Origin of the sequence: Succinatimonas hippei YIT 12066, assembly GCF_000188195.1 — a bacterium.
GTDB classification, from domain to species: Bacteria; Pseudomonadota; Gammaproteobacteria; order Enterobacterales; family Succinivibrionaceae; genus Succinatimonas; species Succinatimonas hippei.
Map to the genome: position 1 here is coordinate 19,845 of NZ_GL831058.1, position 57,671 is coordinate 77,515.

Genomic DNA, 57,671 nt, shown 5'->3' on the forward strand with positions numbered 1-57,671 from the left:
GGGTTTTAGCCGCTGATCTTTTTTGATAAAAAACATACAAAATTTTTGCAAAAAAAAAGAGCCGCACAAAAAGCAGCTCTTCCATATAAAATAATAGATTATTGCCTAAAACAAGAAAGTAGCTCCCTCATCTGCCGATGATACAGCATTACGACAAGACTTAAACAAATAACGTCCGTAAGTCTGTTCGTTAGCTTCAACATCAGGAACGTCAGCAACACGACCTTCAAGAGAGGTTAAGCAATTAACTGTACCGGCATCAGCATCAAAATCTATAAGATCTCCGTCTTTTAGCAAAGCAAGTTTTCCTCCGCGAAGAGCCTCTGGGGAAACGTGTAAGGCAGAAGGGATCTTGCCTGACGCACCGGACAAGCGTCCATCGGTTAAAAGAGCGACTTTATAACCGGCCTTTTGCAGATTTCCGAGAACCGGCATTAATTTATGCAGTTCAGGCATTCCGCTTGCTGCCGGGCCTGCGTAGCGAACCACAATAACAGCATCCTGGTTAAGCTTGCCTTCTTTATAAGCTCTCTCAACATCGTGCTGATCATTAAATACTCGAGCAGGAGCTTTAACATGATGGTGTTCAGGAGCTACAGCTGAAATTTTTATTACTGAAGTTCCTAAGTTGCCGTGCAATACTTTAATACCGCCTTTTTCGTTAAAGCAGCCTTCACCCGAAATCAATACTTTAGGATCTTTACTCTCGCCGCAGTCAACAAAAGTAAGTTTGCCTTCATTAAGAACAGGTGTAGTCATTTGAGATGCAAAATCACCAAAAGAGGTTACAACATCATCATGAACCAGACCACGCTTATACAGAGCCTTCATCAAAACAGGCACTCCGCCTGCAGCTTGCAATGCATTAATATCAGGCTTGGCATTAGGATAAATGTTAACTAAAAGAGGAACGACTTCCGACAAATCACTAAAATCATCCCAGGTTAAGATATAACCTGCTGCTTTTGCAATTGCTACCAAATGCAAAGTTAAATTTGTACTGCCGCCGGAAGCAAGCAAAGCAACTACGGCATTAACCAAATTCTTTGCAGTAACAACCTTATATAACGGGCAAGGATCTTTACCAAAACAAGTTTTATCAAGAATACGTGCTGCCGCTTCATCATTTAAAGCACGACGCAAATCAGTATACGGAGGAACAAAAGCAGAACCAGGCAACATCAAGCCCATTGCTTCAAGTACAAGCTGATTTGAATTTGCCGTTCCATAGAAAGTACAAGTACCCTGAGAATGATAACAAGCACATTCCATCTGCTGCAATGCGCTCTTATCTAAAAGACCTGCAGTATACTTCTGGCGGATTTCACTTTTTTCCTCATTGGAAATACCTGTACTCATCGGACCTGCAGGAACGAAGGCTGTCGGTAAATGGCCATATGAAATAGCTCCCATAATCATACCGGGAGCAATTTTATCGCAGATGCCTAAAAGCAAAACGCCGTCAAAAACATTGTGCGATAAAGAAACAGCGACGGACTGAGCAATAATGTCTCGAGAGAACAGCGACATATCCATACCGGGCTGTCCCTGAGTAACACCGTCGCACATTGCAGGAACGCATCCTGCCACCTGAGCTGTAGCGCCGTGTTTTGCAACTTCTGCTTTAATTGCGTCCGGATAAACTTTGTACGGACAATGAGCACTTAACATGTCATTGTACGCACTTACTATACCGATATTTGCAGTCTCATCCTTAAGAATAGTTGCTTTATCCGCATCTTTTTCACTTGCAACAGCATGTGCTAAATTTGAACAAGTTAAAATTTTGCGTCCGCGTCCCAATTTCTCCTGAGCCAAAACCATATTCATATATGCATCACGAGTCATTTGGGAACGCTTTTCAATACGCTCTGTTACTTCACGAACTACACTATTTAGCATTATCAAGCTCCTTTTCTTTAGCTATGACTGCTTTATAAGCCAATTCGATTACTTCTTCAATAGAATGATTGATATCAACAGTTACGACGTCCGTTTCATCAGCGCCGGGAACTTCAAGAGTATCAAACTGGCTTTGAACCATTTCAGGCTTCATATAGTGACCCTTACGTTTAGCCATGCGCTCAAGAACCAATTCTTTTGAACCTGCCAAATGAACGAAAATCAGATTAGGATCGCCCTGGCGGATAATATCGCGATACTTGCGTTTTAATGCAGAGCAAACAATAACACAGCAAGCACTGCGGCGGGACATAGAATAGAAAACATCACCGATACGCTCAAGCCAAGGCTGACGATCTTCATCATTTAAAGGAATACCGCTGCCCATCTTCATAACGTTAGCGCGAGGATGCAAATCATCTCCGTCAATAAAACGAACGTTCATTTTTTCGGCAAGAGCAATACCTACTGTTGTTTTACCGGTACCGCAAACTCCCATAACCACAATACTTCTCATTTTCTACTCCAGGAAATAATTGTGAAAAGGTTCACAAAATCTACTAAAACGTAAAATCTTTGTTTATTTTATCAAATGTGACTGGTAACATGTTATCAGTAACATATTTTATATGTGATTTTAATCACAGGATTGAAAAATTGAGTTCCCATTCGGAGGGCACATGGATCAGTCAACAATGGCACATACCACGCAATATCTGCTTTCTGTAGCCGGTATCGCGATTATCTTTTTATTATTCCTCATTATGAAATTGAAAGTTCATGCTTTCCCGGCGCTGATTATTGTCAGCTTCTGCACGGCAGTTGCCACCGGCATCGAATTTTCACAAATCGTTCCTGCCATGCTAAGCGGTTTTGGTGGAACATTAGCATCTGTCGCTTTATTAGTCGGCCTCGGAGCAATGATAGGAAAGATCCTTGAGGTTTCAGGCGGAGCACAAGTACTTGCTGATACCTTAATAGGTTGGTTCGGCAAAAAACGCGCACCTCTTGCTTTAGGCGTAGCTTCTTTGCTGTTTGCTTTCCCTATTTTCTTTGATGCAGGCCTTGTAGTAATGCTGCCTGTTATTTTGTCGGTAGCTAAAAAGCTCGGCGGTTCAGTTATTTTATATGCCCTTCCGGCAACCGGTGCTTTCTCGGTAATGCACGCATTCCTGCCGCCTCATCCGGGCCCTGTTGCTGCTGCTGGAATTCTTGGAGCTAACGTAGGTTATCTTGTTTTCATCGGACTTATTATCGGTCTTCCTACCTGGTATTTAAGCTCTTATTTATTCGGTTTATGGGCTGGTAAAAAATGGTATGCCAAAGTTCCTGATTTGTTCTCTCAAAACGATATGGACACAGCAGATCGCAAACCGCCCAAATTCGGGACTGTCGTCGGTATTCTTTTAACTCCGATGATCCTTATTTTCCTGAATACCGGAATTTCAACTTTACAAGCAACAGGAGCTTTGCCTAAAGGCAATACAGCCTTAGCCGTTATTTGTACATTGGGTCAAACACCTATTGCTCTGCTGCTTACATTATTACTGAGCCTTTTTGTGTTCATCAAGGCTTTTGAGGCAAAGCGCCTGAATGAATTGTGCGAAAAAGCCTTAGGACCGATTTGTTCTGTTATTTTGGTAACCGGTGCTGGCGGCATGTTCGGCGGAATATTGCGTACCTCAGGAATCGGCGACGCATTGGCATCCGTACTTTCCGACATGGGCATTCCGGTGATTCTCGCAGCATTTATTATCTCCGTATGCCTGCGTGTAGCTCAGGGTTCTGCAACAGTAGCACTTACCACTGCTGCTGCTTTGGTTGCCCCGATCGTCACCAAGAATGCAGCAAACTTCAGCCAAATTGATCTTTGTGCCATAGTTGCTGCTATTTCAGGCGGATCTGTCGTTATTTCTCACTTTAACGACTCCGGCTTCTGGCTGGTTAAAGGATTGTTCGGACTTGATGAAAAAACAACTTTACGTACCTGGACAGTGCTTGAAACTTTGCTTGGAACCATCGGTTTCTTATTCGCCTGTCTCATCTATATGATTTTCTAAATAACTCCTTCACAATTAAAAAGTCCCGAAAAAAACTCGGGACTTTTTTCAAAAAAAACGCTTTCTCTGTCAAATATTTACCCTTTTCATAAAAAAATTATTACAATACATATAGATAATCTAAGGAAAATGAAGTGAGAAGACAACGCACAACCCTACAAGATATAGCTGACAGAGTTGGAGTTACAAAGATGACGGTTTCACGTTATCTCAATAACCCAAATAATGTTGCTAAAAACACCCAAAAAAAAATAGCTGAAGTTATCGATGAACTCGGTTTTATTCCGAATAGAGTTCCGGCAATGCTGTCTAAAGCATCATCAAAAGCTATAGGCGTATTAATTTCGTCATTTTCCAATATGGTTTTTGCCGATCTTATAAACGGCATCAAAAGTGTAGCCAAAAAATCAGGCTACAGTGTTCTTATCATGCATACCGGGTATAGTGCTGAAAGCGAAGAAGAACAAATAAATGCTCTGTTATCCTACCAGGTCGATGCAATTATCCTTACAGAAGAAATTCATTCGGAAATTTCAGTTAAAAGATTAAAACTTGCAAAAATCCCTATTGTTGAGGTTATGGGTTACGTGGAGAATCCAATTAATATGACAGTAGGAGTAGATACTTTTAATACCGCTTATGCCGTAACCCGCGGACTAATAGAAGCCGGCCGCAAAAATATAGCTTATTTCGGTGTCCGCCTTGACTATCGAACCCTGCAGCGTCAGCGCGGCTACGAAAAAGCAATGCATGAAGCCGGACTTAAAGGACTCAGCCTTGAAATTCAAGAACATTCAAATTTCTCATTGGGCAGCTCATTAATGATGAAAACATATGAAAAAAATCCGAATCTCGATGCTGTTTTCTGTACCAATGATGACGTTGCCGTCGGAGCCTTATTTGCTTGCCTTAAATTAAAACTCTCAATTCCAAAAGACATCAGTATTGTAGGATATAACGGTCTTAACATCGGTACCGTAACTGAGCCAAAACTTTGCAGTATCAGCACACCGCGTTTTAATATGGGAGCTTTAGCAACACGAATGATCATAGAGAAACTTACTGCTAAATTTACCGGAATGCAGCATATAAAAGTTCCAGTACAAATAACGGAAGGCAATTCTCTTACAAAACATGAATATAACTGCATAAAAGAATGTCTTGAAAAATACGCAAGTTAATGACAGAGAAAAAGGCTTTTATCATTGTTAATACCGGAAGTCCCGAATGTAATATTCCGAGTATTAAGACTTTTCTTAAATTATTTTTATCTGATAAACATGTTATACGAATGCCGAAAGTTTTTTGGTATCCGATCCTTTACGGCATTATTCTACGTAAACGTCCCGTCATTCTTTTAAAGAAATATCAAGAAATTGCAATAAACGGAACAGCCCCTCTTTTATTTTATGAGAAGCAACTGACAAAAAAACTTCAAATGCTGGACGGAATGCACAATATTCGATTTTTTTATGCCAACCTGTATTCCCGACCTTATATTGAAGATATTCTACAAATTTGTATTAATGAAAATATTTCAGATATAAAAGTATTACCGCTTTTTGCGCAATACTCAGGCGTTACAACCAAAGCCGTCATAGATAAATTCAGAAAACATGACATAGATAACTATAAGCTTTCGTTTATAACAGAATTTTACACAAATCCTTTATATATAAAGGCATTACTTAATAAATTGGACTTTAAACATATTAATGCTGATACACCTTTGCTTCTTGCTTACCATTCTCTACCTCAATCTTATCTCAAAAAAGAAAATTTATATATAAAACAATGTATGAATACAAGTAAACTTATAGCTGAAGCTATTGGAAGAAGATGTCCCGTATACACGGTATTTGTTTCAAAATTCGGAAAAGGCAAATGGCTTAAGCCAAGTCTTGCTGATATATTACAAAAATTAAAAAATCAAAACGTTAAAACAGTTAATCTAATGAGTCCCGGTTTTATGCTGGATTGTCTTGAAACAATCTATGATGTAAAGCGTGCCGCTTTTACCTTCTGCAAAAATGAAGACATGAAAGTCAATTATCTTCCATGTCTTAATGACAGCAATGAATGCGTTGAATTTATAGCAAGCTTAATCAAGCAGTAATATAACTAATTATTAGTTTTATATCCTAAAAACTCATCAACATGCAAAAGCTTTTTTGCTTGCGAAATTGATTTTTCATCTGGAGAAGGGGTATCTTTTAACTCATATTTAATACCCAAAGCCTCCCATTTAAACATACCGAAACTGTGATAAGGCAAAATTTCAACGCGTTTTACGTTATTTAAAGTTTTTATAAAGGTGTAAAGCTTATTTAAAGCTTCGTCATTATCTGTAATTCCAGGAACTAAAACGTGTCTTATCCAAACCGCTTTACCTTTTTCATCAAGATATTTAAGGCAATCTAAAATATTAGTGTTTTCTACCTTGGTTAAATCAAGATGTGCCTTATTATCAATATGCTTGATATCAACCATTAAAAGATCGGTATATTTTAAGAGTTCGTCAAATTTGTCAAGAAAAGCAGGATCTCTTGAAAAAGGAGATGCTGCCGTATCGATAGTTGTATGCACTCCTTCTTTTTTAGCTTTTTTAAACAACTCAGTAATAAAATCAATTTGCAGTAACGGCTCTCCTCCGCTTACTGTAATACCTCCGTCTTTTCCCCAATAATTTCTATAACGCAATGCGTAATTTAATACTTCATCAGAAGTCTTTTCTTCTCCTGAGTTTATTTTCCAAGAGTCGGGATTATGACAATACTTACAACGCATTCTGCAACCTTGCATAAAAATAACGAAACGCACTCCGGGTCCGTCAACCGATCCGAAAGTTTCAAACGAATGGATTCGTCCTGTAAGCATATTTATCCTCTCAAATATTAAAATCTCTTAATTCTTCATATTAAAAGACCCCGAAACTTTTAAAGCTCCGAGGTCCTAAGATTAAGTTGTCAAGCTAACAATTACATTGACTTGTGGCAGGTTCTGGCAATAACGTCAAGCTGCTGCTCACGAGTTAAATCGATGAACTTAACTGCATATCCTGACACACGGATAGTGAAATTAGCGTACTCAGGCTTCTCAGGGTGCTCCATAGCGTCAATCAACTTCTCGGTACCGAAAACATTGACGTTAAGGTGATGAGCGCCACGCTCAAAATAACCGTCCATGACACGAACCAAATTATCTGTACGTTCCTGCAAATCATGGCCTAAAGCGTCAGGGCTGATGGTCTGAGTATTTGAGATACCATCTAAAGCATACTCGTACGGAAGCTTTGCTACAGAGTTCAAGGATGCCAGCAAGCCGCTCTTTTCAGCACCGTAGCTCGGATTTGCACCAGGAGACAAAGGCTCACCGGCTTTTCTGCCATCAGGTAAAGATCCTGTAGCCTTACCGTAAACTACATTAGAGGTAATAGTTAAAATTGAGGTAGTAGGCTCGGAATTACGATAAGTATGATATTTCTTAATCTTACCTAAGAAAGTCTTAAGCAACCATACTGCGATATCATCTGCGCGATCATCGTCATTACCGTAACGCGGGAAATCACCTTCGGTATCATAATCAACGGCAAGTCCCTGCTCATTACGAATAACTTTAACTTTAGCGTACTTAATGGCGCTTAAAGAATCTACTACATGAGAGAAACCGGCAATACCGGTTGCAAAAGTACGGCGAACATCAGTATCAATCAAAGCCATTTCAGCAGCTTCGTAATAATACTTATCGTGCATGTACTGGATAAGATTCAGGACATTTACATAAAGACCGGCAAGCCAATCCATCATGATGTCAAAACGATGCATTACTTCATCATAATCAAGATAATCACCGGTAATAGCACGATATTCAGGACCTACCTGTACACCGGTTTTCTCATCAACACCGCCGTTAATTGCATAAAGCATGCACTTTGCAAGGTTGGCACGAGCTCCGAAGAACTGCATTTCCTTACCGGTTTCAGTTGCAGATACGCAGCAGCAGATAGAGTAATCATCACCCCAGACAGGACGCATTACATCATCATTCTCGTACTGAACTGAAGAAGTCTGAATAGAGATCATTGCTGAATACTTACGGAAGTTCTCAGGCAAGTGTTTGCTATAAAGAACGGTAAGATTAGGCTCAGGTGCCGGCCCCATATTCTCTAAGGTATGGAGGAAACGGAAATCGTTCTTAGTTACCATTGAACGGCCATCCATGCCGATACCAGCAACTTCCAAAGTAGCCCAGACCGGATCTCCGGAGAAAAGCTGATTATATGAAGGAATACGAGCAAACTTGACCATACGCAGTTTCATGACTAAATGATCAATAAGCTCCTGAGCTTCGGACTCAGTTAAAGTGCCTTCTTCCAAATCACGCTGGATATAAATATCAAGGAAAGTAGATACACGGCCTACTGACATCGCTGCGCCGTTTTGGGTCTTAATAGCTGCCAAATAACCGAAGTAAAGCCACTGAACAGCTTCACGAGCATTCTTTGCAGGAACTGAAATATCATAGCCGTAATCTAAAGCCATGACCTTCATCTGAGCTAATGCTTTAATCTGATCGGAAAGCTCTTCACGCTGACGAATAACGTCATCGGTCATAGTTCCGCTGCCGCAGTTTTTGAGATCTTCTTTCTTCTTCTCGATAAGGTAATCGATACCGTATAAAGCAACACGACGATAATCACCGACAATACGGCCGCGTCCGTAAGTATCCGGCAAACCGGTAATGATCTTGTTCTTACGGGCGACTCTCATTTCAGGGGTATAAGCATCAAAGACGCCCTGATTATGAGTCTTATGATATTCGTTAAAAATCTGCTGGAATTTAGGGTTAGGAGTATAACCGTAAGTAGTGCAGGCTTCCTGAGCCATCTTAATACCGCCATACGGCATAAAAGCACGCTTTAAAGGTTTATCAGTCTGTAAACCTACAATCTTTTCCAAATCTTTTAACTCATTTGAAATATATGCGGCTTTGTAAGCTGTAATTCCGGATACGACTTCGGTTTCCATATCGAGAACACCGCCCTTTGCACGCTCCTGTTTCTGCAATTCCTGAAGAGCACCCCAAAGTTTGTCGGTAGCCTCGGTAGGGCCGGCTAAAAAGGAAGCATCACCATCATACGGGGTATAGTTATTTTGAATAAAATCTCTGACGTTAACATCACCAAGCCAATGGGTTCCTTTAAAACCGCGCCATTCTGTTCTCATAAACAACTCCTGTATTGTGTTTAAACAGAAAATTTCATCACTTTAAGCGATAAAACTCTTTGAATTAAATTTGCCTTAAATACCGACATCCATTTTAAATGAGTCGAAATCCTAAGGACTTGAGGTTTCCTTTTCATGCTCCAACTTTAGAAACCAGGTGAATAATATACTTTTTTAATCTTACATACAAGATGAAAAACTTAATTTTTTAAGCATTTTTTTTAATCAAAATATTTAAATTTCAGTTCAACTTATAGGACTGAAGTTCAAGATTTTTTATGTTATTTATCAATTAGATATCTAAAATAAAAATTAAGTTAGCCTAAACTAACAAAACTCAAGCGCTTAACTGAATTATTTTTCTCAATTGACTATATTTGTTAACTGCAAAAACTTATTCACGTAATACGAAAAAACAAGAAAACACTATCAGTTTAATTATGATTTTAGCCCCCGATGATTTATACAAATATCATCGAGCGGCAAAGAAAATTTTTAATCTAAAATAAATTTCTAATTTTCTGCAATTTCACCTGAACGATATGCCTGCAGTAAATCAGTTAACGCTTGTATGGTGTAACAGATCTGCTTTCCGGCATCACTATCCCCTACCATCATGCGTTTACGGAAAGTTTCTACCATATAGCTATCAGAATAAATATCCGTATTCGATAACAAAGCATCTTCGATTGTTGTAAAGGGTCGATGGGCTTTAAGACGTAAACCGTGAGAATTAAAAATTAATGTATATCCTGCAATACCGGTTGTCTTGTGATAAGCATGACAAAAACCGCCATCAATAACTATAAGTCTCCCGTTGCCGCGAATCGGATCTTCTCCTTCTCTAACTTTAATAGGAGTATGCCCGTTTATGATATGACCTCTATCAGGATCGAGCCCGAACTCTTTTAAAATCATTTTACAGATATCTTCTCTATAATATAAAGAATAATAAGGATCTCTAGGCTCTTCCCAAGTACTTTTATCCTCGCATAAAGCTCGCTCAAAAGTCTTAACTATACGCCCTGACAAAGGAGATCTGATTCCGCACCACAGATACCACATGTTATCAAGACTATCCTGATCTTTTTCAAGCCAAGCCTTTCTTGCCAAAGACTCGGCATAATCCATATAGGCTTTACCCGTAAGGTAACGTCCGCCGCAATTAATCGGAGCAAACGTACCGTCTTCATTTAACGGAATGCAACCGTGATAAAGGAGGTTTCCGTTATAGCAACGATACATTGATCCGTTTTTGTATAGAAAAGCAACATGCTGCTGAAGTCGCTTACTGCCTAAAAAAGCCTGCTTCAATTCAAGACATACGCTTTCCTCTTCCGGAGTGAGCTTATAAGGATCATTTCTATCAACAGTCGGAAAATCTTTAGTGCGGATTTTATATTCTTTGCCCTCTAAAACAACAGTGCCTTTATCAAAATCAATCTTATCAAGCAAAAGACGCTTTTCCATATCAAATTCTTTATGGCGCTTTATAACGTGTCCTTGCAATTTGAACACTAAAACAGCAAGAGCTTTTTTCAAAGCGCTCATTTTCTCTTCTTCTTTATAAGTATGCTCGGCAAACATTACCAAAGAACGCATGCTTATTCCGTATCCGTTTTCCAACAGCTCATAATTATCATAAAGAACATTATTACGAACCACGGTCATAATGCTGACAAGCGATCCGCAGGCTGCTCCCATCCACAAAATGTCATGATTTCCCCATTCGATATCAAGGCTGTGGTGCTGCATCAAAAGATCAATGATCTTATCCGGATGCGAACCTCTGTCAAAAATATCGCCTACTAAATGAAGATGATCAACAGCAAGACGTTTTATTAAAGAAGCAAGAGAATTTATAAAGTGATGAGCACTTCCAGTTTCAATAATCGAATCGAAAATTTTCTCATGATAACGGAGTCGGTTGTTATCCTCATCTGCCATAGCGTGCATAAGCTCGTCGATAATATAATTAAACTCACGAGGAATGGCTTTGCGCACTTTAGAGCGGGTATATTTTGATGAAATGAACTTAGCTAAAACAATCAGACGCTTAATGGCTGTCTTATACCAATTAGCGTCTACTATTCCCTGCTGCTTTAAAAGTTCAAGCTTCTCATGAGGATAGTACACCAAGGTACAAAGATCAGCCTTCTCGTTTTCATATAAATTTTGGAAAACAATATCGACTTTTTCACGTATAACTCCCGAGCAATTATTAAGAATATGGCAAAAGGCATCATATTCTCCATGCAAATCACTGACAAAATGCTCTGTACCTTTAGGTAAATTCAAAATCGCCTGCAAATTGATAATTTCCGTAAATGCAGCATAACGGGAGGGATATTGCTGAGCTAATAACTCTAAATATTTTTCTCTAAGTAATTCAGTATCTTTCATAAAAACTCTTGACACACTTTGTTTTGTTGCTCTCTCTCATAATAATATTATCTTTAATAAAGGTTCTTACAAAATACAGCATTACGAAAATGCGTGTTTTTTCAAAAAATATCCCCTAACTAAAAGAGTAAACAACTTCATTTTGTTAAAATCAAGAATTAAAGCCATGCTCGGAAACGATAAAAATGAACAATAACTCACGTGAACGTTATTTTGAACTATCACTTCTATTTCTAATATTAATATTAGGCTATGCCCTCATCTTACAGGCGCTTCCTTTTGTTAATGGAATTTTAGGATCAATTACTTTATATGTCCTGTTAAGAAGACCTAATTTTTACTTGGCAAGAAAATACGGTAAAAGAAAATCTCCCTGGATTATAACCATTGCCGTCACAGTCTTTATCCTAATTCCGTTATCTCTGCTCGCCTGGTACGCTATTGAGTTGGTGCAAAATTTCGATCTTGATCCTAAGATCGCCATAGAAAAAATAACCACAACTATCAAAAAAATTGAAGAGGCTACCGGTTTTGACCTCATTACCGACAAAAGTTTAAGTTTTATAACTGCACAATTTAGCAATATTTTCAATATGCTGATGTCGGGAATCAATAATTTTGCCATTAACGTTTTTACAGCAATCCTCCTGCTATTTTTCCTGCTGTCAGGCGGAATGAAAATGGAACTTTATATAGCAAAACTTCTTCCTTTTAGCGAAGAAAATAAACATGCCGTCATCAAAAGACTTCATGTAATCGTCCGCTCCAATGCTATAGGAATTCCGCTGTTAGCCGTCATTCAAGGAGTAGTTGCAACCATAGGTTACATGTTATGCGGAGTAAACAACGCTTTACTATTCGGTGTTCTTACCGGTTTTGCTTCAATAATTCCTATTGTCGGCACCATGATTGTATGGATCCCTTTGGTTATCGGACAATATTTTGACGGATCTTTATTGTCAACACTAGGTCTTGCTTTTTACTGCATCGCTATCATTTCACAATGCGATAACGTGATCCGCATGATCCTGCAAAAGCGGATGGCTAATACTCACCCTTTGATAACTATTTTCGGCGTTATTGCCGGCTTACCGATTTTCGGGTTTATGGGAGTTATTTTCGGACCGCTTATAGTGTCAATGTTCCTTTTATTTGTTGATATGTTTGCCAAGCAATATATTTTAGGAGAAGCTTATACTCCGCAACAGACTTTACCGATAAAGCCTGAAAATCAAATATCCTCTGAAAATAAAGAACAGTAAAAACAATTAAGGCGGAAATACTAAAAGTACTCCCGCCTTTTTATTCCGTATTAAAATTTTAAAGCTTATTGATTTTATTCATCCAGGCCAAAGCCGTCACCTTTTAACTCATCCCCTAAAGCAAAGAAATGAGAGCCTGCAACGTAGTGCAAAGTGTGCAGCTTAGGATCAACCCCGTCAAAACATACATGATTGTTTTTATAAACGCGTTTATCTGCATAAGCAGCTACACACTCTCCGATGAATAAATCATAAACCTGCTCATTATGCGGTTCCGGAATAACTTTAAAAATAAGATAACCGATACATCCATCTATAAGCGGGATCTTACTGTTATCTAAAGTAAAAAATTCTGCTCCGGATTTTTCAAGCTTATCTTTTTCGTCATTTTTACTTACTGAGCCTAAATAAAACAACTCTTTAGCGATGGCGACACTGGGAACACCGATAGCAAAATATCCTGATTTTTCAATTAAAGGCCGAGTATAATGCTCTTTAGCAATAACAGCCGTACATTTTGTCGGATTATAATCAAGAGCTCCAACCCAAGTTGCAGGCATGGCTCCGGTATCACCGTTGTACTCTGCTGTTACCATGCAAGTAGCACCCAAATTTAACAGCCGATAAGCCTTGTTAATATCAACTTTTTCTAAATAGTCTCGAGTAATCATTTTTCTTCCTTATATTATATTTTTATATAAACTACAAAGTCACCCCATCTTTCCAAATAATAATGTCATGAAAACCGCGCTTTTCAGACAAGGTCTTCTTTCCGGAAGCAACTTCAAGAACGTAATCTAAAAGTTTATCCGTAAGCTCATCAAAGCCTGTACCATCAACAATTGCTCCGGCATTAAAATCAATCCAATCCTGTTTTTTATTAAATAAAGCAGTATTAGTTGAAATCTTAACAGTAGGAATAGCTGTAGCAAAAGGGGTACCGCGTCCGGTCGAAAACAATACCATATGGCATCCGGCTGAGGCTAAAGCAGTACAGGAAACTCCGTCATTGCCCGGCCCTTGCAATAAATTCAAGCCATGACTGCGCAACGATTCACCGTACTTGAGAACATCACAAACTTCAGCTTTGCCGCCTTTTTGAACGCAACCTAAAGATTTATCCTCCAATGTAGTAATACCGCCGGCCTTATTACCAGGAGACGGATTTTCAGAAACAACCTGACCGTGAGAGGAGAAATAATTTTTAAAATCATTGATAAGTTTCACACACTTATCAAAAACTTCACTATTAACGGCACGATTCATCAAAATCTGTTCTGCTCCGAACATTTCGGGAACTTCCGTCATTACCGAGGTTCCACCCGAGCCTACGACGACATCACTAAGCCTGCCGATTAAAGGATTTGCCGTAATTCCCGACAAACCGTCAGATCCGCCGCATTTTAAGCCGATACGTAATTTGTCGATACTGACCTTTTGACGCTTATAAGCGTTAACTTTTACCAAAAGCTCATCAATAATGGACTTTCCGGCAGTAAGCTCATCCTCTACATCCTGCGAATTTAAGAAATGAATGCGATCATCATTTGCATTCAAAAACTCCTTAAACACACCGATATTATTGTTCTCACAACCTAAACCTAAAACCAAGACCGCACCGGCATTAGGATGACGAGTCAAACAAGCTAAAATTTTCTGAGTCGTAGTTTGATCTTCACCCATCTGCGAGCAGCCGTACGGGTGAGTCAAAGCAAGACAGTCGTCAACATTTACAAATTCGGACAAACGGCTTTGAGCATAAGACTCCAGCTCTTTTGCTACATGATTTACGCAAAAAACCGTAGGAATAATCCATATTTCATTACGAATACCTACATCACCGTTTGACCTTACATAACCGTCGAAATAACGATCAACATGCTTTAATTCGGTTTTAGGCGCTTTATCATAATTATATGACCCAAAGGCCTTTAAATCGGTTTTAACATTCTGCGTATGAACATGCTCGCCTTTTTTAACAGCATGTTTTGCTCTGCCTATGGGATATCCGTATTTAATAACCGGATCGTTTTCATCTAAATCATACAGTGCAAATTTATGTCCGCGAGGGATATCTTCTTGTAAGATCACGACGTCATTTTCAAGCTTTACTTCTTGTCCCTGCTTTAAATCAGTCAGGGCAACAGCAACAACATCTTCAGGATTTATTTTTATGGCTTGCATTTAATTAAGCTCCAATAATGCTCGCATTGTAGTTACAACACCATCAGTAATAATGGCATGGGTGTATTTTGCAATAGTAGCAGTCAAATCAACATCTGCAGATAAATTAATCCCCCATAATTTTGTATCGGATAATACGGTTTTTACAGTAAATAATGCGCTGGCTTCATTTTTTTGATATACGGACCAAGCTTTCTTTAAAACTTCTACTGCGTATGCGTCATCAATAAATTCACCCGTTTTACCGTCTGCGCGCTTTACTTTAACCGGAACGCCTTCGGCATCATGATACAAAGCGATATAAGCAGCTACAGCAAAACATAATTTTTTCGGTAATACGCCTTTTGCTCTTGCGTCAAGAATTGAAGGAATCACTCTGGCATTAAGTTTTGAAGACGAATTCATCAAAATAGATGCAAGCTGATGATGCATAGAAGGATCTTTAAAACGATTCATCACGTCATCGGCAAACTCAGTCAGCATTGTTTTATCAAGATTTACTGCCGGAATTATTTCGTCATAAACCACGGAATGAACAAACGCTCCCGTGACAGGATCAGACATCATTTCATCTACAGTAGAAAGTCCGGCAAGGAATGCGGCAGGAACATTTGCAGTATGAGCTCCGTTTAAAATGCGCACTTTACGCAAACGATACGGAGTAATATCGGGAGCCACTACAACGTTAAGTCCTGCTTTTGCAAACGGCAGCAAATCATTTACATCATTATCGCCTTCGATGGCCATGAAATGGAACAGTTCACCGCATGTCATGAGTTCATCGACATAACCTAATTTTTCTTCATAATTCTGTGCTTCGTTTACCGGATATCCTGAAACTACTCTATCAACAAGAGTATTTAAGAAACGGCAATCTTCATTCAGGTAAGATATAAACTCATCACCTAAATTCCAGTCTTTTGCAAGCTGTAAAACTATATTCTTTAATTTTTTACCGTTATCATCCAGTAACTCACACGGCATAACCACCATGCCGTACCCGCATTTGCAGGTACATTTTGCATGTTTGAATCTTTCATACAAAAATACGGTTAATTTTCCGGGATAAGAAGAAGGAGCAATTCCCTCTTTTAAATCTTCTTTTACATATGTAATTCCGGCTTCTGTAGTATTGGAAAACACGAACTGCAAAGATTCAAGTTTTGCGTACTCTAAAATATCCTGCCATTCTTCATAGGGATTCATTGCCTTTGCAATCGAATTAACTACCTCATTCTCTTCTACGCTTTTTCCGCCATCAATCCCATGAAGCAATGTAGTATAAAGACCGTCTTGTGCTTTAAGCTTAGGAACGACGCGTCCGCGCGGAGTGCACTGTAAAGCTAAAATTCTGCCGTTAAACAAACCTTTTGAATTTAACTTATAGACCATCCAATCAATAAAACCGCGTAAAAAATTACCTTCACCAAATTGTATTACGCGAATCGGTAAGTCACTTTTCTTATCGGGGCAAACAGACAAATTTAACTGCATCATGAAAAATCCCACCTAAATACATTAAAAAATACTTTAACTTTTTCATTCTATTGCAATGATTAATTTTTACTTGAGCTTAATTACAATTATTTGATAAACCGCAAATAATTGACAGCTTAAAGCAAATTAAAAAACTTTTCTTACCTATATGCATCATATTAATCCGCCTTTACGTGCTATTAAATAAAAAGAGCTCCGCATTAAATTTCGGAGCTCTTTTTTACAGACTAATAATTTTATTTTCTACTAGTCTTTTCTATTCATCTTTGCATCATCTTCAGGGCTGTTTTTCATATTGGCATAAATAGTTGCCAAAATCGGACCTGAAATATTATGCCACACGGAGAAAATTGCTGAAGGCACTGCCGACAACGGACTGAAGTGAGCCATGGCAAGAGCGACACCCAAACCTGAATTCTGCATTCCGACTTCCATAGAAATAGCTTTTCTCTTGGCTACAGACATGCCGCATACCTTTGCAAGGAAATAACCCAAGGCAAGACCTAAACCGTTATGCAGAACAACTACTGCAAAAATGATAAGTCCGGTTTCGGCAATTTTCTGCTGGCTTACTGCAACAACAGCAATAACAATAGCAACGATGGCAAAAACAGAAATCAAAGGTAATGCAACAACGACATTACGTACGAATTTACCGAAAAAGCTATTGATAATAACACCGGCAACTATCGGAAGGATCACGATATTGACAATTGACATGAACATTCCGTAAGGATCAACATCAACCCACTGATTGGCAAAGAGATAAATCAAAGCCGGAGTTACGATTGGTGCCAAAACCGTGGTGCATGAAGAAACGGTAACAGAAAGAGGAACATCGCCTTTTCCTAAATAAGTCATAACGTTTGAAGCGGTACCGCCTGGGCAGCAGCCTACCAAAATAACGCCTACGGCAATTTCATCACTTAAACCTAAAACCTTGCACAAGCCCCAAGCAGTAAGCGGCATAATAATGAACTGACCTAAAATACCGATAATAACTTCAAGCGGACGGGTAAATACTTCAGAAAAGTCTTTGGCTCTTAAGGTAAGCCCCATACCGAACATTACGATACCGAGCAAAATGGAAATGTACGGAGCAAGGAAAGTAAAGTAAGACGGAGCGTTATATGCAATGCAGGCAAAAATAATTACCCACAAAGCAAAAGTCTTACCGAAAAAAGCACTTAATTTTCCCAAAGAGGTAACAATTGAGTTCATAGTACTAACCTAAACGAATGTTCTTAAAATATAGATTTGCCTTTGAATACTATGAAAATTAAGTATTCAGGCAGAGAAAATATGTGATTAAATTAACGACGCTGATAACGTTGAACTTAAGGCAGGCGACTTTTTTGCTTTGCGTAAAAACTACTTTAAAGTTTTTAACAGCTTTGTATTTCCGTCGAGGGTAACGACTTTCCTACAAAGTATTTTTATAAAAGTATCAAACGCTAAACGTTGCGTTTAAGATATATTAAATCAAACTCACCTTTTTTGTGCTGTTTTTAATTTTTTTATAAAAATTATGCACTATTTTGGTAAAAAGATTTTATTTTTTGCTTTATTTTGGAGCAACTTTTAGAGTCATAGTTTTGTGAGATACAAAAATTATTTCTTTCATACTGCCAGCAACATCATTTTTGCTAACCAAAAACAAGTTTAAAATGATAAAATTTACGCTTATTTATCATAATTTATACTTTAATAAAAAATGTTTAGAAAAATCCTTTTACTCCTCGGTATCTGCAGCGCTATAACCATGACAGGCTGCAGTTCGCTTCCTGACGGGTCACAAAAACCATTTTTGCAAATAAACAGTCTGACCCTTACCGGTCCTGATCAAGAGCCGGGTTTTAATATCGCTTTTACCATGGAACATCGTTCCCTTGAGCCTTTGCAGATAAAAGAATATAAAGTGGACGTTTTCGTTAACGGGACTAAAGCTGCAAGCCATATTGAAGAGCCTAAAGATTTATTGTTAAAGCCCGGTACCCCTGTTAAATTCAAATCATTTATAAAAGCAAATTTGCTTAATGATGTTGCGGCACAATCTCTGCAAAAAAGTTCATACGTAGTAGTTGATGCAAGTTGCGTCATTACCGTAGTTTTTGATAAAGACGAAGATAACTATGACTTTAACCCGACAGGATCATTTGAAGGATTGATTACTCATGTTTAGCCGCTCTCACTCTTTTGAACCGCGTGTAGGAACAGCGCAATTCGTATTCGGCATCATTTATACTTTGATTGTCGCAACTGCTTTAATATTAGCCGCTTATGCCTATTCACAAGGAAACAAAGAACCGTATATGCATTACTTTATGGCCGCAGTATTCGCAATTATGGCTGTAAAGAGTTTTTACCTATATAAAAAGGTAAAAAATTTGATGAAAAACGGAGTTCATACCGTAGGAACATTAACCTCTTGTGAGCCCGTACGAGGAATTACCATATTAAAAGCCGTGGTAGATGTTAAAGATTACGGCCCTATCGACATCGAAACCAGACTTGCCGGCGAAACGGTAGCTCACGAAATAAAACGTTACCTTAACGAGCACCATACGGATCAGGTTCCCGTAATGGTTGTCGGAAACAGCAAGCGTCCTCGCGGAATGATTATGATCCGCACTAAAGCCGGACGTCTTGACCCCCAAAGTATTGAAATTAAAAATAAAGAAGGAGCTTTATAAATGAGTCTTGTCAGTGCCAAAGACATTCTTGACGGTAAATATGCCGTCGGCAGCACTGTTACCCTTGCAGGTTGGCTGCGCACCCGTCGTGATTCCAAAGCCGGATTTTCTTTCCTTGCCGTAAATGACGGATCTTGCTTTAACAATGTTCAAGTCATCGCCGACAAGTCACTTAACAATTACGAAAGCGAAATTTTATCTTTGACCACCGGCTGTTCTCTTGCCGTAGAAGGCACTCTTGAAGCTTCGCAAGGAAAAGGCCAGGCTTTTGAAATTAAAGCAACAGCTATTAAAGTTTACGGATTTGTCGAAGATCCTGATACCTATCCGATGAGTGCCAAGCGTCACAGCATCGAATATCTGCGTGAATATGCCCATCTGCGTCCGCGCACCAATTTAATCGGCGCCGTCATGAGAATTCGCAATACCGCAGCTTACGCCATCCATTCATTTTTCCAGGAGCGCGGTTTTATGTGGGTTTCAACCCCGCTTATCACCGCATCCGACTGCGAAGGCGCCGGTGAGATGTTTACCGTAACTAACCTTGACCTTAACAACATTCCTAAAGATGATAAAGGACAGGTGGATTACAGCAAAGACTTCTTCGGTCGTCACGCTTATCTTACCGTTTCAGGTCAGTTAAACGTTGAAACTTACGCCAGCGCTTTTTCTAAATGCTATACCTTCGGCCCCACTTTCCGTGCTGAAGATTCCAACACGACCCGCCATCTTGCCGAATTCTGGATGTGTGAGCCTGAAATGGCATTTACCGATTTAAACGGATGCGCCGCCGTTGCCGAGGATATGCTCAAATACGTATTTCGTACCGTGCTTGAATTGCGCCGCGACGATATGGAGTTTATCGTGGAACGTGTAGACAAAGACGCTATCGGACGCTTAGAGCGCTTTATCAATGCTGATTTTGCTCAAGTTGACTACACTGATGCCATCAAAATCCTCGAAACCTGCGGTAAAAAATTTGAGTTCCCGGTTAAATGGGGTATTGATTTACAGTCAGAGCATGAAAGATATCTTGCCGAAGAACATTTTAAATCACCGGTTGTTGTAAAGAACTATCCTAAAGATATTAAAGCATTCTATATGCGCATGAATGATGACGGTAAAACTGTTGCCGCCATGGACGTTCTTGCTCCCGGAATCGGTGAAATTATCGGCGGTTCACAACGTGAAGAGCGTCTTGAAATGCTGGACAAACGTATTGAAGAAATGGGACTGAATAAAAATGCCTATTGGTGGTATCGAGATTTAAGACGCTACGGAAGCGTACCTCATTCAGGTTTCGGTCTCGGCTTTGAACGTCTTATCGTTTACATCACCGGCGTCGGAAATGTCCGTGATGTAATTCCGTTCCCGCGTACCCCGAGAAACGCAGATTTCTAAATTAAAAATTTATATTAAGGCGGCACCTTTTGGTGCCGTTTTTATTTGCTTTTTTATAATTCTAAACAAAATAAAATCTTTAACTAAAACGTTTGAATTTTTGCACTAATTTCATTAGATATTGCTTATTTTTTTGTGCAATAACTCTTTATTGAAGATAAATTGTTATTATTTTTCAAATAATTAATAGTAAACCTTGATAAATCATACAAATAAGGCAAAAAATAAGCGGCTTTACATATTAAAAACCGCGAATTTGTATACTAGTCGACATTTTTACACATAATTTAAATTTAAATGTTTGAAATTTGCGCAAGCTAGCAGTTTTTTTATTTTTTTACCGTATATTTAACGTGGTTACTAGAATACAAGTATGTTAATTACTTCGTTTTCTACATAATGCTATTAATAAATTGAGGGTATTTATATGCGCATTAATAAATTATTCGGAACTGCATTGGCTGTTGCCTTAGCTTCCACTTTAGCCTTAAGCGGCTGCGGCGAACAAGAAAAACAGCTTATTCGCATGTCCCATTCACAGATTGAAACCCATCCTGATCATTTAGGTTTAGTTGCTTTTAAAAATTATGTAGAAAGCAAATTAGGCGATAAGTTCGAAATTCAGATTTTCCCTAACGCCACATTGGGCGCTAACGAAAAAGTTCTTGAATTAATTAAGCAAGGCTCAGTTCAGTACTTAGTTGTTTCTACAGCTAATATCGAATCATTTGATCCTCTTTATTCATTATTCTCAATTCCCTACATTTTCACCTCAGAAAAAGCTTTTGAGAATTTCATTACCAATCCTGAAATACTTGAGCAATTAAGCGTAAACTCCGATAAAAACGGTTTCTATCCGGTCGCATCATTCACTGCCGGTACCCGTAACTTCTATGCCAAAACCCCGATTAGAAGCGTAAGCGATATTGCAGGCAAGAAATTCCGCGTTCAGGCAGGTCCTACCAACGTTGCTATGATGCAGGCATTCGGCGGCGCTGCAACTCCTATGTCATTTGGTGAAGTTTACTCTGCCTTGCAGCAAAGCGTTATTGACGGCGCTGAGAATAATGAGCTTGCTTTAACCGACCAGAAACACGGTGAAGTCTGCAAATACTTCTCCTATGATATGCACCAGATGGTCCCTGACCTTCTTGTAGTATCAAAGAAGTTCTATGACGGCTTATCAGCTGATGAACAGAAAGTCTTTGATGAAGCCGCAAAAGAAGCTGAAAAAGCCGAGTTTGCCGCATGGCACAAACGCGTAGGCGAAGCCAAGAAGCAGGCTGAAGAGATGGGTGTTGAATTCATTAATGTTGACGTTAACGAGTTCCGCAATAAGGTTCTCCCTATCCACCAGGAACTTTTGAACAAGACTCCTGCATTAAAACCTTTATACGAAGCTGCAGAACAAGCCAACCAGGCTCAATAATTTGATTTTTTAGGAGCATCAGTTAATGGAAGCTATCAGAAAGTTACTTGATAAATGCCTGATTACCTTCTGCGTGTTTTTATTCATGTTCATGACGGTAATCGGCTCTTACCAGATTATAACGCGTTATTTCTTTAATTCTCCGAGCACTATTTCCGAAGAGCTCGTTACTTATAGCTTCACTTGGCTCTCTATTTTGGCAGCCGCAATCGTATTTGGCGAGCGCGGCCACCTTTGTATGGCCTTTATATATAGCAAGTTTACCGGTAAAAAACGTGTATTTTTGGACATACTTTCAGAGATCCTTGTGATTTTAACTGCCATATTGCTCTTAATCTACGGCGGTTATGTTATGGCTGCTGAAAACATGAATCAGGTTACTGCATCCTTAGGCGTTAACATGGGCCTTATGTATGCTGTACTTCCTATTTCAGGTATTTTGATCACCGTATACGGTTTGCTCAATTTAGCCAAAATGTTTTCAATGTTAAAAGATCCTAATGTCGATCAATACGGCGTTGGTGATGAAGATAATGCATAACCGTGAAAAGGAGCGGCTCCTTTCGCTCCTTTAGTTAGGAGAATAAAATGACAATTACAGTAGCTCTTATCATGGCGATAACAATGATTGTACTCCTTGTTTTAGGTGTACCTATTTGTATTGCCATTGCTATTTCATCTTTAGTCGCCGGCGCTAATGCTCTTGATTTCAACATGATGCTGCAAACTGGTGCACAAAGAACTTTTACAGGTATTTCAGTATTTACCTTAATTGCAATTCCGTTTTTCATATTAGCCGGAAATATCATGAACCAAGGCGGTATCGCTATACGTCTTATGAATTTTGCACGCCTTTTGGTAGGTAAAATTCCCGGTTCATACGCCCATACCAACTCCATGGCCAATATGATGTTCGGTGCCATTTCAGGCTCCGGCGTAGCAGCTGCTTCAGCAATGGGAACCATTATCGGACCGATTGCGGTTAAAGAAGGGTACAGCCGCAATTATATGGCAACAGTCAATATTGCCACGGCCCCGACTGGTTTGCTCATTCCGCCGTCAAACGTACTTATTACTTATTCATTAGTTTCAGGCGGTACCTCTGTTGCTGCATTATTCCTTGCTGGTTATATCCCGGGAATTTTATGGGGTCTAAGCTGCATGGTTGTAGCATACTTCTGGGCTAAGCGTCTTGGATATAAAGGCGACAGTCAGAAGATTACTGCAAGTCTTGCCATCAAGGTAACATTGGACGCTATTCCTTCTTTACTGCTTATCATTATTGTAATAGGCGGTATCGTTGCAGGAGCTTTCACTGCTACAGAAGGTGCTATCGTTGCCGTAGTTTATTCACTGATTCTGTCTATTATCTATCGCTCCATTACCTGGAAAGCTTTGGTTCAAATTTACGCAGATTCAGCTAAGATGACCGGCATCATCGTACTGCTTATCGGTGTATCTTCAATCATGTCCTGGGTTATTTCTTTCGTAAATATCCCTTCTCTTGTCGGTGAAATGTTAAACGGCGTAAGCTCCAATCCGATCATCATCTTACTTATCATCAACATTATTCTTTTGATCGTTGGTACTTTCCTTGACACTACTCCGGCAATCTTGATCTTTACCCCGATTTTCCTGCCTATTGCAATTCAGTGCGGTTTAAGCCCGGTAGAATTCGGTATTGTAATAACCTTCAACCTCTGCATTGGAACCATTACCCCGCCTGTAGGAAACATTTTGTTTGTGGGCGTAAAAGTTGCACAAACAACTATTGAAAGAGTAATCAAACCTTTGATTCCTTTCTATATCGTCATTATCGCAGTATTGATGCTTTGTACCTATGTACCTCAGATCTCCAGCTTTATTCCTGAACTCTGCGGTTACGAAGCAACTTTACCTAAATAAATTTAACAAACATAATCACAAAAAGAGCTCCTCCTGCGAGCTCTTTTTTCAAAGGAGAAATTTATGAAAGCATTTATGGATGAAGATTTTCTTCTTGAAACCGAAACCGCTAAAAAACTATTTCATGAACATGCGGCCAAAATGCCTATCATTGATTATCATTGCCATATCAATCAGCAGCAAATTGCCGAAAATTACCAATTCCGCAACATTACCGATGCCTGGCTTAGCGGTGATCACTATAAATGGCGCATGATCAGATCAAACGGTGTTCCTGAAAAACTTATCACCGGCAATGAAAGTTCTGATTATGAAAAATTTGAGATGTTCGCCAAATCATTGCCGCGCGCTATCGGTAATCCTCTGTATCACTGGACCCACCTTGAACTCAAGCGCTATTTCGGCATTACTAAAACTCTTTCCGAAAAAACCTGCAAAGAAATTTGGGATGAATGCAATGCTAAACTTGCCACTGATGATTTCAGAGTTCAATCCATCATTAAAAAATCAAATGTTAAATTAGTTGCCACTACGGACGATCCGGGCGACAGTCTTGAGTGGCATCAAAAAATCAGAGAGCAAGGCACCTGTACCTGCAAAGTAATTCCCGCCTGGCGTCCGGATAAGGCAATGAAAATTGAAAAACCTGGATTTAAGGAATATGTTGCCCATATTGCAAAATTAGTCGGTGTCTCAGCAATCAATAGCTGCGAAGAATTTTTTAATGCCTTGGACGTTCGCATGAAATTCTTTGACGATCAAGGATGCCGTGCTGCAGATCATGGAATTGACTATGCCTATTGCCGCATAGTGTCTAAAGATGAATTGGAAGCTATTTACCAAAAAGGAATAAAAGGCGAAAAGCTGATCGATGCTGAAATTGAAGCCTATAAAACCATGATCCTTATCCACCTTGCTAAGGGGTATACCAAGTACGGATGGGTAATGCAAATGCATTATGGAGCTATTCGCGATCCTAACAGCAAAATGTTCAAGATTTTAGGCGCTGACACCGGCTATGATGTCGTAGGCAATCGTCCGTGTGCTGAAGGTATTTCACAGTTCATGAATGCTTTAAATGAAGCTGACGCTTTGCCTAAAATGATTTGGTACTCATTAAATCCTGCAGATAATGCCGTTATCGCAACCGCTATCGGAGCATTCCAGGGGCCTGAAGCTCAAGGCAAAATCCAGCAGGGATCTGCGTGGTGGTTTAACGATACTTATCAGGGCATGATCGATCAAATGACTACTTTAGCTTCTTTGTCTATTTTAGGTAATTTTGTCGGTATGCTTACTGATTCAAGAAGCTTCCTTTCCTATACCCGCCATGAATATTTCCGCCGTATTATGTGTAACTTAATCGGTAATTGGGTAGAAAAAGGCATGTATCCTGCAGATATGGACTTTTTAGGTCAAATCGTTGAGGATATTTCATTTAATAACACTAACCGTTATTTCAGCATGGGACTTTAATAGTCCCCTCTTGCGGCCGAAGTTTTTTCGGCCGCGTTTTTTTCTGGTGTTATTAATCGCAATTAATTAAGAATTTTGAACTTTCAGCATCTTTTCATAAACTGCGACTTTTGTATTAATACTAAGAGTAATTTGTTGAAATCTTAAATTTTTTATGTTGTTATATTTGCTTAATAAAAATTTTTAATTTTATATGACGGCTTTGAAAATATCTTTATTGCATTATCAGCATTAGGATTTAAGTAATAAAAATATAAAAACAAAATAATGGAAATAGAAAATGGAATCTAAAGAATATCTTGGTTGGGTTAATTTTTACATGGAGCTTGCAGATAAGCTTCTGCCATATAAGAAAGATAGAAAAACACTTATAGAAAAAATAAAGAAAATATTTAACGATATCAATAAAAATGTACCAAAAATCGAACCAGACAATACCATAATTGACATTGATCCTTTCACTCTTTTCGGATTTTTCAACAAGCAAATTACTAACTCAAACAAAATTGCTATTTTGCAAGGATTCGCCTCCGAACTTTCAATTAATACTCCTGTTCCAACATCTTTTAAAGGAGTTCCAGAGCTAAACAACCAAAATGCAAATTTCTTTCGTTTTAATGGCGAACGAGGTGAAAATGATATTGAAAATTTGTGGGCGGTATTTGCGGCAGCTTTAAAGTATTCAAATAATCGTTCAGATATCAACAAACAAGAATTTATAAATGCATACGATATTGCTTTAAAACAAAAAGGTGTCAGATGGAATATTACTATGGCACTTTACTGGATAAGGCCATATGAATATATAAGTCTAGATGGCAACACTCGTGAATATATTACTAATCCTAAAAATGTTCCTATCAATCTTATAGAAAAGATCGGAAAATTAAAAAATGCACCATCAGGTAAAGAATATCTTAGTCTAAATGATTTAATACATTTAATCTTAGAAAAAGAAAGCTGTAGTTATAAAAATTTTCCTGAAATATCCTATTTAGCGTGGGAATCATCTCAAAAAGAAAAAAAAGAAAGCGCTGAAGCAATAAATGAAAATACCCGTGTAAATGTCGGCGAGGCAATTGGAGACAAAGATATAAGCTCTGTTCATTATTGGATTTATTCTCCCGGTAATAATGCTGATATGTGGGAAACTTTTTACAACAAAGGAGTTATGGCAATCGGGTGGGGAAAAATCGGCAATTTATCGGCTTTCTCAAACAAAGATGAAATGAAAGAGAAAATGAAAGAGTGCATTGACCCTACTCTTTCTTATAAAAATTCTGCACATGCTACATGGCAATTTGTCCACGATATGAAACCAGGAGATATTGTATTTGTAAAAAAAGGCATGCATCACATTGTTGGCAAAGGCACAGTCTTGTCAAACTATATTTTTAATGATGATTTTGATGATAATTATAAAAACTTTCGCAAAATGAAGTGGACTCACAAAGGTGATTGGACACACCCTGGTCAAGCCGTTATGAAAACACTAACGGATATAACGCCTTATACTGATTATGTTGAAAAATTAAATGAACTTTTTGATGATGATTTGGATGAAGAAAGAGAAGAAGTTGAAATTCAGTACACTGAATACACAGAAAATGATTTCTTAAGTGAAGTATACATAAGTGAAGATAATTACTACCAACTTATGAACTTGCTTGAAAACAAGAAAAACATCATCCTGCAGGGAGCTCCTGGAGTTGGTAAAACATTTGCCGCAAAAAGACTAGCCTACTCCAAGATAGGAGTAAAAGATCCTAACAGAGTTATGATGGTGCAATTCCATCAAAGTTATAGCTACGAAGACTTTATTATCGGCTTTAGGCCCTCTCCTAGCGGCTTTGAGTTAAAAAAAGGACCATTTTATACTTTCTGCAAGAAAGCTGAGCAAGATCTTGAAAATGATTACTTCTTTATCATTGATGAAATCAATCGTGGAAACTTGAGCAAAATTTTTGGCGAACTCTTCATGTTAATAGAGAAAGATAAACGAGGAGTATCTTTACAACTTCTTTACTCTGATGAACAATTCTCAGTACCAAAAAACGTTTACATCATCGGTATGATGAATACTGCCGACCGCAGTCTTGCAATATTAGATTATGCTTTAAGACGTCGTTTTGCCTTCTTCGAATTCTTACCGGCCTTTGAAACGGAAGGATTTATTAAATACAGACAAAACAAGAATAGTTACAAATTTGATAACCTTATCGAGACAATAAAACAATTAAATACAGCTATCGAAAATGATGAAAGTTTAGGTCATGGCTTTTGCATCGGTCACAGTTATTTCTGTACTGAAAAAGAAATTAGTGATGAATGGTTAGAATCAGTAATTAATTATGAAATTATTCCTCTTTTAAATGAATATTGGTTTGACGATCCGAGCAAGGTAAAAGCTTGGGCTAATAAATTAAAAGAGGCAATCCGATGATTCGGATTCAAAATATTTATCACATGCTTGCATATGCTTTTCAAATATTAAAAAATCAAGGATATGCAAGTTGCAGTACAGAGAAGTTTGCCAATACTGCAGATCTATTGTCTGCAATTCTCGTAAAAAGCGTAAACATACAACTTAAGCGAGGGCTAGGACGAACGTATATCGAAAATACAGGACCATTAAGTTGCTTGAAAGGAAAAATTGATGTTAATGAATCAATTAAAGGTCAAACCATAATAAAACATCAATTAATATGCACATATGATGATTTTTCTGTTAATTCATATATGAACCGCATTCTAAAAGCCACTATCGAACTTCTTCTCCGATATGATATTCCTAAAACCAGAAAAAAAAGTTTAAGAAATATCCTTTTCTATTTTAAAAATGTTAAAAAGATTAATATTTTTGATATCGACTGGAAACTAAGATTTAATCGTAACAATCAAAGCTACCAAATGTTAATGTCAGTTTGCTATCTGATCATTAAAGGACTATTGCAAACAACAGCAGAAGGATCCGTGAAACTTTTGCAGTTCTTAGACGAACAGCAAATGTGCCGCTTGTATGAAAAGTTTATTCTTGAATATTATCGAAAGCACTATCCTCAGCTTAAAGCGACAGCATCCCAAATCGATTGGGCTTTAGATGACGGTATCGGAACGATGCTACCTACAATGAAATCTGATATTACGCTAAACTATAAGAATAAATCACTAATCATTGATGCAAAATATTACGCTCATACAACTCAATTTAACTACAACGTAACTAAGCTCCACTCAAACAATCTTTATCAAATATTTACTTATGTTAAAAATAAAGCGGCATTCGGTGGAGATGTATCCGGCATGATTCTTTACGCAAAAACTGATGAAGAAATACAACCAAACAATACTTATATGATGAGTGGAAATAAAATCAGTGTAATGACTCTTAATCTTGATTATGATTTTGCGATGATTGCCAAGCAACTTAATGGCATAGCTGATGAATTTTTAACTATAAAACAGTAAATAAAATTTAAACATCCAAACAAAACAGGCATGCTAAAAAACATGCCTGCCCGAAACCAAGGCTATAGTTGTGCCAGAACCAGACTTGTGACCTACTCTTTTCCCACGTATTCTTATCTATTAGTAAAGAATGCGGCACTTTAAAGTAGCCGGGATCTGTTTTAACAACGGAACAATCTCTTCAGGAGTTTCTGAATGAATGTCCATAACTACATAACCGACATCCCCGGTTGTCTGCAAATACTGAGCCGCCACGTTAATATCTTTTGAAGCAAACACTTCGTTGATCTGACGCATAACTCCCGGAACATTCTTATGAACGTGAAGCAAACGTGATACTCCCTCACGCTTTGCAGGAAGCGATACTTCAGGGAAATTAACTGCGGTTAAAGTAGATCCGTTATCAGAATACAAGGCAAGCTTCTGAGCAACTTCAATTCCGATGTTGCACTGAGCTTCTTCGGTCGATGCTCCGATATGCGGAGTTAAAATCACATTATCAAACTCACGAAGAGGAGAAACAAATTCCTCACCGTTGGCTGCCGGCTCTTTGGGGAAGACATCAACAGCAGCACCAGATACTTTTCCTGATTTAAGCGCTTCACATAAAGCATCAATTTCAACAACAGTTCCGCGGGATGCGTTAACGAAGAAAACACCGTTTTTCATTTTGGCAAAAGCGTCTGCATTAATCATACCGTGGGTAAGCTCGGTCTCAGGAACATGCAAAGTAACAATATCTGCAGCGGCAAATAGCTCATCAAGACTTGCAAGCTGCTTGGCATTTCCTAAAGACAACTTATTCTCAATATCATAATACACGACATTAAGACCTAAGCTTTCTGCGATGATACCTACTTGAGTACCTATATGACCGTAACCGATAATGCCTAAGGTCTTACCGCGCGCCTCAAAGCATCCCTTGGCAGCTTTCTTCCAACCGCCGCGATGCAGTAACGCATTACGAGCCGGGACATCGCGCAAAAGCTGCAAGTATTCGCCAGTAACCAATTCAGCTACAGAGCGGGTATTAGAAAAAGGAGCATTGAATACTGGGATACCAAGCTCTGCCGCTGCATCCAAATCAACTTGATTAGTACCGATACAAAAACATCCGACTCCGACCAAACGCTTAGCGTGCTGTAAAACTTCACGAGTCAAATGAGTACGGGAGCGAATGCCTAAAAAATGAACGTTTTCAATCTTATCGAGAAGCTCTTGTCCGTCATAAGCTTTTTTATCATATTCAACATTAGTGTAGCCGGCATTTTTAAGTGTTTCTACGGCACTGGGATCTACGCCTTCTAAAAGTAAAATCTTAATTTTGCTCTTTTCAAGAGATAAAGACGGATGCATGAGACCTCCTAAGTCAAAGCCCTCCAAAAGGAGGGCTTATTATGAATTAATGATCAATTAAGCCTGATGAACCTTACGACGCTCCAGCACTGCGTTATTTAAAGTCTCGATGATCTTGACGGTATCATCAAAACCGACGCAGGCATCAGTAATGCTCTTGCCGTATTCCAATTCATCAAGATTACGCGACAACGGCTGATTGCCCTCAACCAAATTAGATTCAATCATCACGCCGAAGATGCGGTTATCACCGGCTGCAATTTGTGCCGCTACATCATTGCCTACATCTATTTGTTTTTTAAACTGCTTTAAGCTGTTGGAATGCGAGAAGTCAATCATGACTTTAGGACGCAAACCAGCCTTTACCAGCATATCGCATGCAGCATCAACATCTGCTTTCTTATAGTTAGGCTCTTTACCGCCGCGCAAAATAATATGGCAGTCTTCGTTGCCCTTGGTATGCACGATTGCAACATAACCGAACTTTGTTACAGACATAAAAGTATGCTCATGTTTAGCGGCTATGACCGCATCCATAGCAATCTTTACGCTGCCGTTAGTTGCGTTCTTAAACCCGACCGGACATGACAGACCTGATGCCAGTTCGCGATGAACCTGTGATTCGGTAGTACGGGCACCGATTGCTCCCCAGGAAATGAACTCGTCAATGTACTGCGGAGAAATGGTATCAAGATATTCGGTAGCTGCCGGTATTCCCATTTCATTAAGATCGCGTAAAAGCTTTCTTGCAATACGCAAACCGTTATTGATGTCGTAAGATCCGTCTAAATCAGGATCGTTGATAAGTCCTTTCCAGCCTATTGTCGTACGCGGTTTCTCAAAGTATACACGCATGATGATCTCAAGCTGATCTGCATAGCGTTTGCGCAGCTCCAAAAGACGTGCTGCATAATCCAGTGCAGCTTTAGGATCATGAATGGAACAAGGGCCTGCAATGACAACTAAACGATCATCGCTATCACATAAAATATCATGAAAAATTTTCCGGGTTCCTTTTACCAAATTATCGGTAAAGTCCGTTGCGGGAAATTTTTCAACTAAAGCAACAGGAGGTAACAATTGGTATATATCGCTCAATCTTGAATCAACGATCCCCTGTCGCGAATTCGGTGCCTGGGGGATCATTCTGCTATTCTTAAGGTTCATAAAAACCACCCTTTTAATCTTCAAAAATTAGTTGAAATAATAATATCGCCAGGATGAAACAAAGTTTTGATTAAATGATTGCGCTGCCGACAGCGGCGCAAAACGAAGCACGTTTTCACATGGGAAATTTACGCGTTCCACGCTTTCTCTCCTTGGCATATTAATTTATGGGTTGATAACAAAACGACCACTCAAGGTCTTACTGTTAATATATTAAAGCAGTTGGCTTGAAATAAAGCAAGGTACAAAGAATTGCATTAAAAAAGGAGCAATTAATGCTCCTTTTTTGTGCATAAATATGTAAAACGCACTCTTTCAACACATTTTAAAAGCTTAGGCATAAGCCTATCGGGCAATGATCAGAGCCAAAAACGTCATTTTCAATCCATGCGTCTTTGATATTTTCTTTTAACTCTTCCGACACGAAGAAATAATCAATACGCCACCCTACATTTTTAGCGCGAGCTCTGGTCTTATAAGACCACCATGTGTATTGATCTTTTAAATCTCCGTGGACGAACCTAAAAGTATCAATATACCCTGCTGCAACAAACTTATCTAAAAAAGCGCGTTCAAGCGGTAAAAAACCGGTGTTTTTAACATTAGTCTTAGGGCGAGCCAAATCAATTTCATTATGGGCAATATTAAAATCACCGCATACTACAATAGGCTTTGATTCGCGCAACTTCTGCGCATACTTAAAAAAGCTGTCGAAAAATGCCATCTTATAGGGTACGCGTTTAAATTCGCCCGTTGGCTTACCGCTTTCATCCAGGATATCCGCTCCGCCGTTAGGAAAATATCCGTTAAAGAAATGAAATTTTTCAAACTCAAGATGTACAATGCGGCCTTCCCCCTGAAATTCAGGATCGGGAAGCTCAATTTCATGAGATAACGGCTCTTTTTTAGAAAAAACAGCGGTTCCTGAATATCCCTTTTTCACTATAGAAGAAGCGAAATACGCATGATAGCCGACAGGATCTGTAATACTTTCCGGCATCTGCTCAACGCTTGCTTTTGTTTCCTGCAGGGAAATCACGTCATAACCACAATCGGAAAACCATTTCCAATCTTCTTTAGCGCTAACGGCACGAATTCCGTTAACGTTCCATGAGGCAAGTTTTATATCCATGTCTCTTTTTAACCGTATTTATGTTTAAAGTCTTCATCTGAAGTAAATAAATAGATTATTCCTTCAACCAAACCTACTATAGAAGGAATTCCCGTCCAGCAAAACAGCAGATATATAACTCCCCAGAGAATTTTGCCTAAATAAAATTTATGCAGGCCAAGGCCTCCGAACAACAGCGCCAGAATTGCCGCTATAACCTTATTCTTTTTGGCAAGAGGTTTACCGCATTTAGGACAGGTAAGAGCATCCCTTGAACATAAATGTCCGCATACGGGACAAGGAATTAAATCCATATTTACAAAAACTTTTTGATTAAAAGCAGCATCATTATCAAATGCTGCTTTATTGTCCAATTTATTAGTCATCAAAGATTTTGCAGCAGATCTTCAATCTTTCCTTCCTGAGTATCACCGCCCAAGGCAACCATCAGATCCATCGAGCTGTTCAAAACCATGCGTTTTGCATTTAAATATTTATCAGAAGCTGAACGCAAGGTATCTGCGGCATCCAAGAACTCGCTTAAAGAGCTGGCGCCGTAACGGTAACGCTCTGAATAGCGATCATAGTTTTGACGGGCAAGAGTATATTCATGCTCGGTCTTGGAAACTAAATTCTTATAATAAGTAATATTGCTTACAGCATCAGATACTTCCCTTACGGCATTAATATAAGTATTGACAAAATCAAGCTCGCTGATGTCCTTTTGGGTCATAGCTTGACCTTTACGAGCATTAAGCTCACTGTAATTTAAGAACGGTAAAGTTACTGCGGCTCCTAACGTACCTAAAGGGTTAGCAAGGAAACGACCTAAAGTTCCCGTGTCTCCTGCTGATACTCCGGCACTTAATATAAAAGTCGGATATAAAGATAATGCCGCAACATCATAATCGGCATAAGCTTTTCTTAACAAAGCTTCACTTGCCATCAAATCAGGACGACGAGAAAGCAGTGCCGACGGAATTTCCAAGGCAATATCAGGAACAATTGAATCATTTAATGCACTGACTTCAACATCTTTATCCGCAGTCAAACCGAGTAATGCAGTCAAAGCGGTACGGGCAAGAGCCAAGTTATTATTTCTTTGCTCCAAAGCCTCCTGGACCTGAAGGTGATTTACCATGGCAGTATCATAAGCAAGACCGTCGGCAGCGCCTGCTTCATACATACTTCTTATAAGCTCCAAACGGCGCTCCGAATCTTTAAGATCTGCCTCTCCCAAAGCTACGGCCTCTTTAGCATAAGCATACTGCCAATAAGCGTTAGCAACAGAAGCTATGGTTGATAAGCGCATAGCCCAATAGTCATAAGCGCTTGCCTGCAGATTCTCAAATGATGATAATCTTTCGGCGTCAAGACGTCCGAACAAATCCAGTTCATAAGACAAAGTCAAATTGGTTCCTGAGCTCTTGGTCTCACTATTATGATGCTCAAGGCGACGCTCTGCTCCGATATTTCCGCCGGCGCTAAAATCAGGCAGCAGATTAGTATTGATTTCATCTAAAGCATAACGAGCCTTACGGACATTAAGATAAGCCGATTGCAAATCAAGATTAGCGTTTAAGGCATTTTCCACTACTGCTGTAAGCTTCGGATCAGAAAACTCGGTCCAGAATTTATCTGAAACTCGATTACCTAAAAATTCAGCTGCATTTTTATATGAATCAACAATTGCAAGCTGCGGACGCTCATAATCGGTCTGCATTAAAGAGCAGCCCGACAGTCCGATGATTAAGGCTAAAGAAATCGAACTAATTGTTTTGTTCATCAAAAAACTCCCCAACGGTTTCGGGTAAATAGTCATGCCAATCAGGCAAATCTATCTTAAAAACTTCATTAATCTTATTAGTATCAAGCCTTGAGTCATACGGACGCACGGCTTTTGACGGATAGTCTTTAGCTAAAATACTTTTAACTACCATATCCTTTTGAATAAAACCGGCAAGCTTGGCATATTTAAAAACGCTTCTTGCAAATTCATCCCAAGTAATTGCTGGATTTCCGGCAAAATGATAAATCCCGTAATCTTTAAAATCAGGTTTTAGAGCCTCATGAGTCATAATGCATAAAGCCTCGGCTAAAGCTCTTGCCGGAGTAGGATTGCCTTTTTGATCGCTTACAACCGACACCGCGTCATATTTTCCTGCAAGACGCAGCATGGTTTTCACGAAATTATTGCCGTATCTGCCGAAGATCCATGAGGATCTGACGATTAAGTACTTACTGCAGCAGGCAATTATATTCTCTTCACCTTCAAGTTTGGACTTACCGTAAACGCACTGCGCTTCAACGGTATCATCCTCACGATGAGGTCTGCCGTTTTCTGAAGAAAAAACATAGTCCGTTGAAATATGAATAAGAGGAATATCTGCCAATTTTGCTGCTTTTGCCAAATACTTAGGACCATACGCATTGACTTCGTATGCCTTTACTCTTTCATCTTCGGCTTTTTCAACATTAGTATAAGCTGCGGCATTGATAATAATATCCGCTCCGCTTTCAGTAACGGCACTTAAAACTCGATCTTCCTGACTGATATCAAGAGCTCTATGATCACAAGAAATGACTTCGTCTTCGCTATTTAAAAGACAAACTTCAAGCTCTTTCCCAACCTGTCCGTAAGCACCGGTCAACAGCACTCGCGCCATTTTATTTCCTTAAAAGCATAACAATAAGCACAATTAAATTTACATCCGTGCTCTTGTCCTATGTCTCGTGATTCAAAGCATAAACAAAGCTTTCTTTGTGCCCTGTCACGACATAAACTACTATTTAATCTGTAATATTTTACCAGATACTTGCCGATACACCCGTCAGATTCTGCTCCTGCGACTGTAAAATCTGATGATTGTGCGCAAGATTGTAAAGTCATGCCGAATTTTTTACCAATCTCCACAAGATTTTTAATCAGCATTAACTTTTCATCTTCAGATGCCGGTATTACTTTTAAATATGCCGCATTTTTCTTAGCGTTCGGATAGCGGGTATCAAGAAAAGAAAAAATAACCCTGTCACAATAGCCATTTAGTTGTTGCGCGATATTGTAAAAGCGTTTTATATGCTCTTTAGGCGTTAATTCTCCGTTTAATATGATGGGGTCATAACGCCAAATAACCGCGCCCTTCCCAAGCAGCCGCACGCATTCTTTAAAAAGATTAATTCTGTTAAAGAGATTAGGAACTTTCTCAAAACCTTCTTTTTCATAATCGTTTAAGGTGTATAAAAGCGCAGTCTTATAAGGAATAGATTTAAAAAACTGCGGATATTTTAGAAAAACCCGCGGAAATTTTGACCACAAAACTAAAAGTTTTACTTCATCAAAAGTTATATAAGAAAGCTTATGGTTAAACGGATTTACTTTGGAAACATAAGGCGCTGACAAAAGCTTTAACAACTTGTCAGGCTCACTTGGCAAATCGCAATTTCTTGATGCTGAAATAATATAAGGCAGCGCGGCTTTGACCTCACTGCCGTCTTGCAGCGTCAAAAATTTATAACGCATCTAATTTAGCCATGTTTTTAACCAAAGCTTCAACTACGGCATAAGATTTATGCAGTGAAGCTACGGGCAAACATTCATAGGGTCCGTGACAGCACAATCCTCCGGTAAAAATATTAGGGCAAGGAAGTCCTTCATTTGAAAGATTGGAGCCGTCAGTTCCGCCTCTTACAAAATTCTCTTTAACCAAAACTCCTGCATCTTCAAAAGATTTCCTGCAGCAGTCTAAAAACTTAGGATGCTGTTTTAATACCTCTTCCATATTGGCGTATTGGAAAGAGAACGTAATTGAAGCTATCTCCTCTCCGTAAAGAGAATTAAGCTTAGAAACCGCAGCTTGAAGTTTATCCTCAAGCTTTATTAAACCGTCTTTGGTAAAAGAACGGACGATAAATTTTATTACGCATTGTTCTACACCGCCTCTAATGTCATGAGGATGTACAAATCCCTCAAGGCCTTCAGTTGTTTCAGGTGAAGGGATAGAGGAAACTAAATCTATAAATTTAGATCCCGCCTTTATAGCATTGAGCATCTTGCCTTTGGCAACTGCAGTATGAACGCTGCGTCCTTTTATCGTAACCACGGCAGCATCTGCGTTAAACGTAGCTATATCAAACTCACCTAAATCACAACCGTCAACGGTTACGCCGTAATCACAATTTATTTCTTTAACATCTAAATGACTGCAGGACTTACCTAGCTCTTCATCTACTGAAAAAATAATAGTTAATGGTCCATGTTTTACTGCACCTGAACTTAATCGTTCAAGCAAAGTACATAAAACCGCGACACCCGCTTTATCATCTGCACCGAGCAATGTCGTTCCATCAGTCACTACAATATCATCGCCTAAATGATTTTTAAGCTCGGGACATATTTTGTCATCAATGATTAATCCGTTTTCAAGCTCTATCCCGCTGCCCGCATAATTTTCAACCAATAAAGGATTAACATTCTTGCCTGAAGCATCAGGGGCGGTATCAAGATGAGCCAAAAGGCATAAGCTTTTTACCTTTTCAAAACCGACACTTGCAGGAACCTTTACACAGACAACGCCGGTATCTTTTTGTTTTACATCAAAATTAAGTTTTTTTATTTTTTCTACAATAAAAGCGCCTAATTCAAGCTGTCCTTTCCTTGAAGGGACAGTATTGCTGTCCAGATCTGCTTTTGTATCAAAACGCACGTAATCTATAAAATTTTTTAACAGCGGATCTTTATTAAGTTTCTGTGCTAATGCGTTCTTACTGCCCTTTTGATGCATTGTTTCTCCTCTATATTTTAAGCCCAGACAAATCAAGATTAATCTTGGCATCAACTATTTTGTTTTGCTTTAAAAACATAATCATATACCAAGGCATATAGATTATGTCCTTTTTACAACTTCTATGACAAAAATACATTTGGTTTTTCTAAACATTTAGAATATATAACAAATTTTCGCTTCACGTTTTGTAAACAATAACACTGATAATTTTCACGTTTTGCAAAAAATATTTATAAAAACAGCAGACAACAAAAAACCCGCTTACGAAATATCAAGCGGGTTTTGTGTTCTTATGAGGTTTTAATAAGCTTAAAACTTATAAAGAACCTTAATAGCATCAGGAGACATGGCTGCATTCATGCCGTCCATGCAATCTTTAGCATCAACAACATCAGTAATAATTGAGCTCGGATCAAAAAGATGATTGTTCAATGCGTTAACGGCGGCATCAAACTCTTCATAGAAGCGGAATACCGAATGCCAGACAAGACCCTTATTCAAGAACGGGCCTAAATCCTGCGGAGTGCGTCCGGTAGGATACATACCGACCTGAGACAAAACACCTTCAGGAGTAATCATCTTCATTAAAGTTGTGCAAGCCTGACCATTGCCGGTTGCATCAAGTCCTGCGTCAAAATAACCTTTATGCTCACAGAACTCAGCTACCTTTTCAGGCTCTTCCAAAGTATTGCAGACATTTTCAAGACCAGCTTTCTTGCAAGCCTCAAGCGGAGCATTGCGAACATCAAAAACGGTAACGGACTTAACGCCTAAAGACTTAATAGCAAGAGCGCACAAAGTTCCTACAGGACCGGCTCCCATTACGGCTACATTTCTGCCCATAATATTACCCAAAGCGTGAGCTCCGGCAAAGGCAACGCTTAAAGGCTCAGCCAAAGCGGCAACTTTAGGATCAACATCTACAACTTTAAGGCACTGAACTTCTTCTGCAACTGCATATTCGGAGAAAATACCTGGAGTATGAGGCATAGTAGAAGCGGAGCCGAAATGGGTGGCGTTTTCACAGTATCTATACATTCCTTTGTTGCAGAACTTGCAATGACCGCAGGCAAGAGCCGGTCTGAATACCACCATATCGCCTTTTTTAACGCTTTTTACATCAGCACCAACTTCCTCAACGATACCGCTGCCTTCATGACCTAAAACAAAAGGATGCTTAACTTCAAAGCTGCCGTTTGCACCTAAAGAATAGTAATGCTTATCCGATCCGCAGATGCCGCCGTACAACATTTTGACAAGAACCTGAGTACTCTTAGTAATAGAGACATCGGCAACGTCTTCATAGCGTAAATCATTTTTAGCATGCAGCACTATAGCTTTCATTTATTTTTCTCCGTTATCAGATGAATTTTGTGTATTTACATTAACTTTTTTAGTTTTTTTTATTTATCCAATGTGCTGATATTTTGAATAAGATCACAAAGATTAATATTTTTGCCTAGTCATTTGGACAATTTTGTACTTTTAATCAAAAAAATACCCTGAAAAACAACAACGCATTTCAGGGCAAAGTGTTTCTAAATTTTAAAAACAGACTTTTTACACTGCTTTAAAATAAGAAGTTGATGCATCATGGAACACAGCCTCAAGACCGTTGCGATGCAACGCATCCACTACTGCGTCAACCGATCTGTCATCATTGATTTCCCATTGCGCAAGATTCTTTCCTTTATGTGCATAACCGCCCGGCTCCGTAGAAGAGCCTGCGCTTACTGCGGTAATGCCTAAAGGAATTATCATGTCACGAAAATCAGCGCTTTCACGGGTTGAAATGGTCAGATCAAGTTCATTATCAAAAATACGCCAAGCGCAAATTAACTGAACCATCTGCGGATCAGACATCGGGAACTGCGGTTCATAACCGCCTGCAGCAGGACGCAGACGCGGGAATGATACACTTAATCTGCTCTTCCAATAATGCTCACGCATATAAAGGACATGCATAGCGACAGCACAGCAGTCAACCTTCCAATCGTAAAGACCTAAAAGAGCCCCAATACCAATCTTATCAATGCCGGCAGTACCTAAACGATCAGGAGTTTCCATGCGATAACGCATATCCGTCTTTTTGCCGGCCAAATGATTTTCTTTATAGCACTTAGGATGATATGTCTCCTGATATACAGACACAGCATCAAGGCCTAAAGTTTTAAGTTCTGCGTAATCTTCGGTATCAAGAGGCTGAACCTCCATCTGCAAATAAGCAGCATAATCCTTAACAATCGGCAGAACCTGACGGAAATAATCCATACCGCCGCGACGATCGTTTTCGCCGGTTACAAGAAGAATATTTTCATAGCCGAGCTTATTGATGGCTTCGCACTCTTCCCTGATTTCATCTAAAGTCAAGACGGTACGCTTAAACTTGTTTGCAGATGAAAATCCGCAATATTTGCATTTATTGGTACAAAGATTGGTAAGGTACAAAGGCAAATACATATTGACCGTTCTGCCGAAACGTCTTCTTGTAAGCTGCATTGACATCTGCGCCATATCCTTTAAATAATGAATACGGGCATTTTCACTTATAAGAGCAGCAAAATCTTCAACATCAAGAGGTCCCGATTTGCTTAATGCGCGCTCGACATCTGCATCAGTACGTGAATCAACTAAAGGCCTGAACTTATCAATGTCAATTTTTGAAATTTCATCAAAAAAGCTCATTTATTTCATTGCCTCCGCTAAAAACTTTTCCATAGGAGAAGTTGCGCGGGCGGTACTGCTCAATCCGGCAAGACCTGCTTCATAACCGATGCGACCTGCTTCACAAGCGCTGCGGAACGCTGCAGCCATTAACACCGGATCATTTGCTGCAGCAATAGCAGTATTAACCATAACGGCATCAGCACCTAATTCTAAAGATTTAGCAGCTTCTGACGGAGCACCGATCCCGGCATCGACAATAACCGGCACTGAACTTTCACGAATAATGATCTTTAAAAAAGGTAAAGTCTCAAGACCGCGAGCCGAACCGATAGGTGCGCCCAAGGGCATCACGGCACTGACACCGGCTTCGGCAAGACTCTTGCATAAGCAAGGATCGGCAGAACAATAAGCAAAAACCTTAAAGCCCTGTTTAACAAGTTCAGCACAGGCATTATAAGTTTCAATCGGATCCGGCAATAAGTATTTCTGATCAGGATGAACTTCAACTTTAATCCAATCAGTACCTAAAGCTTCGCGAGAAAGCTGAGCTGCAAAAATCGCCTCTTTGGCGGTACGCGCTCCTGAAGTATTAGGCATCAAAGTTACGCCCAACTTGCGCAGCGGAAGAATAATATCATCGCTGCCGCCTTTAATATCAACTCGTTTAATTGCCATAGTGGCAATTTGTGCGCCTGAGGCCTCACAAGCCTTCGTTAAAGCTTCAGCTGAAGCATATTTTCCGGTTCCGATAATAAGACGAGAATCAAATTCCTGACCTGCAAGTACTAATTTATCCACAATTAACCTCCTGCAACCAAGGTGAATACATCAAGGTGCATATTTTCTTCTAATTTAAAATCACTCCAAGTCGCCTTGGGAATGATGTTTTCGTCCACGGCACAGGCAGTACCGTCAGGTGTCAAGCCCCTGTCTTTAATAAACTGAGCCAAGCTTAAGCCGTTATCTACTTCAAGCTCTTCTCCGTTAAAAAAAATCTTCATTTACCCTCCGCATACCGGGCAAGAACGATCTTTAGTTAAACCAAGCTTTTTTACCGTATTGTTTTTCAAATCAAAAAGCTGAACATAACCTTTAAGATCGGTATTTCCGTTTAATACCTGCAGCGCAAGCATCGCCGCAGCCGACGCCATCATGGACGCTGCCGGACCTAAAATACCTGCCGGTTTTAAATCAGGCAAAAGGCCTGCAAAACACCGATAGCAACCAAACTTTTCAATAAACTCAGGATCGGCATACCAAAAGGCGCTGAGGATCCCGCGATACCCGCCTACAGCTGCATGAATGTAATTTATCCGTCGTGCAAAACAGGCTTTGGATATAAACATTCTCGTTGCCGAGTTGTCGCTTAAGTCAAGAACTAAATCCGCCCCCGCAGCAAACTCCTCGAAATTTCCCGAATTAATTTCAGGAAAAACTCCGACTTCAGCCCTGTCATCAAGTTCAAGTATCGCTTTTTTACAGATTTCGGTCTTTTTATGTCCGATATCATGCATGCGATATAAAACCTGACGATGTAAATTTGACAAAGAGACGCAATCACCGTCGGCGATAGTAAGCTTGATAACGCCAGCACCTGCCAAAAGGTAGGTACACAAACCGCCCAATCCGCCTACTCCGACAACGGCTACTTTCTTTGAAGCTAAAAGTCCTGAAGATCCCTTAAAATCAGGCAGCAACTCTTGACGGGCATAGCGCATCAGATTTCATCTCCGCCGTTTTTGCACAAATTAAGCCACTTTTGCGTTGTCAAAAGAGGATCGTCTGATTGCGTGATCCCGGTTATAAGCGCAACCGAACCTACCTTGGTACTTAACACATCGGCAAGGTTATGCAGTTTAATTCCGCCTATTGCTACAGTCGGGACTACGTTTTCAAGCAAAGCTGCTTCATGGGCAAGCTTCTCAACGCCCTGCGGCTTTGAAGGCATAACTTTTGACTTAGTCGGGAAGATATGCCCTAACGCAATATAAGAAGGATTTAACTGCAACCCCTTTAGCATTTCATAAAGACCGTGAGTGGATACACCAAGACGCAATCCTGATTTTCTAATTTTCTCAAGATCGGCTGTCCGCAAATCTTCCATGCCAAGATGTACACCGTAAGCACCCGCGGCAATTGCCAAATCGTAATGATCGTCAATAAACAGACGAGCCTTATAAGTTTTACTTAAAAATACGGATCGTTTTATTTTCTCGGCTAATTGAGGATCGTTTTTGTCCTTAATTCTAAGCTGAATGGTGCGTACACCCATAGCAAGCAAGGTTTCAACCCATTCTACGCTGTCAACGACAGGATAAAGCCCCAATTGTGTCGGACATAACGGGAAAGGTTCCGCTTTTTGCGGGAAGCCTTCCTCAAAAATTTCCGGAAAATATTTAAGGCTGCAGATTAATCCGTGATGTCCTACAGGCGGACGACCGCCATCGGACTGCAAATCCGGATCTAAAATTCCGTGATAAACATAAGCTTTAGCTAAAACTGCAGCATCTTCAGGAGCATAGTCTTTGGCAAGAAGCGCCGCAAGAGCTGACGACAAAGCACAGCCGCCGCCGTGAGCACCGTCGCCTGCCGCTTTAGGCAAACGCATCATGAAAGAAAGTCTTTCAGATACGAATACGTCATCTGCGGTTGCAACGCTGTCACCTAAATGTCCGCCCTTAATAATGACGTTTTTAGCTCCCATCTTCACAAAAAAGCGACCAAGCTCAAAAACTCCGTCTTGTTTCAGGCGAGCCTTGTCCCATCCTGCAAGTTCTAAAGCCTCAGGCAAATTAGGAGTAAAAATAGTCGTAACTTTTAAAATCCTGGACAAATTGGATTTAAGATCGGCGCTTTCAAGCCTTCCGGCTGTAGCGGTCAAAACCGGATCCCAAACGACTTTTACTCCTTTAAGCTTAGTTTCAAGAGCAGTCAAGAAAATATCAAGCGTCTTTCTATCCGGCATGAGACCAACTTTAACCGCACTTATCTCTTCCCAATCACTTAATGCAACATCAAGCATATTGGAAAACATTGCTGCAGAAATATTCTCAATACCGGCAACCCTTTTTAAAGACTGCGATGACACGGCATTAACCAAAGGCAAGCCCCAGGCACCATGATCATGAATACTTAAAATATCTGCAGTAATTCCGGCACCGCCGCCAGAGTCAACGGTAGCGGCAATTAATACCAAAGGTCTTTTACTTGTCATATTTTGCTTTAATCCTACGGTTTAATCTCATCGGACAAAAACGAGGTCCGCACATAGAGCAGAAGCTGGGCTCATGAGCACATTCATCCGGCATCTGAGCTTTCCATACTTGATAGGCATGTTCAGGATCTAAGGATAAAGCAAACTGATCATACCAACGGAATTCAACACGGGCACGGCTCATGGCATCATCACGCAGCTGCGCACCGGGCAAGCCCTTGCCTAAATCTGCAGCATGCGCTGCAAGCTTAAAAGTAATAAGTCCCTGCTTCACGTCCTCGGCTGTAGGCAGAGCCAAATGCTCGGACGGAGTTACATAGCAAAGCATGGAAGTGCCGCGATAAGCAATAAGCGCACCGCCGATTGCCGAGGTAATATGATCCTGTCCCGGAGCAATATCGGTCACAAGCGGTCCTAAGGTATAAAAAGGAGCGTCATGACAATATTTTTCTTCCAAATCCTGATTCTCGTAAACGCGATTTAAAGGCACATGCCCAGGACCTTCAATAAAGCACTGCACTCCGTTTTCACGGCAGCGCAAAGCCAATTTGCCGATTTCCTCAAGCTCACCGTATTGTGCTTTATCACAGGCATCGCAAATTCCGCCCGGACGCAGCCCGTCACCTAAAGATAACGCGACATCATATTCGCGGCAGATTTCCATTAACTCGTCAAAGTGATCATAGGCAAGGTTTTCTGCATCATGACGCAGCATTACCGATGCCATAATCGATCCGCCACGGGAAACAATACCGAGTACGCGTTTGGCCGCATAAGGCATCAAATACTCACGAAGACCTGCGTGAATGGTGAAATAATCAACACCTTGTCGAGCCTGATCTAAAACAACCTGACGAAATACCTCCCAAGTTAAAAGTGAAGTATCGCCGTGTACCCGCTCTAAAGCTTCATAAACAGGAACGGTACCGATAGGAACCGGAGAAGCACGCAAAATGGCCTCACGCAATTCTAAAATTCCGTCTCCCGTCGATAAATCCATAACTGTATCGGCACCGAACTTAAGGGATTGATGCAATTTAGCAATTTCTTCATCATATCCGGAAGAAACCGCGGATGCTCCGATATTGGCATTAACTTTAACGGAAAATTTCTTGCCGATAACCATCGGCTCGCATTCAGGATGATTTACGTTGCATGGAATAACCGCACGGCCTGCAGCCACTTCTTTAGCTACATCCTCAGCAGTAAACGGCATATCCGATCCGTATTTATAAGACTCGCGAATTGCAGCATACTCCATTTCTTTGGTAATGATGCCTGCTTTAGCGTAATCAAGCTGGGTCTTCTCTTTACTATTGCCGCGAGATGCAATCCACGGAGCGCGGATCTTCGGCATAGCTTTAGCATTAGGATCAGAACCTTCTACGGTTGAAAGCAGAATTTTCTCATCATTTGAAAGAGTAAGCTCGCGAAAGGGAACGGCAACATCATCCGTGCTGCCTTTTATGAAAATCTTTTTTTCGGTAGGTTTTTTAAAGGTCATGCGACATGCTCCTTAAAATAAAATTATGCATGTCGAAGTCTTGTTTCCTCCGCAGGAATTAACCTGATCAGGTACAACGGATTTTGCTTACGCAATCTCAGCCTCAAATTTAAGGCACTCCGACAAGCAGATTTATTATGCTATCTGAAAACTAAAAATTCAAATAAATAAATACTTTTTTAGCTGATTTAGCATACTTAAATAAATTCATTTCTACAGAAAAATATTCGGTGATAAAAGACTGTATCAGAGCACACAGAGTACACGATATGAATTTTAAATAGAAAAAGATCCGCCTTTTACTGTAAACGCTCAATTTATAGTTCTAAGAAAAATTTTTACATTTCTAAATCTACGATACGTACGTAAATTCTTAAAAATCAGATCTTGATATATTGTAAAAAATTAAGAGTAATAAGAAAATTCAAATAGGGCCGCAAGAGGCAAACTTTCATGAAACGTCAGTTGAAAGCGCGGCCCAAAGCTTTTTAGCGCCGGGACTAAGACATTGCTTTAATCCCGACGCTTTTTGTCTTTTAGGAAGGTTTTAATTAAAAGCTGTGCTTAAATCCTCCCGATACAGTGTAAGTATTGTCGTTGTCAGCTCCGAATACCTGCTCTCCTTCAATAAAGAAGTATGTGTTCTCAGAGCTTTGTACCGACAGACCTACACCTGCCGAATACCAGGTGTCGTCATTTTCATATGTGACATCCATAACGCCGGTATTGTCGTATGCATAAATATCCTGGTCACCTAAGAACTCATGCAATACGTCTGCTCTTGCATACAAAGTTACCGGAGTTTCGGTATTAAAGTCTTTACCGGCTCTAAAGCCCACTCTGCCTATCAAGCTGTGAATAGAGTCAAGGTCTACCTTGGTGCCGTATGAAGTGGTATAGTCGGCTCCGGTTACATAGGAATACTGCAGCTGGGCCTGCGGCTCGATGTAGTAGTTATAGGAGTTAGAGACCTTCCAGCCGTATTCGGCGGAGATTGATGCCACCTCATTGGTATAATCACCGTTAACGTTAACTCCGGTTCCGGACAAATTGAAGTCAAAGTCATTCTTTAAATGTCCGTACTTTAATACCAAATCGGCATACTGACCGTCATTGCCAAGATAGGTGGTATAGAACCAGACGCCGTATCTTTCGATATCGCCGTCACCGTCAACGGTATGGTAATCAATCTGACCGTTCATATAGTCAAGAGCAAAGCCGGTATGAAATTCACCGTAGTCGTTAACATCTCTTTGCTCAAAACCTACCTCAACCATAGTGTTATGAGTTCTGAAGGAATCATCCTTACCGATATTGTCATGACGCAGTCTGACCCAGACTCCGTGGTCAGTATCACCGACGAATCTTGCCTCACCCTGACGCTTGTTTAAAGTGTCCATATAGACAGCATTGGCGTAGTTGGCGCGGGACATGTCAACTATGGTTTTGCCGGCATCAGATACTTCTCTATCTTTAACCGCGATAATCTTAAAGTTGGTGGTTTCATCATCAACAGTTTGACTATAACCTTCGTCTTCAGAACTTAACAAGGCAATCTTAGCTGCTCTGTTAGTTGTACCTTCTCCAAAAATGGCCTCTACAGTATCTTTTCCCGGTTTTGAGTTGTTTAACTCCGTACCGTCATACAAGTAATTTTCCTGATTGAGAGCATAGCTGTCGGTTCCGACTTCGTACTCAACGTTAAAAGTGCCGCCGGTATTAACACTACCGACACTGAATGTCACATCAGACCCGGCACCTACAGTGGCAAAGCGTAAGCCGTCATGTCCGTTGTTGATTTCACTTTCTGCAACGACTTCGGTAAGATTGATGTAGTAATTGCCGTTAGCCTGCTTCATATACAGCATATTACCGTTAGATACGTTATTACCGTCAAGATTCATAGTAAAGACCGCATCACCTGTTATGCTGCCGATGGTTAAAGCTTGCCCGCCGTCTTCTGGAGTTGTTACGTTCTCATCATTAGAATTGTAAGCAGTCAAATCAATTTCAGGTACTACTTCTGAATATCCACCGTAAGAATCAGTAGTAATACTGCTTATCCAGCTCTGTCCGGTGACATTCCATTTAGAGGAATCCCCCATAGTAAGGTTGACATCACCTGAGGATAAAATCGAGCTGCTGAAAGCAGGGTTAAAGTAGCTCCCTTCTTCTCCTGTCGCTTTGTTATTATCCACTCCGGTATCGGCATCCTGATAGTCATCGGCACGCCCGGTCAATTCACCGCCGTTGCCCAAATCTACATTCAAAATACCGTTGTTACCGGCAAGGAGATTACCATTAATGATAATTCTGGCATTAGAATTATTCTCCGGTCTTATATCTACCAAACCTTCATAAGCTGAAAGGATGTCACCGGAAATATAACTATGAATAGTATTACCTTGATCATCTGTAGTATCAGTATATGCCACCGTAACTTTAGCTCTATCTCCTTCAGCTACATCCTGATTCACCTTTTCAGGGGTCAATTCCACTCCAGTACCAGCCGCTATCGCAACATCCAAACTGTTGGGACTTTTATCATACTGGTTGGTCGATATACTTGCGTAACCGTCAATTAAAATTGAAGTACCTTTAACATCTCCGTTATAAGCCCATACTACACGCTCCAGCTGGTTTTCATTTTGATACTCAGCGAAAGTACGTAAATCGTTGGAGATTCCGGACAACTTGATATTAGCACCTTCCTCCGCATATACAGCTGAAATGACAGATTTGCCTTTAAATGCTTCCTCTCTTTCCAGATCTCCTGCACCATCAATGTAAGCATAGGAATAAATCCGGTTCTCCCGAGCTGCCTTGTCTTCACTTTCACTGCCGCCAATGAACACATTAGTGCCGCTGCCGTGAGCATACACAGCGCCTAACAATTGGTTATCATTACCGGCTTCTAATGTTACGGAGCTGCCGCTGGTAGTGTATACGGCATAACCGTTGCCATAACCTTTTTGTGTCTTTTTACCCTTAGTTTCATCATCAGCAGAAATCAAATTATCAGCTTCTGCATTCAATAAGATTTTAGAAGCTGATGAATATAAACCATAAACATTCTCAGCATCCTCAGCACCTGATACTGTAATACTATTACTATCAGTAGAACCAGTAACTGTTACAAAAGCATTTGTTGCAGCTCGAACTCCATAAGCAACAGATGTCAATTGATTCCCTTTTGCATTTAACGTCACCGTTCCGCCATTGCCTACATCAGAATAATCTGAGGCAATAATGCCCGTACCTCCGGCATCTATACTGTTATATCCCTGCTCAGCGATAATATCTATCGATGAATCTTGATAAGCAACAACACCCGCTGAATTTGTTTGTAAAATATTACTGGCAGTTTGCGATAGCAAAGAAATAGTAGATTTTCCTCCTAACGCATATAATGCATTACCAGCTGTAATATTATTATTTAACTTACTTGTAACCGTTGCAAAAGAGCTGAAAGGCGCAGAATCATAACTGCCAACATAAATTCCGTATGCACCTATATCATCATTATTCTCATTACACAACGCATTAATAATAGTACCGCCATTCTGAGCAGTCAGTACAACCTCTCCTCCGGCAACACTAACAGCATTGCTGTTTCCCGTTCCACTATCCGCAGTATTGTTAGTAGTGATTGTAATATTATTAGATGCTGTTAAATTCACGTTATTTGTATATCCGCTTTCAGCATTGTCAGCATAATGGGTTTGAATACCAAAAACACTACCAGAACCAGTTGTTGAATTTATGGTAATATTATTTGCTGATAAAAGTATGTTGTTATTATTGATCTTATCTCCTGCAATGGAAGAATAAATGCCAATTGAATTACCATTATCAACAAAAGAGCTACTAATATTAATGTTTCCAGATGAAGAAAATACATTATTTCCTGAATTTTCTGAATATATACCAGCCACACTACCCGGCACGGAATTTAATGTAGAAGCTGTTACATCTATAATTATTCCTTCATCTCCAGAATTTAGTAAAATATTTCCTTTATTATTTTTTGCGTAAACACCTGCTGTTGAAGGCGATAAGCTACTGTTTTTTCCTGTTACAGATATAAATATCTTATCCGAATAAACTTTTATATCAGAGTTTGTTTCGACAAAGTTGTTTTGTTCATTCAGTTCTGCTACATAAATACCCATTGCTTCATTATCAGCAGAAACATGAATTTCCGTATTCTGTGCTAAATTATTTTCTTGATTAATTAGAACATCACCAAAAGCAGCATTGATACCGTAAGCGCTACCATTTGTTACATTTGATACATTAATTATGTTGGAAGATCCAGTTAAAGATACCGAAGCTTCATCTCCATTTACATTAATACCATTATCTGTAGCTTTTATCCTGTTCTCATTATCAGCGTCTAAAGTAACCGTTCCTGATTCTACATAGATGCCATTCTTTCCTATAAAATCATCGGTTATCGGCTTACCGTCTTTATCCAACACATTGTCTTCAGAGTTAAAACCGATATAGTTATTCACACCGTCAAGCAATACACTGCCGTTATCGTTATTTACAAATATACCGCTTTCTTTACCACCGATATAATTATCTTGATCTGCAAGAGCATTAAATACGGCGTCGTCTCCGGAATCATTAGGCTCAATGTAAATACCGTTTGCATCTCCATAAATTACATTAATGTAATCATCTTCGGTTGTTCTTAATAATGAACCAGTTGATGAAGCCTGTGCCTTTAAATCAACTTGACCGCCGCTTAAAACAACACCGTTAGTACCTGCTGAAATCTGGCTCTGCTGTGAAGTAATTTCAATATTGCCGTCTGTAGCAAATACGCCCTGACTGGTTGATGTTATGGCTATAGAACCATTTTCTGCTTTTACAGTAGTTTTACCCTCGTTTTTATTTATAACTCCACCATAATTTTTACCGGAGCTATTATCTTTGCTTTCAATTGAGATGTTTCCTTGTTTAGCTACTACAGATAAGTCATTTTTAGATCCAGTAGCTTCTGTACCTACATTATTGTAAACAGCACCTCTGCTCTGAGCCAAAATCTTAATATTACCTTCATGAGATGTCAGATCAATACTGTTTAAATGATCCGCTTCAGTAAATAGTGCATCTTGCGCTGATGATACTGAAACATCTCCGGCAACATCAACAATAATTTTCTTTTCCATTCCTTCAGGAATAGCCATATCAGTATTAACATCAGTAATCGCATAGATACCCTTGCTACTAGAAGACTGCGTTGTATCTATTACAAGCTCACCTGCTTTTATATTACCAGTAATGAACAAGCCACCTTTCATACCTAACACTCCGGCGACTTCGTCCTTACCTGTAATGTTTTTAATGGTTAATTTTCCCTCAGTAGTTATAGTTGCATTGTCCAAAGCCACATCTTCAAAAGTTAAAGAATGTCCGTCTTTAACAACAACTGAATTGATGGTTGAAGCATCGGAATAAAGTGAATTATTCTTATTTTCAGGATGTGAAGAATCAAAGCTGTCTCCGCTTTGAGTTCCGTAACCGGTGACTACCGTATCTTCTTCTACGACAATCTGATGCTGCTCATTAGCAGTATTAACAAATTTTTCGATCTCTATGGCGAAGGAGGGAGAAGAAATACCTGCAAGAACTGCGGTAAGGAAGGAACTTAAGGCAACGCCTTTACAAAAGTGCTTTACCCCCCCCCATGAGGTTTTCTTTTAAGTAACAATTAGATAATACTGCCTTATAGGCACTAACAAGCATACGCATTGCGCTTTCTGTTTGTCGCATGGTTTTTACCTCGATAAATTTTCTCTATGTTGATGCTTATTATAGTTAAATTTACGTAGTGAAAATATACGAAAATCACATAAAAATCCCGTAACCACAAAATTTATTTAACTGATTTAGACGGTTTTTACGTCTAAATTAAAAAAATTATTGTGTTTTTCCTGTTTAAATCAATATAAAAAACAAATAATTAACACATTTAACGTATCAAAAGAATAATGTTTTTATTAAAGTCAAAATATACATATATAAAATTTCGTAAAAATGCACCGAAATTATGCTTATCTCTAACTTTTACTTACAGCTTCAATACCTCTTCATAAGAAACCGCACAATTACGTCCGCTGTTTTTAGCCCGATATAAAGCACTGTCAGCCTGATGAATCAAATCAATAATCGTATCGCTTTTATCATCTTTTGCTATAAGAGAAGTTCCTGCACTTATAGTTACCGGCTTATCGCATATCCCTTTATTGATAAGATTAAGACTTTCAATTTCCTTACAAAGTCTTTTAGCAATTTTCAAAACATCTTCTTGTTTTACATCAAATAAAATAATACAAAACTCCTCGCCTCCATAGCGGTAGATAAGATCGCTTCCTGCTACTTTTTCTTTTAAAACTATGGCAATCCTATGTAAGACCCTATCCCCCTCAATATGCCCCATTGAATCATTTAAACACTTAAAATAATCAATATCGAGCATGCACACGGCCATATTTTTCCTGGCAAAAGGCTTCTCGCGAATTAACAGATTAAGAGCCCTGCGGTTTAAAAGCTGCGTCAAATCATCAAGTAAAGCCAAACTTTTTAAATCTTGGTTTTGTTTTTGCAATTCAAAAGACTCCGAATAAACCTCGCTTACATCCTTAAATAAAGGATTTAACAAAGAACAAATATCCTGGATTTCTTCAATATGCCATGACATAAGCTTTTTAGGCGGAAGTTTGGTTCTTCTGAACTCTCTTATCTCTTTTGCAATCTTATAAATAGGAGAAATAATAAGGAAATGAATTAAGAAGATTTCGGCAATTACCATGATAACGGCAATAATTACGGCAGCCCGCACCATGTGCTGCACTTCTTCTACTGTATCTTCAATCTCAAAAATATCTTTTACCAAGCTGTAATTATGCTTGCCGGAAAGCAGAATGCTAAATTCTTTCAAATCATGGTTAAGCTGCAGATAACTTTCTTCAAACAACTCTTTTTTAGCATAAAGCTTATCTATCTTTACTTTTAAATCCTCATAAGCAGATAGTAAAACGGAGCACGAAGACAAAGCCTCTTTATCTATTTCATCCTGTACGCAGTAACGCTTTATTTCTTTATAATTTGCTTTAAATGTCTTTAATATTAATTCATCGTTTTTCCTTTCATATAAGGTCATGGGCATTAATCTTAATTCTTGATAAAAATCAACATCATTTCCTATTTCATTGACTTTATTAACTTTAATAAACAGCCCTCGCCGTAAAGCATAAAAATCCATTCGATCTTTATAAAATTTTGCGATTCGTTCTTTAAAAGTTTTTATTTCATCTTTATACGGATAAAAAGACGAAATATTTAAAAGACGACTTGAGTTATAAGCTTCATCAGCAAAAGTAAAGTCATTTGAAAAACGAATTATTTCGATAGAGCGCTGCAGATCTTGAAGTTTTTGCTGAATATTTTGCGTTGCAATGACGTCAGGAACGGTCTTCTCCAGAATGTAATTACTTTTTTGTTCAATAGTATTAAAGTTAGAACGCAAAAACGCCACTAAAATAAAAATGGCGATAAGAAAAGGCATCAATAAGAGTACGGTATAAAATCGAATGCTTAACGTTTTCTTTTTCCGCAGCATTTCACGCCCCTGGCAATAAAAACTCCTTATTGCTTATTGTAATTCCTAAAAATTAAAGCGGGATTTAAAGCACGCAAAACTGCATGATTAAAAGCCCGCTTAGGTCAAATTTTTGAAAAAATCTATTCTTTTTGCAAATTACTTGCGCAAAATATCATTCACCCGCAGTAAATCTGCTTCAGTATCAACTCCGGTCTCAGGAGGTCTGTCGGTAATACCGACGGCAATACTCATGCCGAAATGCAGCAAACGAAGCTGCTCTAATGATTCGCTCTTCTCCAGCATGCTCTGCGGTTTTGAATGATAATCAAGGATTGTCTTTGCCTTATAAGCGTAAATACCGATATGATGATAATGATCGTATTGAAGTTCCGTCACTTCATCTTTTCCGAAATTCTCACGTTCATACGGTATAGGACAGCGGCTGAAATATAAAGCAAAGCCGTCTTTATCCATGACCACCTTCACGCATCCCGGATCAAACACGTCTTTGACGTTATCGATTTTGGCGCATAAAGTTGCCATGTCCGCATTCTTGTCTATAAGAAGCTTTGCAACATTATCAATCAGCTCCGGCTCAATTAAAGGCTCATCGCCCTGAACATTTACGATAACGGTTTCAGGATCGAGCTTTAAAATGCCAATCATCTCTGCAATGCGATCGGTGCCGCATTTGCAGTCAAGAGAGGTCTGACAGACTGTAACCGGAACCCCGTCAAGAACATCTTCTACTCTTTTATCATCTACACAGGCAATAACTTCTTTTGCGTTTGACTTTAAAGCCTGCAGACAAACTCTTTTTATCATAGGCATGCCGCCCACATCGCATAAAGGCTTACCCGGAAGTCTAGTTGATGCGTATCTGGCGGGAATCGCTACTATATATTCGCTCATTCAAACCTCATCTTTTGGCTTATTTGAAAAATCATTGTTATTTAAACGCTTCATGGCATCCATCCGCCTTAAGGCAACCTTATTATCGCTATCTTTAATTTTCTCCATAATGTTTTCATAAAAACGATTGCTTAAATCAGCTTCAACCTCGAGCACAAAAACATTTGGCAAATCATAACGATGATATTTAATTGCGTCTTTTGCCGTCATAATAACCGGTAAGTTTTTAGCTTTTTCCCTGATTACATCAGGATCAAGACGTTCATGATCACCTGCCTGAAGGATATCTTTTACCAGATAGCCGCAATCCTCAAGCGTACGATAAAAACGTCCCGGATTACCGATTCCGGCTAATGCGCAAACTTCAGCGTTCTTGGCTAAAACCTCATTTCTTCCGTCATTGACAGAATGAGGGGCCCGCGGTCTTAATACCATAGTATAGTAGCCTGATTTTGCCATCGCCGCATTGACGACCACGGCATCTACGGTATTTAAGCGCCATTTACCTTCACGCAGCGGACCTGCCGGCAGCAGCATTCCGTTGCCCAGCATTCTGTTTCCGTCTAAAACCGCGATTTCAACATCGCGATCAAGTGAATAATGCTGCATTCCGTCATCGGTAATTATGATGTCAACTCCCAAACGGGCAAGAGCATCGGCACCGCGTGCCCTGTCAGGATCAATTATCACACGCGCATTAGTCTGTCTTTTTATAAGCAGAGGCTCATCTCCGCTTACTGAGGCATCATCATCCGCCTTAACTTCATATGGATAGGAAGAAGCTTTAGCTTTATACCCTCGAGATAAAACACCGGGGGTATAACCTAAACGCATAAGTTCTTTAACTAAAGCCACGCATAAAGGAGTTTTTCCCGATCCGCCTACGGTGATGCCGCCTATAACAACTACCGGGACATCAGGAGCTGTAGATTTTAAAACCTCTGTGCCGTATAAAAAGCGTCTTGCTGCAGTTGCAAACTTAAAGACGCAAGAAAAAGGAATAAGCGGCAAACGCATCAAAAAAGATGTTGCGCCTTTTTCGTACCAAATCTTCTCTATAACTGACAATTTCTCTTGTTTCTCTTTTTATACAGAATTCTTCTCATTGTAACAGAAAGCAATTTATTAAGATCTGTAATCTGTTACGACTTACAGTCATTTAAGCTTTTATGTTGCCGCCCAACCGCGACAAATACCCCTTAAAAGGCAGAATCTTTAAAAACATGTTTCACAAGATGTCTTTAAAAACAGTAAATTAAAGCATCGCATTTACTACTGGAAAACTATTGTCAATTGAGTTTAAACTATTCAAAATTAAGCCTTAAACGCTATAGAGCACCGTAAAAATTTAAAGGCTGCCTTACTTTCCTGCTTAATTTTCATATTCTAGGAAGCGGAGCGGATTTACCGAATTTAAATGAATAAAAATTTCTTGTCCCTGCCGGATTTTACAAATAACGATTCTGTCTTTAAAGCAATCATTACATTAAGACGCATGCTGCACGCTATGCCTGAGACCGGTTTTCACGAATGGAAAACCATGGAATTTTTAATCAATCTGTTAAAAGAAACGAAAGGAAGCATAACCTTTATGTCTCAAGAAACAGCTCAGAATCTGCGTACGCTTATACCTAAGATTGACAAACCTCATAAGTTTTTAGGCACTGACGTAACGGTTACCGGATTCAAGATCACTTTTAATTTAGATCCGGAAAATAAAAAGACTAAAAAGCATCTTGCTGTTCGCTCGGATATTGACGGACTGGCCATCCCTGAAAGTTCCGATCCTAAGCATGTCCCCGCACGATATGGATTTAACGCGGTAAACGGCGCCATGCACGCCTGCGGTCATGACGGACATATGGCAATTGCTCTAATGAGCGCATTATGGGTCAATGCAAATCTTGCTTTACTCTACAAAAGCGACTTAAGTGCTATAAGCTTTATTTTCCAACCGGCAGAGGAAGGATGCAGAGGAGCTCTTGCCGTAATTGATTCGGGCTTTTTACAAGATATCGATTTTATCTACTGTTATCATTTAGGTCTTGGCGTTCCGTCCGGATATATTGTCCCCTGTCCTTCGGATTTTTTAGCAAGCTGCAAATTCACTCTTGAAGTGTTAGGCAAAAAAAGCCACGCAGGACATCCCGAGCTTGGCATCAACGCGCTTAAAGTCACCGCATCTTTTATTGAAAAAGCGCTTAATCTTTTAGATCTAAAAAAAGGACTTTACGTCAACATATCAAATCTACACTGTGAAGGTGCTTGCAACGTAATTCCCGATCACTGTTCTCTTGACGGAGAGATAAGAGTCTTAGACGAAAAAAACCTGGATCATCTCTATTTTCAAATTGAAAAAATCATCGCAAATGAGAGTAACGCCGTACCGGGAAGCAGTTATCAATTACTAAAAAAAGGAGTAGGTCTTGGCATCCGACAAGATACAGCTCTTTGTAAAAAAGTAGAACATGCGGCACACAAACTTAAGCTTAATGTTATGCCCCACTTTAAATTCAACGCCTCGGAAGATGCCTCTCAATTAATTCGTCATCTGCAAAAACAAGGCAAACAAGGATGCTACTTTATGATTGGCTCGGATATTGCGGCCCCGCATCATAACAGTTCTTTTGATTTTGACGAAAAGTCACTTATAAACGGATTTAATGTCATAAAAGAATTAATCTTAAGTGAATTGCCTTGAAAAATAAGTACTCAAACCCCATGTAACACCAAAGTCCAATAGCTTGCTTGAGATAATAAAAAAACATGAGCGAACCTAAAAACACCAAAGACGAAGAAACCTTACAAGATCTGGTTCATAAAATTGAACACTTAGAGCATCTTGTTAAAAATCCCGGCGACAACAATAAAGAAAGCCGCACTGGACTTGGTGAGCAAATGCCCGAAGAAATGCATATCATTCCGATCTTCGGCCGCCCGGTCATGCCCAGTCAAATTACACCGGTACAGCTTTCAATTGATTGGGAAGATGTGTTAATGAAAGTAGCAGAAACCAAATCCAAGGTTTTTGCTATCTTTTCTATTGGTGAAAAACCCGGCGACAGAGACAAAATCCTTCCTGAGGACTATCCTCCAGTAGGATGTGCGGTCAAACTGCTGCATGCCAAAGCAACTAATTCCGAAATTCACTTTATTTGTGAAGGCATAGCTCGCGTCAAAATCGAGAGCTGGACTAATTATGAAAAAACGAGTCTTGCCAAGGTAAGCTATCCGGAGCCGTCTTTACCCGATCCTGAAAGCCAGGAAGCAATTGACGTTAAGGCCTATTCGATGGCATTAGTATCGTCAATTCAGGAGCTTTTGCCTTTAAATCCTTTATATACTGAGGAGATGCGCCAATACCTGCTGCGCTTTAATCAAAACGATCCGTCGCTTTTGGCCGACTGCGCCGCATCGATTTCTACCGGATCTTATTCCGAGCTGCAAAATGTTTTAAACGAAATAGAAATCCTGCCGCGTCTTAAGATGTCGCTTACCATGATAAAAAAAGAGCTTAAAGCGGCAAAACTGCAAAATAAAATTAAAGGCTCGGTTTCTGAAAAGCTCAACAAAAGACAGCGTGACTACATTCTGCGCGAACAGTTAAATGAAATTCAAAAAGAACTCGGCATTAAGATGGACGATAAAAGTGCCGACGCCATTGAATTTGAAAAGCGCATGAAAAAACTCTCGCCGCCTAATTACATTCTTGAGCGTTTTAACAGTGAGATAAAAAAGCTTAAAGTACTTGAAAGCGGCTCTCCTGAATACGCAGTGACAAGAAATTATCTTGACGTCATAACCTCAATACCTTGGGGCAAAATGTCAAAAGAATCGATCGATCTTAAAAAAGCGCGCACTATCTTAGATAAAGATCATGAAGGTCTTAAAGACGTTAAAGATCGCATCATTGAGTTTTTGGCTATCGGAGCGCTGAAAGGCGAAACCAAAGGTTCGATTATGCTGTTTGTCGGACCTCCGGGAGTCGGTAAAACCTCCATCGGCAAGTCTATTGCAAAGGCACTTAATCGTCCTTTTTTCAGACTGTCACTAGGCGGTGTTGACGATGAGTCGGTAATCAAAGGCCATCGTAAAACTTATATCGGATCAATGCCCGGCAAAATGGTGCAGGCTCTGCGTGAAACCAAGGTCATGAATCCTGTCATCATGTTGGATGAAATCGATAAGTTAGGTCGTTCATACCAAGGAGATCCGTCTGCTGCTTTACTTGAGACTTTAGATCCCGAGCAAAACAACAATTTCCTTGATCACTATCTTGATGAAAAGCTTGATCTGTCAAACTGCCTGTTTATTTGCACGGCCAATACCGTTGAGTCCATCCCGGAACCGCTTCTTGATCGTATGGATCCGATTAGACTTTCAGGATATATAGCCAAAGAAAAGCTTTTAATTGCTAAAAAGCACTTACTGCCTCG

General features: G+C 39.6%; 44 protein-coding genes and 1 riboswitch (1 of these 45 only partly in view). Of the genes, 16 read left to right on the top strand and 28 right to left on the bottom strand.

Going from position 1 to position 57,671, the window contains the following annotated elements:
• Positions 1 to 105: 105 nt before the first annotated feature.
• Positions 106 to 1,902: a phosphogluconate dehydratase gene (gene edd, locus HMPREF9444_RS08495; protein ID WP_009144006.1), complete on the bottom strand. Its 1,797-nt coding sequence runs from the start codon at positions 1,900 to 1,902 to the stop codon at positions 106 to 108.
• Positions 1,892 to 2,419 (bottom strand): gluconokinase, encoded by a 528-nt coding sequence (locus tag HMPREF9444_RS08500; protein WP_009144007.1) that lies wholly within the window; start codon positions 2,417 to 2,419, stop codon positions 1,892 to 1,894. The genes edd and HMPREF9444_RS08500 overlap by 11 nt, the downstream gene beginning before the upstream one ends.
• Positions 2,420 to 2,582: 163 nt before the next feature.
• Between HMPREF9444_RS08500 and HMPREF9444_RS08505 the strand changes: the two genes are divergently transcribed.
• From HMPREF9444_RS08505 to hemH, 3 genes are all read left to right on the top strand, one after another.
• The gene (locus HMPREF9444_RS08505; protein WP_009144008.1) at positions 2,583 to 3,962 is read left to right on the top strand and encodes a GntP family permease; all 1,380 of its coding nucleotides are present in this window, start codon (positions 2,583 to 2,585) and stop codon (positions 3,960 to 3,962) included.
• A gap of 134 nt (positions 3,963 to 4,096) precedes the next feature.
• Positions 4,097 to 5,143, top strand: coding sequence for a LacI family DNA-binding transcriptional regulator (locus HMPREF9444_RS08510; RefSeq protein WP_009144009.1), 1,047 nt, complete (start codon positions 4,097 to 4,099; stop codon positions 5,141 to 5,143).
• Positions 5,143 to 6,078 carry a ferrochelatase gene (gene hemH, locus HMPREF9444_RS08515; protein WP_009144010.1) on the top strand — a complete coding sequence of 312 codons (936 nt, stop codon included), beginning with the start codon at positions 5,143 to 5,145 and terminating at the stop codon, positions 6,076 to 6,078. Before HMPREF9444_RS08510 ends, hemH begins: the two co-directional genes overlap by 1 nt.
• 5 nt (positions 6,079 to 6,083) lie before the next feature.
• Here hemH and pflA read toward each other — a convergent pair whose 3' ends face one another.
• From pflA to HMPREF9444_RS08530, 3 genes are all read right to left on the bottom strand, one after another.
• Positions 6,084 to 6,839 (bottom strand): pyruvate formate-lyase-activating protein, encoded by a 756-nt coding sequence (gene pflA / locus HMPREF9444_RS08520; protein ID WP_009144011.1) that lies wholly within the window; start codon positions 6,837 to 6,839, stop codon positions 6,084 to 6,086.
• Positions 6,840 to 6,940: 101 nt separating this feature from the next.
• Complete coding sequence (pflB, locus tag HMPREF9444_RS08525) at positions 6,941 to 9,187, bottom strand: formate C-acetyltransferase (protein ID WP_009144012.1); 2,247 nt, start codon at positions 9,185 to 9,187, stop codon at positions 6,941 to 6,943.
• Between the two features lie 513 nt (positions 9,188 to 9,700).
• Positions 9,701 to 11,590 (bottom strand): fructose-bisphosphatase class III, encoded by a 1,890-nt coding sequence (locus HMPREF9444_RS08530; RefSeq protein WP_009144014.1) that lies wholly within the window; start codon positions 11,588 to 11,590, stop codon positions 9,701 to 9,703.
• 185 nt (positions 11,591 to 11,775) lie between these two features.
• On the opposite strand from HMPREF9444_RS08530, the gene HMPREF9444_RS08535 reads away from it, so the two are divergent.
• Positions 11,776 to 12,852 carry an AI-2E family transporter gene (locus tag HMPREF9444_RS08535; RefSeq protein WP_009144015.1) on the top strand — a complete coding sequence of 359 codons (1,077 nt, stop codon included), beginning with the start codon at positions 11,776 to 11,778 and terminating at the stop codon, positions 12,850 to 12,852.
• A 74-nt stretch (positions 12,853 to 12,926) separates the two neighbouring features.
• Here the strand turns inward: HMPREF9444_RS08535 and HMPREF9444_RS08540 are convergent, their stop codons facing one another.
• The 4 genes from HMPREF9444_RS08540 to HMPREF9444_RS08555 form a co-directional block, all read right to left on the bottom strand.
• A complete protein-coding gene (locus HMPREF9444_RS08540) occupies positions 12,927 to 13,523 on the bottom strand; it encodes a flavin reductase family protein (RefSeq protein WP_009144016.1) in 597 nt (198 codons plus the stop codon).
• Positions 13,524 to 13,554: 31 nt separating this feature from the next.
• Positions 13,555 to 15,036, bottom strand: coding sequence for a UxaA family hydrolase (locus tag HMPREF9444_RS08545; protein WP_009144017.1), 1,482 nt, complete (start codon positions 15,034 to 15,036; stop codon positions 13,555 to 13,557).
• A complete protein-coding gene (locus tag HMPREF9444_RS08550; protein ID WP_009144018.1) occupies positions 15,037 to 16,533 on the bottom strand; it encodes a tagaturonate reductase in 1,497 nt (498 codons plus the stop codon).
• Positions 16,534 to 16,779: 246 nt separating this feature from the next.
• Positions 16,780 to 17,754 (bottom strand): bile acid:sodium symporter family protein, encoded by a 975-nt coding sequence (locus HMPREF9444_RS08555; RefSeq protein WP_009144019.1) that lies wholly within the window; start codon positions 17,752 to 17,754, stop codon positions 16,780 to 16,782.
• Positions 17,755 to 18,247: 493 nt separating this feature from the next.
• Here HMPREF9444_RS08555 and HMPREF9444_RS08560 point away from each other — a divergent pair, with 493 nt between their 5' ends.
• From HMPREF9444_RS08560 to mcrC, 9 genes are all read left to right on the top strand, one after another.
• Positions 18,248 to 18,715 (top strand): hypothetical protein, encoded by a 468-nt coding sequence (locus HMPREF9444_RS08560; RefSeq protein WP_009144020.1) that lies wholly within the window; start codon positions 18,248 to 18,250, stop codon positions 18,713 to 18,715.
• Positions 18,708 to 19,226: a hypothetical protein gene (locus HMPREF9444_RS08565; protein WP_009144021.1), complete on the top strand. Its 519-nt coding sequence runs from the start codon at positions 18,708 to 18,710 to the stop codon at positions 19,224 to 19,226. The genes HMPREF9444_RS08560 and HMPREF9444_RS08565 overlap by 8 nt, the downstream gene beginning before the upstream one ends.
• Entirely contained in the window at positions 19,227 to 20,627 is a 1,401-nt protein-coding gene (gene asnS / locus HMPREF9444_RS08570) for an asparagine--tRNA ligase (RefSeq protein ID WP_009144022.1), read from the top strand. It abuts the gene before it with no gap.
• Positions 20,628 to 21,054: 427 nt separating this feature from the next.
• Positions 21,055 to 22,056, top strand: coding sequence for a TRAP transporter substrate-binding protein (locus tag HMPREF9444_RS08575; RefSeq protein WP_009144023.1), 1,002 nt, complete (start codon positions 21,055 to 21,057; stop codon positions 22,054 to 22,056).
• Between the two features lie 25 nt (positions 22,057 to 22,081).
• Positions 22,082 to 22,597, top strand: coding sequence for a TRAP transporter small permease (locus HMPREF9444_RS08580; protein ID WP_009144024.1), 516 nt, complete (start codon positions 22,082 to 22,084; stop codon positions 22,595 to 22,597).
• Between the two features lie 47 nt (positions 22,598 to 22,644).
• Entirely contained in the window at positions 22,645 to 23,961 is a 1,317-nt protein-coding gene (locus tag HMPREF9444_RS08585) for a TRAP transporter large permease (RefSeq protein ID WP_009144025.1), read from the top strand.
• Between the two features lie 63 nt (positions 23,962 to 24,024).
• On the top strand, positions 24,025 to 25,437 hold the full coding sequence (uxaC, locus tag HMPREF9444_RS08590; RefSeq protein WP_009144026.1) for a glucuronate isomerase: 1,413 nt from the start codon (positions 24,025 to 24,027) through the stop codon (positions 25,435 to 25,437).
• 280 nt (positions 25,438 to 25,717) lie between these two features.
• Positions 25,718 to 27,880, top strand: a complete 2,163-nt coding sequence (locus HMPREF9444_RS08595) for an AAA family ATPase (protein ID WP_009144027.1) — start codon at positions 25,718 to 25,720, stop codon at positions 27,878 to 27,880.
• Positions 27,877 to 28,905: a 5-methylcytosine-specific restriction endonuclease system specificity protein McrC gene (gene mcrC / locus HMPREF9444_RS08600; RefSeq protein ID WP_009144028.1), complete on the top strand. Its 1,029-nt coding sequence runs from the start codon at positions 27,877 to 27,879 to the stop codon at positions 28,903 to 28,905. The genes HMPREF9444_RS08595 and mcrC overlap by 4 nt, the downstream gene beginning before the upstream one ends.
• A 120-nt stretch (positions 28,906 to 29,025) precedes the next feature.
• Here mcrC and serA read toward each other — a convergent pair whose 3' ends face one another.
• The 16 genes from serA to HMPREF9444_RS08680 all read right to left on the bottom strand — a co-directional run bounded on the left by serA (position 29,026) and on the right by HMPREF9444_RS08680 (position 50,104).
• A complete protein-coding gene (gene serA / locus HMPREF9444_RS08605) occupies positions 29,026 to 30,261 on the bottom strand; it encodes a phosphoglycerate dehydrogenase (protein WP_009144029.1) in 1,236 nt (411 codons plus the stop codon).
• A gap of 57 nt (positions 30,262 to 30,318) precedes the next feature.
• A complete protein-coding gene (gene aroG / locus HMPREF9444_RS08610) occupies positions 30,319 to 31,428 on the bottom strand; it encodes a 3-deoxy-7-phosphoheptulonate synthase AroG (RefSeq protein WP_009144030.1) in 1,110 nt (369 codons plus the stop codon).
• Between the two features lie 325 nt (positions 31,429 to 31,753).
• Entirely contained in the window at positions 31,754 to 32,560 is an 807-nt protein-coding gene (locus HMPREF9444_RS08615; protein WP_009144031.1) for an exodeoxyribonuclease III, read from the bottom strand.
• Positions 32,561 to 32,568: 8 nt separating this feature from the next.
• Positions 32,569 to 32,925 (bottom strand): NINE protein, encoded by a 357-nt coding sequence (locus HMPREF9444_RS08620; protein WP_009144032.1) that lies wholly within the window; start codon positions 32,923 to 32,925, stop codon positions 32,569 to 32,571.
• Positions 32,925 to 34,325: an efflux transporter outer membrane subunit gene (locus HMPREF9444_RS08625; RefSeq protein ID WP_009144033.1), complete on the bottom strand. Its 1,401-nt coding sequence runs from the start codon at positions 34,323 to 34,325 to the stop codon at positions 32,925 to 32,927. Before HMPREF9444_RS08625 ends, HMPREF9444_RS08620 begins: the two co-directional genes overlap by 1 nt.
• Entirely contained in the window at positions 34,309 to 35,205 is an 897-nt protein-coding gene (rfbD, locus tag HMPREF9444_RS08630) for a dTDP-4-dehydrorhamnose reductase (protein WP_009144034.1), read from the bottom strand. Before rfbD ends, HMPREF9444_RS08625 begins: the two co-directional genes overlap by 17 nt.
• A complete protein-coding gene (locus HMPREF9444_RS08635; protein ID WP_009144035.1) occupies positions 35,187 to 36,059 on the bottom strand; it encodes a DUF1848 family protein in 873 nt (290 codons plus the stop codon). Before HMPREF9444_RS08635 ends, rfbD begins: the two co-directional genes overlap by 19 nt.
• Entirely contained in the window at positions 36,049 to 37,320 is a 1,272-nt protein-coding gene (gene pepT, locus HMPREF9444_RS08640; RefSeq protein ID WP_050779020.1) for a peptidase T, read from the bottom strand. The genes HMPREF9444_RS08635 and pepT overlap by 11 nt, the downstream gene beginning before the upstream one ends.
• 312 nt (positions 37,321 to 37,632) lie before the next feature.
• Positions 37,633 to 38,667, bottom strand: a complete 1,035-nt coding sequence (locus HMPREF9444_RS08645; RefSeq protein ID WP_009144037.1) for an alcohol dehydrogenase catalytic domain-containing protein — start codon at positions 38,665 to 38,667, stop codon at positions 37,633 to 37,635.
• Positions 38,668 to 38,883: 216 nt separating this feature from the next.
• Positions 38,884 to 40,008 carry a 2-iminoacetate synthase ThiH gene (thiH, locus tag HMPREF9444_RS08650; RefSeq protein ID WP_009144038.1) on the bottom strand — a complete coding sequence of 375 codons (1,125 nt, stop codon included), beginning with the start codon at positions 40,006 to 40,008 and terminating at the stop codon, positions 38,884 to 38,886.
• Positions 40,009 to 40,788 carry a thiazole synthase gene (locus tag HMPREF9444_RS08655; RefSeq protein WP_009144039.1) on the bottom strand — a complete coding sequence of 260 codons (780 nt, stop codon included), beginning with the start codon at positions 40,786 to 40,788 and terminating at the stop codon, positions 40,009 to 40,011.
• A 2-nt stretch (positions 40,789 to 40,790) separates the two neighbouring features.
• The gene (thiS, locus tag HMPREF9444_RS08660; RefSeq protein ID WP_009144040.1) at positions 40,791 to 40,991 is read right to left on the bottom strand and encodes a sulfur carrier protein ThiS; all 201 of its coding nucleotides are present in this window, start codon (positions 40,989 to 40,991) and stop codon (positions 40,791 to 40,793) included.
• Complete coding sequence (locus HMPREF9444_RS08665) at positions 40,992 to 41,708, bottom strand: HesA/MoeB/ThiF family protein (protein WP_009144041.1); 717 nt, start codon at positions 41,706 to 41,708, stop codon at positions 40,992 to 40,994.
• Positions 41,708 to 43,204 (bottom strand): thiamine phosphate synthase, encoded by a 1,497-nt coding sequence (gene thiE / locus HMPREF9444_RS08670; protein ID WP_009144042.1) that lies wholly within the window; start codon positions 43,202 to 43,204, stop codon positions 41,708 to 41,710. Before thiE ends, HMPREF9444_RS08665 begins: the two co-directional genes overlap by 1 nt.
• A complete protein-coding gene (gene thiC, locus HMPREF9444_RS08675) occupies positions 43,194 to 44,708 on the bottom strand; it encodes a phosphomethylpyrimidine synthase ThiC (protein WP_009144043.1) in 1,515 nt (504 codons plus the stop codon). The genes thiE and thiC overlap by 11 nt, the downstream gene beginning before the upstream one ends.
• Positions 44,709 to 44,735: 27 nt before the next feature.
• A riboswitch (TPP riboswitch) is annotated at positions 44,736 to 44,840 on the bottom strand.
• Between the two features lie 419 nt (positions 44,841 to 45,259).
• Complete coding sequence (locus HMPREF9444_RS08680) at positions 45,260 to 50,104, bottom strand: autotransporter outer membrane beta-barrel domain-containing protein (protein WP_148514420.1); 4,845 nt, start codon at positions 50,102 to 50,104, stop codon at positions 45,260 to 45,262.
• A gap of 123 nt (positions 50,105 to 50,227) precedes the next feature.
• On the opposite strand from HMPREF9444_RS08680, the gene HMPREF9444_RS10995 reads away from it, so the two are divergent.
• The gene (locus tag HMPREF9444_RS10995; protein ID WP_156791215.1) at positions 50,228 to 50,371 is read left to right on the top strand and encodes a hypothetical protein; all 144 of its coding nucleotides are present in this window, start codon (positions 50,228 to 50,230) and stop codon (positions 50,369 to 50,371) included.
• Positions 50,372 to 50,790: 419 nt separating this feature from the next.
• Here HMPREF9444_RS10995 and HMPREF9444_RS10650 read toward each other — a convergent pair whose 3' ends face one another.
• The 3 genes from HMPREF9444_RS10650 to lpxK form a co-directional block, all read right to left on the bottom strand.
• Positions 50,791 to 52,341: a GGDEF domain-containing protein gene (locus tag HMPREF9444_RS10650; RefSeq protein WP_009144045.1), complete on the bottom strand. Its 1,551-nt coding sequence runs from the start codon at positions 52,339 to 52,341 to the stop codon at positions 50,791 to 50,793.
• A gap of 138 nt (positions 52,342 to 52,479) precedes the next feature.
• Entirely contained in the window at positions 52,480 to 53,235 is a 756-nt protein-coding gene (gene kdsB / locus HMPREF9444_RS08690) for a 3-deoxy-manno-octulosonate cytidylyltransferase (RefSeq protein ID WP_009144046.1), read from the bottom strand.
• Positions 53,236 to 54,303 (bottom strand): tetraacyldisaccharide 4'-kinase, encoded by a 1,068-nt coding sequence (gene lpxK, locus HMPREF9444_RS08695; protein WP_083801152.1) that lies wholly within the window; start codon positions 54,301 to 54,303, stop codon positions 53,236 to 53,238.
• A gap of 349 nt (positions 54,304 to 54,652) precedes the next feature.
• On the opposite strand from lpxK, the gene HMPREF9444_RS08700 reads away from it, so the two are divergent.
• Both HMPREF9444_RS08700 and lon read left to right on the top strand, forming a co-directional pair.
• Positions 54,653 to 55,936, top strand: coding sequence for an amidohydrolase (locus HMPREF9444_RS08700; protein WP_009144048.1), 1,284 nt, complete (start codon positions 54,653 to 54,655; stop codon positions 55,934 to 55,936).
• 65 nt (positions 55,937 to 56,001) lie between these two features.
• A protein-coding gene (gene lon / locus HMPREF9444_RS08705; protein WP_009144049.1) for an endopeptidase La crosses the window boundary here: on the top strand, positions 56,002 to 57,671 show its 5' portion. 910 nt of this gene lie beyond the right edge of the window; the window shows 1,670 of its 2,580 coding nt (coding positions 1-1,670); the start codon lies at positions 56,002 to 56,004; its stop codon lies beyond the right edge, outside the window.

Excerpts from the sequence above, each read along its gene's own strand:
- edd (WP_009144006.1), bottom strand. The coding sequence starts at position 1,902 with ATGCTAAATAGTGTAGTTCGTGAAGTAACAGAGCGTATTGAAAAGCGT.
- HMPREF9444_RS08500 (WP_009144007.1), bottom strand. The coding sequence starts at position 2,419 with ATGAGAAGTATTGTGGTTATGGGAGTTTGCGGTACCGGTAAAACAACA.
- HMPREF9444_RS08505 (WP_009144008.1), top strand. The coding sequence starts at position 2,583 with ATGGATCAGTCAACAATGGCACATACCACGCAATATCTGCTTTCTGTA.
- hemH (WP_009144010.1), top strand. The coding sequence starts at position 5,143 with ATGACAGAGAAAAAGGCTTTTATCATTGTTAATACCGGAAGTCCCGAA.
- pflA (WP_009144011.1), bottom strand. The coding sequence starts at position 6,839 with ATGCTTACAGGACGAATCCATTCGTTTGAAACTTTCGGATCGGTTGAC.
- pflB (WP_009144012.1), bottom strand. The coding sequence starts at position 9,187 with ATGAGAACAGAATGGCGCGGTTTTAAAGGAACCCATTGGCTTGGTGAT.
- HMPREF9444_RS08530 (WP_009144014.1), bottom strand. The coding sequence starts at position 11,590 with ATGAAAGATACTGAATTACTTAGAGAAAAATATTTAGAGTTATTAGCT.
- HMPREF9444_RS08535 (WP_009144015.1), top strand. The coding sequence starts at position 11,776 with ATGAACAATAACTCACGTGAACGTTATTTTGAACTATCACTTCTATTT.
- HMPREF9444_RS08540 (WP_009144016.1), bottom strand. The coding sequence starts at position 13,523 with ATGATTACTCGAGACTATTTAGAAAAAGTTGATATTAACAAGGCTTAT.
- HMPREF9444_RS08545 (WP_009144017.1), bottom strand. The coding sequence starts at position 15,036 with ATGCAAGCCATAAAAATAAATCCTGAAGATGTTGTTGCTGTTGCCCTG.
- HMPREF9444_RS08550 (WP_009144018.1), bottom strand. The coding sequence starts at position 16,533 with ATGATGCAGTTAAATTTGTCTGTTTGCCCCGATAAGAAAAGTGACTTA.
- HMPREF9444_RS08555 (WP_009144019.1), bottom strand. The coding sequence starts at position 17,754 with ATGAACTCAATTGTTACCTCTTTGGGAAAATTAAGTGCTTTTTTCGGT.
- HMPREF9444_RS08560 (WP_009144020.1), top strand. The coding sequence starts at position 18,248 with ATGTTTAGAAAAATCCTTTTACTCCTCGGTATCTGCAGCGCTATAACC.
- HMPREF9444_RS08565 (WP_009144021.1), top strand. The coding sequence starts at position 18,708 with ATGTTTAGCCGCTCTCACTCTTTTGAACCGCGTGTAGGAACAGCGCAA.
- asnS (WP_009144022.1), top strand. The coding sequence starts at position 19,227 with ATGAGTCTTGTCAGTGCCAAAGACATTCTTGACGGTAAATATGCCGTC.
- HMPREF9444_RS08575 (WP_009144023.1), top strand. The coding sequence starts at position 21,055 with ATGCGCATTAATAAATTATTCGGAACTGCATTGGCTGTTGCCTTAGCT.
- HMPREF9444_RS08580 (WP_009144024.1), top strand. The coding sequence starts at position 22,082 with ATGGAAGCTATCAGAAAGTTACTTGATAAATGCCTGATTACCTTCTGC.
- HMPREF9444_RS08585 (WP_009144025.1), top strand. The coding sequence starts at position 22,645 with ATGACAATTACAGTAGCTCTTATCATGGCGATAACAATGATTGTACTC.
- uxaC (WP_009144026.1), top strand. The coding sequence starts at position 24,025 with ATGAAAGCATTTATGGATGAAGATTTTCTTCTTGAAACCGAAACCGCT.
- HMPREF9444_RS08595 (WP_009144027.1), top strand. The coding sequence starts at position 25,718 with ATGGAATCTAAAGAATATCTTGGTTGGGTTAATTTTTACATGGAGCTT.
- mcrC (WP_009144028.1), top strand. The coding sequence starts at position 27,877 with ATGATTCGGATTCAAAATATTTATCACATGCTTGCATATGCTTTTCAA.
- serA (WP_009144029.1), bottom strand. The coding sequence starts at position 30,261 with ATGCATCCGTCTTTATCTCTTGAAAAGAGCAAAATTAAGATTTTACTT.
- aroG (WP_009144030.1), bottom strand. The coding sequence starts at position 31,428 with ATGAACCTTAAGAATAGCAGAATGATCCCCCAGGCACCGAATTCGCGA.
- HMPREF9444_RS08615 (WP_009144031.1), bottom strand. The coding sequence starts at position 32,560 with ATGGATATAAAACTTGCCTCATGGAACGTTAACGGAATTCGTGCCGTT.
- HMPREF9444_RS08620 (WP_009144032.1), bottom strand. The coding sequence starts at position 32,925 with ATGACTAATAAATTGGACAATAAAGCAGCATTTGATAATGATGCTGCT.
- HMPREF9444_RS08625 (WP_009144033.1), bottom strand. The coding sequence starts at position 34,325 with ATGAACAAAACAATTAGTTCGATTTCTTTAGCCTTAATCATCGGACTG.
- rfbD (WP_009144034.1), bottom strand. The coding sequence starts at position 35,205 with ATGGCGCGAGTGCTGTTGACCGGTGCTTACGGACAGGTTGGGAAAGAG.
- HMPREF9444_RS08635 (WP_009144035.1), bottom strand. The coding sequence starts at position 36,059 with ATGCGTTATAAATTTTTGACGCTGCAAGACGGCAGTGAGGTCAAAGCC.
- pepT (WP_050779020.1), bottom strand. The coding sequence starts at position 37,320 with ATGCATCAAAAGGGCAGTAAGAACGCATTAGCACAGAAACTTAATAAA.
- HMPREF9444_RS08645 (WP_009144037.1), bottom strand. The coding sequence starts at position 38,667 with ATGAAAGCTATAGTGCTGCATGCTAAAAATGATTTACGCTATGAAGAC.
- thiH (WP_009144038.1), bottom strand. The coding sequence starts at position 40,008 with ATGAGCTTTTTTGATGAAATTTCAAAAATTGACATTGATAAGTTCAGG.
- thiS (WP_009144040.1), bottom strand. The coding sequence starts at position 40,991 with ATGAAGATTTTTTTTAACGGAGAAGAGCTTGAAGTAGATAACGGCTTA.
- HMPREF9444_RS08665 (WP_009144041.1), bottom strand. The coding sequence starts at position 41,708 with ATGCGCTATGCCCGTCAAGAGTTGCTGCCTGATTTTAAGGGATCTTCA.
- thiE (WP_009144042.1), bottom strand. The coding sequence starts at position 43,204 with ATGACAAGTAAAAGACCTTTGGTATTAATTGCCGCTACCGTTGACTCT.
- thiC (WP_009144043.1), bottom strand. The coding sequence starts at position 44,708 with ATGACCTTTAAAAAACCTACCGAAAAAAAGATTTTCATAAAAGGCAGC.
- HMPREF9444_RS10650 (WP_009144045.1), bottom strand. The coding sequence starts at position 52,341 with ATGCTGCGGAAAAAGAAAACGTTAAGCATTCGATTTTATACCGTACTC.
- kdsB (WP_009144046.1), bottom strand. The coding sequence starts at position 53,235 with ATGAGCGAATATATAGTAGCGATTCCCGCCAGATACGCATCAACTAGA.
- HMPREF9444_RS08700 (WP_009144048.1), top strand. The coding sequence starts at position 54,653 with ATGAATAAAAATTTCTTGTCCCTGCCGGATTTTACAAATAACGATTCT.